Below are 57671 nucleotides of genomic sequence, written 5' to 3' on the forward strand. Positions count from 1 at the left end.
ATTTGCTACCCGTCGCCGACTTTAAGAATACCACTATTGATGGGTCCCACTGAAAACGAACCTCGTACCTATTTCCAGGTTGCCCCGTCCGAACCGTTCCGGCACTGGGCTCCTCCACGCGCCGATTTTCGGAAACCCCGAAATTCGGGGCGGTCGAGAGAGGGATGATCACCGGCCTACGCCCATTTTTCGAGGCTCGGAAACGGGGAGTTTGGAGTCGCGGACCAGCAAAAATCGCATCCAAAAATGGGGCCTACCATAAGCAGATCCTCCCACAGCCCCTCACACTTCATTATCTCAATACTTCAAGCATGTTACGCCAATGACGAGACAAAAAAAGAATTGCGTTTTTTTGCTCGCCAAGACAAGGGCTGTCTTGCCACTGTGAGAAAATATATATGTCGACAGGGAGGAACGGCCCTTCACTTTTTCGCCGCGCCTGCTCCCCCTCTCCACACCCAGTCCACCAGGGAGGCAACCCCATGCAAGTCCCCGAGCTGTCCAAGGAAGACGTGGCCCTGATCATTCCCCAAACCCAAGAAGTCGAAGAGCCCATCAAAGGCGGCCAAAAAATCGTCTTTCCCTGCAAGGTCAACAACCACCGCATCGCGCTCAAGTTCCTGTTGGCAGCCGTCGGCACCATTTACGAGGACATCACGTTCGAGGTGGATGTCTCTCAGGAAGTGCTGGCCCGCACGCGGCGCGAGGTGGACATCATCGCCAGTTGTCGTTCGCCGCACGTCATCAAGTTGGGTTCGATACCCATCGGCTACGCCAGATACGGCCCCCAGGAATTGATTTACTTTTCCGAAGAGTACGTGGAGGGTCAAAACCTCAAGGAGTACATCCGCGAACGGAAGGTCCTTTCGCTGCACGAGGTCTGCCGGCTGGGCATCGAGGTCACGATGGCGATCGCCGAGCTCTGGCGTTTCGCCAAAATCCATCGCGACATCAAGCCAGGCAACATCATGCGCCGCAGCAACGGCCAGTTCGTGTTGCTCGACATGGGCCTGGCTTTCGACGTGATGGTCGAGTCGCTGACCATGACCGGCCTGATTACCGGTACCGCCATGTACATGTCGCCGGAGCAGACCGAATCCCACAAAAAGCGCCAGATGGATTTCCGCTCCGACCTGTTCTCGCTGGGCATCGTGCTCTACGAGGCGCTTACCGGGCGCCACCCCTTTTTCGATCCCCGCCGCCGTCCTTCGCACATGGACATTCTGGAAGCGATTCTGGTCGCCGATCCCGAAGATCCCGAAATCCACCGCCCCGGCATTCCGCCGAGGCTCAAAGAGACCGTCATGCGCCTGCTCGGCAAGGAACCGCACCTGCGATTCCGCGATTGCCACCAGGTGATTCGGGCCCTGGAAGGAGTCCGAGAACAAATAGGAGGCCGATAATGAACCTTTTTGCACAACACGGGTACGGAAAAACCGACAAGATCGAAGCGGGCTTGGCGGGCGACGCCATCGAAGGCGTAATCCTTTCGCCCAAGGACGAGAAGCCGGAAGATCTGGAGAAGTTGGTGACCGAATTGGATCGCGATTTTCCCAAGGCCCAGTTGTTGATCGACCCCCAATTCTACGTGTCCACCACCGTTCCGGCCAAAGACGGAAACCTTCCGCTCTATCCCTACTACCGCGGATCCCTGTCGCGCAAGGACCTGCTCCCGGCGAGGCACCTGACCAAGTTCGCCCGGCAGACGCTGGACTACCAACGCCGCCTGCCGGTGGATTTTCTGCTGTCGGCCACGGTCCCGTTCGACGACTTCACCGATCCCTGGTGCCAGACGGCGCTGTCGCTGGCCCAGGAGTCGGCCGAATACGCCCACAAATTCCCGCGTCAGCCGCTGCTGCTCTCGCTGGTCATCGACGAAACGGCGTTCCGTCACGCGAGCTCCATGAAGGAGTTCCTGGACATGGTGACCCTGTTCGACGTCGCCGGCTTCTACGTGATCGTGAAGCGCAGGGACGCCTATTATTCCCAGCAGATCGAGACCAACATCCTGGAAAACATGCTGTATTTCACCCACGTGCTGGGCGATCTGAACGATTACAAGGTCGTGTTCGGCTATACCGACCTGATCGGGCTGCCGATCCAGGCGGCGGGCGCCTACGCCACGGCCTGTGGTTGGTATCAGTCGCAGCGGTTTTTTCATTCGGATAAGTTCAAGCCGATTCACGGCGGCCGCAAGCCGCGGCCGCGCTACACGTCGCTACCGCTGATGAATTCGGTCCTGTTCGTGCCCGAACTGTCGGCGATTCAAACCAAGGGCAAACTGGAACGGGCGCTGTCGGATACTGAGATCGACCACCACCTGGCCGAAGATTTCTCGGAAGCCTCGACCCACTGGTCGCTGGGGGTGGCCACGCTGCATCACTGGTCCTGCATTCGCCGAGTCCTGGCCAAGATGAAGCGGGGCGGCAACACCAGTGATCGATTGGACGTGATCCAAACCATGATCAGCCGCGCCGGAGCTTTGTACGACCAGCTCCTCGAGTCGGGCATCACGTTCGAGTATCGCTCGGGCAACAGCCACTTGGCCCAGTGGAACATCGGCATCGAGAATTTTCGAACCACGATGCGCATCTGAGCCGCGTCGTGACCGCCACGGCGGCGCCCACGGCCGCCGTGACCGCTCGACCGAGACCCGATCGATGAACGCCGCTGCCCGGATTCGCGCAACAGCCTGGATCCGGGCTCCAACCGAGCCTGCTCGACGCTACCCATCGGCGAGCGGGACGCTTCTGCATGGGTTTCTCACGGCGATCGTCTGGCCACCGATCGCCGGTTTGAGCTATAAAGACCTCACCGAAGCACCCGAGAGGAGCGAGCCATGTCGAATCCCTGGATCGCCGAATGCCGCAACGTGCTTGCGATCGGCCGAAACTACGTAAAGCACATCGAGGAATTGAACAACGAGATTCCGGAGGTCCCGGTGGTCTTCGGCAAATCGGTCTCCTCGCTGACCGACGCGTCTGCGTTGATGTTTCCCCGCGGCCTGGCCCCCATCCACTTCGAGCTGGAAGTGGTGCTGCGCATCGGGGTCGACATCGAGCCCGGGACCTTTCGCGGCTTGGATCAGGTCAGTCACGCGGGTCTGGGCATCGATTTCACCGCCCGCGAACGTCAATCCCAGTTGAAGGCCAAGGGCTTGCCGTGGCAATTGGCCAAGAGTTTCCAGCACGCGGCCTACCTGGGGCCACTGTGGGAACAGCCGGACCTGACCGAAAACATCGCGTTCCAACTCTTTCAAAACGAGGCATTGCGACAACACGGCGAGACGCGCTTGATGATGTTCGACTTCGTCACGTTGCTGGGTTTCATCAACCGTACCTTGCCGCTGCGAGCGGGCGACCTGGTCTACACGGGCACGCCGGCCGGGGTCGGCCCGGTGGCGGAGGGCGATCGACTGCGGCTGACCTGCAGCCAACTGGACACCGACTGCCGCCTGACGGTCGGCTTTTTCGACACCGAGTCGACTTAGCGGCTCGAAGTACCCGCATCCCGAGAGGGCCGTCGTCGCGGTAGGTTGGCCGGCCCGGCCGACACTTCGAAGCGACCCACCCAGGTAGTCCCCGCATCCCGAGAGGGGCGTCGTCGCGGTAGGTTGGCCGGCCCGGCCGACACTTCGAAGCGACTCGTTCAAAGAGTTCCCTAACGTCGAAAAGGGGCGCCGTGCCCGGTAGGTTCAGCGGCCCGCTGAACTTTTCGAAGCGATCCAAGCGAGGAGTTCCCGCATGCTGCGAGGGTCGACATGCCTGCGCCACCAATCGAAGCGACCCAAGCGCCGAGAGAGACTGACGCCAACAAGCGAAGCCCAGAAACCTCCCAAAACACCATCCCCGAAGCGATCCAACCATGCAGTTCCCGCCGAAAAAGAGAGTCGCCGTACCCGTAGGTGAGTCGAGCCGCGCAGGCTGCCAGCCGTACCGGACCGGCTCCACCAATCGAAGCAACGTCTGTCTGGACTTCTTTTGGAACCCGAGAGCGAAGCACAAAATCACTTCGATGTGCTGATCACGACGAGACGATCTGCCCACCGGCTCGGCTGTAGTTACGCGCGTATTCGGGCACGGCGATGCCGGGAGCCAGACCGTCGGCCGCAATCGGCTCGCCCGCCTGCAAGGTGAGCGGGATGACGCCGGCCCACACCGGCAGCGCGTGATCCTCTTCGTCGTCGATGGGTCCACCGACCCGAATTTTGGACGAACCCTCCTCGATGGAGAAGCCGATGACCTGGGTCGCCTTGAGTTCCGCGGCGTTCGGTGGGCGGACTTCTTGACCGCGACCAGGAAAGACGTGGTCGACGAAGTGCATCAGGACGCGATGCCTGGTATCCGCATCTTCCACCACCTGGCCCTTGGCGTAGATGACCACCGAGCGGTAGTTCATCGAGTGGTGAAACGCGGACCGCGCCAGAACCAGGCCGTCGAGAAGGGTAATGGAAATACAGGCCTCGCCACCTCGAGCCAGGGCCTGCAACATCCTGCTCTTGGTCGCGCCGTGGATGTAGAGGCGATTGCCTTCCCGCCAATGGATGGTGGGAATCACGGCGGCCTTGCCCTCGAAGACGAAACCCACGTGGCAAATCAAGGCTTCATCGCAGATGCGGTAAAGCGTTTCGTGGTCGTAATGGCCGCGCTTCGGAACGCGGGTGACCCGGGTTCGCGGGGACAGCAGGCTGGATTCGCCCGTCTTGTGGGTTTCCTGCTCGCGGTTCGGAGATTCGCTGGCATGGGTCATGGTTCACACTCCTCGTCTCGGACTTTGAAAATCATGTTAAAGTGCCAATGGCCCCAACCAAAGATCCAATACCGAAAAATATATAGGTCCAATTCGCATGACACCCGCACCGAGTTCCACCGATTTTCCGTTGGCCGAGCTGAACACCCTGCGCCTCGATCAGGAGGGCAGCGAGCCGCTTTACCAGCAACTGGCCGATACCATTCGCAACCATATCCTGTCGGGCACCTGGCGGCCCGGCTATCGACTGCCCGCCACCCGCAAGTTGGCGGCGATGTTGGGCCTGGGTCGCAACACCGTGAGTGCGGCCTACGACCTCCTCACCTCCGAGGGGTTGTTGGAGTCGCGGGTGGGTGCCGGATGTTTCGTGTGCTCGCGGCTGCCGGATTCCGCCTTTCGCGACACCGGCCCCGTGGCGGGAGAACCCCAGGCGGGGCCCATCCCGTCCCTCTCCAAGCGCGGCGTGCAGCTCAATGCATCCTCGAGCCGGGCACCGGTTTCCCAGCCCCGCTCTTTCTCGCCAGGCATTCCCGATTTCGAGCAGTTCCCGATCGACCTGTGGGCCCGGCTCCAAGCGCGCCATTGGCGCCAGGCGACGCGGGAAATGATGACCTACGCCGATCCGGCGGGATACGCCCCGCTCCGCGAAGCGATCGCGGGATACCTGGCTGCCTGTCGCGGCGTGCGCTGCGAAGCCGAGCAGGTGTTCGTGGTCAGCGGTTCGCAGCAGGCGATCGATCTCATCAGTCGCTTGCTGTTGGACGAGGGCGACGCGGCCTGGATCGAGGAGCCTTGTTACGAAGGTGCCCGAGGCGCCCTGCGTCAGGCCGGCGCACGGCTGGTGCCGGTGCCCGTCGATGGCGACGGGTTGAATCCCCAAGAGGGGTTGAAGCGATGCCCCGATCCGAAACTGATGTTCCTGACACCTTCGCACCAGTATCCGATGGGTCGGTTGATGACCATGCCACGGCGCCTGGACGTGCTCGCCACGGCCCACGAGCGCGGGATCTGGATCGTCGAGGACGACTACGACAGCGAGTTCCGCTTCGACGGCCCTCCCTTGCCGGCCATTCAGGGCCTGGATCGGCGAGATTCGGTGCTTTACCTGGGAACCTTCAGCAAGGTGATGTTTCCAGCCCTGCGAATCGGCTACCTCGTGATCCCCAAACGGCTCATCGAGACCTTTCACAAGGCGCGCTCGTTTGTGGACAGCTTCACCCAACCGGTGAACCAGGCCGTGCTGGCCGAATTCATTCGAGAGGGTCACTTCTCGAGCCACCTGCGCCGCATGCGCCTGTGCTATCGCCGGCGCTACGAGGCGCTCGGCGACCTGATCCAACGCCACCTGGCCAACTGGTTCCGGGTCGAATCCCAGCGCGGCGGGATGCACGTAACCCTGGTGGCGCAGGAGCCGTTCGACGACGTGGCGTTCTACCGCGACGCGGCCGCAACCGGCACGGTGGTGCGCGCGCTATCCACCTACTTCACCGAAAGGCCCGGCCGCCCGGGGTTGATCCTGGGGTACGCGGGCTTCCCCGAGGCCCAACTGGAGGCGGGCGTGAAACGCATCGCCGCGCTGCTGGCGCAGCGCAGCTACCACCCCGTCGAGGTTGATTCCCAGAGGAACCCCCGCATGCCGTAAGTGACATCGTGTCAGCAAGTTGATCAGGGCCAGTAAGGCAGGGGCGGTAAGCTTGCCAGGCCGGCTTTTCGAAGCCCTTCCGTTCGGTCAGTACACTCTTTTCATGAGCGGAGCATTGACGTTTGCCCATTTCGATCCATCGAACAACCCCCATGCGGGAGCCCGCAAGCGGAGAGAGGCGAGGAGCCTGTAGGTGAGGGAGCCACCCAGGCCAGCCTGCTCCACCAATCGAAGCCACCCACGCAGCATCATGAACATTCGACGAGAAGCGAAGCCCACCCTCTCCCCAATCGCACACCCCCGAAGTGATCAGCTTTCAAAGTTCCCGAATGCCAAAAGCGACGTCGAGCCTGTAGGTTGGCCCGCCGGGCCGACATGTCGAAGCAACATATGTAACGGGAGTAGTTTGCCCCAAAGAACGAAGCGCGCCCTCGCCCCGATCGTACCCAAGCGAAGTGATCGGCTAGCGGAGCCCCCGCATGCAAAGAGAGACGTCGAGCCTGTGGGTGAAGGGGTCGTCCTGGCCGGCCTGTTCCACCAGTCGAAGCAACGGAATCAACACCAAACAATACACTTCAAAAGCGAAGCTCGTACTTCCGCAGAAAACTCCCGGACGAAGCCTCCGGTTAAGGGGTTCCCGCATGTCGAGAACACCAGAGTGCCCAGCGAGCGGGTTCATCCGGGGACGTTCAGTTGCTGATTGGGCCTTTCCCATGTAACGCAGCCAGGCAGTTCTCAAACCAACACGGGAGAGGTTGTTACAGTTGGTGCCTCTTATGTAACAAACTCTGTAAAGATCGAAAATAAGGTTTAAAATCTTCGATGAAGTAAGTTCCGTTCGGAGCGCCCGAATGCCGAGAGATTTGTCGCGCCCGGTAGGTTCATCCGCCGGATGAACTTGTCGAAGTAATCCATCCGAGGAGTTCCAACCTAATTAATGTGCGCCGGGCAGGGCCGGTATGGCAGGGCCGGTAAGGCAGGGCCGGTAAGGCAGGGCCGGTAAGGCAGGGCCGGTAAGGCAGGGCCGGTAAGGCAGGGCCGGTAAGGCAGGGCCGGTAAGGCAGGGCCGGTAAGGCAGGGCCGGTAAGGCAGGGCCGGTAAGGCCGGCGCACCTACCGGGCCATACCGGCCCTGCCTTACCGGCCCTGCACGACGCCCCTCTCACAAATGCGGGAACTCCCAAGCGATTCGCTTCGATTAGTTACCCACTTGAAACCCGGTGGTCGGAATGCCGAACCACCGGCAATCCGGCCCCCGGCCTGGGCGGTGACTCTGTCGAACACGCGCGAACTCTCGAGCAATTCGCTTCGATTGGTATCTGTCCTGAGAACCCAGTGGTCGGCGTGCCAGTGTACCGGTGGCCGGACCATCGCCATTTCGGCCCTCGGCCTGAGCCGCTGCTGCGTGGTATGTCGCTTCGGAGGAGGCCAGAGTGAGGATTTCGCGCTTCGCTCTTGGGCATGGATGCTTGATGATAAATAGGTTGCTTCGACATGTCGGCCCAGCGGGCCAACTTACCGCATCGACGCCTCTCTCTGCATTCGGGCTCTGCGGAAGTACGTTGCTTCGACATGTCGGCCCAGCGGGCCAACTTACCGCATCGACGCCTCTCTCTGCATTCGGGCTCTGCGGAAGTACGTTGCTTCGACATATCGGCCCAGCGCCCTGGGTGCTGGGTCAACTTTGGGACGGCGTAAACAATACCCCACATGGCAATCGCAACGTATGATTTCGATTCATGGTCAATTCGATTGGGTGTCCTCAGGCACCGGTTCGCGTGGGGAGAGTGTAATCCGGAGGGGCTTGGGCGACTGCCAGGTTGAAGCGATTTGCTGTCCTGGTTCAGCCTCCGTCAAGCCCTCCCGGTCCGTTTCGAGAATCGGCGTGCTGGTCGAGGACGCGTCAAAGCCGTGGCAACAAGGTATAGAGGATGCCGAAGTTGGCGCTCAACTCATTGTCGACCTGGCCGAGTTGGTCGGCAACATCCACGTATCTCAAGGTAATCGGGTAGCGAGTGTGTCCCTTGGTGGAGGGGGTGTACTTCAGTTCGTAGGTCCAGAAGTGGTGATCTTCCGACCCTGTGGGGAAGGTTTGGTAACTCCCCGCCAGTTCGAAACGACCCTTGAGGTTCACCCAATTCTTGGTACGCACGTCGACACCTACGCCAAGTGTCGCTTTCGAGGTGAATTCCGGATCCAGGGTTACGTCCATCGGATTGTCCTCCGCCGTGGCATCGATGAGAAAGGCGTTGCTGTATTCCTTCAACTCTGTGCCTTCCAGGACCAGGCTGAAGCGCCATCTGGTTTTGTTGGCTTCCTTGTTCAGGTAACCTTGGACAGTGTTGGCTGAGGCCCCGCCATTGGCTCTCTTATAGTCAGCCCAGGAACCAATTCGAGGGGTGACTAATTCGAGGCCCATTTTATACCTTCGCTCATCGCGGCCGACGAGTCGATCGTTTTCGACAAAGTCTACCGACCCGTATAGTTGGTTTTGGTCTGAAACCAACGGTGAAAGTTCTTTTATGACACTTGGATCCCAGTCCTTGAGCAATTGACTTTGATCATTAATTATCTTGTAGACATTTTTGTAATAATTTTTTGTGATAGATTTTATTTTTTTGACCCCTTGTTTTGTAAAATATCGCACAGGTACAGATCGAGAGCTATTGAAAATACTGTCCATATCTCTTTGATTGAATTTTATTAGATTTCTTTCCCATTCAAGAAGTTCTGATTTTCTCACATACTTCTTCCATGAGTTATCAGTAAAATCCATCTTTTGAAAGAGATCGTTTGCTTTCATGCTTATTTCTTCTTGGATTTTCTCCTCGAGCTCTTCGAAGCGAAGCACTTTATTGAAATAGTCTTCCAAGAGTTCCGAGTTCAAGCTTCTGCCGCTCCTGCCCCAACCTGGTCGAAGTAAATTCACACTAAGAGAATGAATGGTGCGATCCAAATCCTTCAAACTTTCCTTCAGTTCACTTTCACGGGTGGATCTTTGATCTTCCGGGTAAGCCGCCAGCATGGGCGCAAACAGAGACGGCTCGAGGACCGTGGTCGCTGCGGCAAATTTGAAGGGGATCTTGTAATGTCCTAGATTGTAGCGAATCGTGGCGGAAGTCCCGTCTTCCGCGGGAGTAGTCTCCACAAATCCGGATAGAGTGGGAAGAAAGTCGTTGATAGTCGTCGCCACGCGATCGCCAAAGGGAAGCGCACCCGAATTGGTTTTGGCCGCATTGTGGTCGGCAGGTTTTTTAATATCCTGGTTCTCAATTTCCGAAGCAATTTCTTTCCAAACTTCATCTTGGAGATCACCGACGGTTTCCTGTCCCCAAACCGTTGTGGCGAAAAGTGAAATGATTCCCAGATAAACAACACTCCGCATCGTCGACCTCCATCAAGGAACGACCAGGACCAAATGGATCCCGCCGGAATGTCCACTGGAGCTGGGAAGAGTGACTGTCAGCGGTGAGCCGGGATGCGCGCTTTCATCACTTGTGTGAAGTGTGGCGGTGATCGTGAGACTTCCCGCATTGTGGACGTGTCCGACGACCGTCAGCACCGATCTCCCTGGAACGAGCTGGTGTTGTTTGTGATGTGGGCAATCGATATCGTCGTCGTGTTCGTCTTGGGGAGAATTGAAAAAACCGTGAACTTCGCATCGAACCCCGGGTGTCGCCTTCACTTTGACTTCAAGACGAGATCCCCTGGGAATATTTTGCCAAATATCGTTTCTAAACATGTTGTACTCCTTTTTTTATTGTGTCTTGTTTATGAGTTTAGAGCGAACAGAAAGTGTGTATTATTTAGTATCTAAGACAAGTGTGATCAGCAATAAATGCACCGGTCTTTCCGAACTAATCGCAAGCCAAAAAGGCAGGTTTCTATCCCGAAACACGGTGACTGCGTGTTTTCACCACAAAGGTCACAGAGGAAACGGAGCCTAGAAAGAACACTTTTCAAGCTGACATCAAGTTTATGTATAGATAATGATGTCAATAAATATCAATTTGAAGATTGCGTATGCTAGACACACTCATACGACAGAGCATTGTCACTATGTGCATGCACACCAAACCCCTTTCGCACTCCTTGATTGGATGCTATGTATCTTCTTTTGAATTAACGAGTATTATACTTAGAATACCCTAATCATAGATTTAGTTGAGGTAGGCGGACCGCTGGATCCCCGAACAACACGTAGTTGCGCATGTCATTGACCGCCAGCCAAGCGTGAACCAGCTCATCGTCGCTCATCTGGGAATCGCCTTCGTTGTGGGACGCCACCAGTTCCAGGTAACGCGCGGTTTTCTCGAGATAGCTTTCCTGGAAGAGGTTCATCGCGTACCCCACCGTTCGGCCTTCAAGCAGGCGTTTCACGAAGCCCTGAAAGGGACCGGTTTGTTCCTGCTTTTGCCGGTTGGCGAAGCTCCAGTTGTACACCGTGTCCACGTGGGCGACTACCGCCCGACATCCGTTTTGGACCGCCAGCATGCGCCGCGGCAGGTGGGCCATAAAAGGTTCGTGGCTTTCGAACAGGCTGCGGTGATGGGGTTCCAGCGGGAAGCTGGAACGTTGGGGGGTCCCCCCACTGTTGCAGCCAAAGAGCAGTGCGAGCATGCCGTTGAAGTCTCGATCCTCCGTCACGTCCTGTCCCGAGAACATCATGCGCGGCGGAATCGCCTTGCCGTGCCATCCTTCCGCCCCCGGATATTCGGCGCATAGGATGGCCCCCTGGAGGTGGCGACGCCGCGCATGCCCCGGTGGCAGCATGACCCCATGGGTTGCCGTCAACAGGAAGTCGGGAGTCAAAGCGCCGCCCATCAGCTTGGAAAGGGTGCGCTTGTCCGCCGCATCCGCCGTCCGCGTGTCCAAGCGAAGGTGAGTCGCAGGAACACTGTTGGCGATGCGCCTACCCAGGGCCTGGATCAGGAAGGCCGCCGAGAGGGCTGACGTCGATTCGTCGGGGTGGATGGTGCCGAACAGGGTTGCTTTCCTACGCGAGGTGGTTCGGTGTTCGTGGCGCACCACATTGCGGGCGTAACGACCGTAATCTTCGGGTTGGTCGAGGGCCAGGCGGCCTACCGAAAACAGGCGGTCGAGGCTGTACTGGGACGAGAAGGCCACCTGGGCCGGGTCCCCGACGAGCAGAAGGTAGTGGGGAACGTCCTCGGGAGACGCCTCGACGGGCGATAGCCCGTGCCGTTCCAGAACCTCTCGCATCGACTCGTCCGGGCGATACGTGAACACCTTGTATCGGCTCCCAACTTGGGCCTGCCGCATCTCCAGCAAGGGGGCCAACTGGGGGATGAGGACCTCACGCTCAGCCTCGGGGAGTGCAATACCCCAGCCGGCGATGGACAGGTCGTCCCACTCCGAATCGGAGAGCGGCGCGAAGAGGCCTTGGAGCTCTCGATCAGGGGACACGACCGCCGGCGTCTGAACGAAACGGGTGACAAAGGCACCCCTGTCGGAGCGTGCCGGTCGCCTGCGAGCCACCGGCGGATTGGCCAAGAGCCGTCCGACCAACTCTGTCATGGGTTGTGTCGGAACGGCAGTCTTGCCCGTATCCGCACGAATAGCGGGGAACGCGATGTTTTTCATGAGCGCCTCCTGGGGGGAGCGAGGTGGTTGGGGTGACGCAAGGAAATGGCGTTGGGTTGGAGCAGCGTTCAGGAGACGTCCACGTTGATCTTGAGCGCGATGCGTTGATCACCCCAATCGGTGTAACCTCCTTCGAGCCAGTGTTCTTCTTCGCGAATCGTAAACACGTTGGTATAGCGAATCTTGTGGTTCGCCTCGATCGCCAGGTTTTCGTATACCTTGATCAACCTGCTGAAAGCCTTTCGGACTTGCTCGAATTTGACCTCGATTCTGCGTTGGTCGTGCTTGGTCTGAGCCAAAGACCTGAACATCGTTGGTTCGACTTCCCGTTGCTTTCGAATGAAATCTATTTCTTGCATAGCCTTGACCGCATCGTGCAAGTCTTGCCTTACTGTCTTTGGGTGAAATTTTGAAGCCTCGTCGAGACGATCGCTTATACCTTTGTAGGCATCTTCTGGAGCACTTCCCGATTCAGGGTTTATTTGAAAGGCCGCAAGATAAATGGACGCTACTTGGTCGGGTGTTCCATAAAAAAGAGGGAGTCCATGAGGGAACTGGTGCACTCTTTCTTTTACTACCTGGTAGACTGGTGATGTCCATGCGTAGAAGAAGTCCAAAATCGAGTTATTGTATCTCGTCGTTTCTCCTAGGAGTTTCCTTTTCTCCCCCACTTTGTGGTGGTTGTCGAATTTCAGAGCTTTTGCTTCACCGGGTTTAACCCGTTGATCTGAATCGATTTCGAAATCAAAAACTTGTTGCTCAGTACTGGACATGTTACTGGTCGAAGAGATTGGAGATGCGAAAAAGTTATCAGGATATCGCTGGTCATAATAGTTGAATCCCAACACCAAGAAATAGATTTCTTGAATCATTTCGCTACCTCGGAGAGAAGCGAATTCCTCTAGATTGACCAATACTTTATTTTGCAAGGCAGAAATCGCGTGTTGCACATCCTTACTCATGTGTTCCTCCGTGCTTTGAATTGGCTGCTTATGTGAGTGAAAACACGGAATAAAAAAGATTGTTGCAACTTATTTGAAAATTATTTTTGGTTCGCCGATCAGGGTGAATCCGGCCCAGTATTTGGGGGCGCGCCAACGCTCGCTCGAGGAAAGCGCCAACTGGGCCGCACGCAACGCTTCCGCCGAGTCGAGACCCTGTGCGAGATGGTGGTAAAAATGCTCCATCAGTGTCGCCGTGGCGTCGTCTTCCACATCCCACAAACTGCCGATCACCCCGGTAGCGCCCGCTTCGAGGAAGGCCACCGAAAGGCCCAGCACCCCTTCCCCTCGAAAAAGGGGACCACCGGCGGTACTACATGCACTGAGCACCATCAAGTTGGCGGACAAGTCCAGATCGGCCACGTCGGCAGCGCTGAGAAAATTAGGGTGGAGCTCCATTCCCCGCACATCGTTCAAGGCGAAAATCAAACCGGAGTGTCCCATGTGCTCGGCGATCTCGACTGCATGGGTGGCCAGGTGGATCAATCGAAAAGACTGCAGGGGTTGGTCCAGAAAGTTGGACAGAGAGGCGTCGAATCCGCTAAACCCTTCGACGCGGGTCTCACCCTCGATCCGCTCCAAAGCGATGCGCTCACGACGGGAGTGAGCCAAGCGGGGAAAGAGAGAGCTGGTTTCGAAGCTTGGGTCGGTCGCCTGACCCACCAATCTCGGATCCTCGAGGCCGAACACGGGATCGGCCAGGACCAGAACGGTCCGTTCTGGAAGGTGCCGTGCGGCGGCCCGTTGCCGTAAGTGACGCCCGATGGAGAGCGAGGGCACGATGTTGAGCACGACGTGCGCGGCGAGGGGACTACCGGAACCGGGCATGTCGCCGGCAGTCACAAGAGGAAGTGCGGCGAAAGGGAGTTTGTAGAGGTGTCCATCCGGAAGGATCACCAAACGGTCCAACCTGGCGATGCGATCGTGATCTGGAAGAAGCTTGGCGGCCAGCGATGCCGCCAGCATGTGGCTTTGCGGGAGGCCGAACAGTGTGGGCGAGGAAAGACTCCGAAGGTAGGGCTCGATCGCGCCCTCGATTTCCTCGCGCGGCGGGAGCAGACCCATCTCCAGGCCCTTTTCGTCCAAAAACCACCAATACCCCTTTTCAGTACCCAGGTAGTAGGCCAACAGCCCCTGACAGGGAAGGAGGAAATCGCCGAAATTGCCTGGCTTGGCCGACGTGAGGAGCTCGGTCGTTCGGGGTGGCGTCGCCGATTGCCGCGCCTTCGGGAGATCCGCCGAACCGTGCGCGAGCGAAGTGGAAAGGTCGAGCGTCTTTCCACCCGAAATCCGCAAAAGTAGGTTGCGAGCCCGGATGCGCTCCTGGGTTGCGAAAGCACGGGCGTCGTAGCCCGCATCGGTGTCTTGGCGATGCAGCGTCCACAGGAGGTGAAAGGCGTCGTCGATGTTGCGATAGGAGGTTTGAAAGTACTGAAACCCCTCGCTACTTCCGGCCGATTTCGAACGAATGGCGTCGACCGCCTCGATGCAGCGATCGAAGGCGGACAAAGCTCGAGCCGTCTGGCCTAAATCGCGCAGCGCGATGGCCTTCACCCAGTGGAGCGTGACCTTGCTCCCCAAGCCAGTATGCTTGGGAAAGCGCTCCTGAGCTCGGGCGATGAGCCTCAAGGCCCGCTCGGGCTCCCCACAGTGGTAAACCAGATATGCCTGATTGACCAAATTGACGGCGCGCGCTTCTTCCAGGTCGTGGGTGCACCGATCGGCCAGGTCGTAGGCACGCGTCAAATGGCGCTCCGCTTCGGCGCAGTCACGGACCTTCCCGAGTGCAGAACCCAGGCGGTCGTGCAGCTCGTGGAGAAAGCAGTCATCGCCGTATCGTTCCCCGAGGTCGATCAAGTGCCGGAAGGACCGAATCGCATCGCCATAGTGGCCACGCCGGAACGAGAGCCAGCCCATTTCCAATTGGGTGCGAAGCCGAAGGGGCTCCGTTCGGCCAAACAACTGCAACGCCTGCGTGTAGGCGACTTCTGCCTTGTCGATATCACCGGAGATGATGTGGAGATAGCCGAGCGCATGGTGGGCGACGGCTTCGTGATCGGGTTGCCCGGCTTGGTGGCGATGGCGTACCACACGATTCAGGTGCCGGGACGCATCCTCCAGCTTGCCCAACTTGAGTTCGAGATAACCGAGACGAAGCAAGAGCCGGGCGCGAAGGTCGGGCAACGTCGTGAGTTCGGTCTCGCCGAGCAAGGATGCGATCGCGTCTCTTGCCGCAGGCCAGAGGGACTCGCGGTCCAGAGTTCCGGTGGTGGCCACCGCCGAAATCAGGGCGGCCGACCCGAAACCGTGCCTGGAAAAGGACGAAGTGGCCTCCAAGGATTCGGCCATATTGCCGCTCCGTCGCATTTTCTCGAAAGCGGCCAGCCAGGGTTCCAACGCAGGGGGAAGGGGCGCGGCAGGGTCGATCGTCACATATTCGAGCCACCATGCGCCCCGAGGCTCGCCTTTCCCTGATTCTGCCGAAAACCCCAAGATCAAGGTTTCGGGGCTCTTCGTCTCGACCTTAAGGGCGGTTGCTGTCGCGTCCAGGGAGGCCAGGGTCGACACCGTCTTTCGTTCGCCCTGGCGTTCCATCCAAACGCGACCGACTCCGGATTCGGTGGCGACCAGCAGATAGATGGTCCGATCCGCAGGCAAAGGGAGCCGCACCCATTCCGGATTCGGTTGATGCCAGCGGCCCTGCAGGCGACGCGGCTCGGTATGGCCAAAGAGGCCAGTGCCGCAGGTCCAAACGATCGCCAGAAGGAGCCCATGACAGGCGCCGAACCCCAATCGTTTGGGTATCATGGTTGTCCGAAAGGCGCGGCAACCGTCAACAGGTACCGGTCCATCGGCCGCCATACCTCTTGGTCCAACCCGAAGGTTTCGACGCGGTAGGTCCCGGGCTTCAAATTCCCCTGCGGGATTACCAGCACGAACGAGCGGTCTTCTTGTCGTTGAAGCCCCTCGATCTCCAATGAGGACGCCCCTTCACCATGGAACACCGCGCGGTATGCGGCATACTCGGCGGCATGGTTCGAGGTGAGGACCAGCGCTAGATCCGCAAATGCCGCCCGCGGGTCTTTCACTCCCCGCTGTGTATTGGCAGGATCGATGGGCTGAAGCATCAAAACCAACGGTGCAGCCAAAATCGGGGCCGGTTTGGCGTTCTTTTCGATGGCGGTACCGAAGGTGCCGAGCAACCAGCCCAGCGCCACCGCGGCGGCCAAACCCAAACCCAGCAGCAGCCTAGGGGAGAAACGAGACGGGGTGGAGTGAGATGACGGCACCCTCTGATGCTCTACGGATTCGGCATCCCGCCGCACCCTCTCGTATTGCAGGAAGCGCGTCCAGGCTTCCTCGTCAGCATCCGGTTGTTCCTGGGCTGAATCTACAGGCTGCGACTCCTTTCGAATGGCCAAAACCAAGTCGGCGCAGTCGGGGCACTGAGCCAGGTGTTCGAGGATCCGTTCTTGGGACTGCGATGCACCATCGCTTTTCGCGAAATCTGCCAATTCCTGGAATTCAGGGTGCCACGTCAGGGTTGTCTTTTGGTTTCGCGCCATCTCGAGTGCTTCGTCGAACAACTGATTCATGCTTGTTTCCCCACTTCCTGGTGATCTTTTTTCAGCGAGTCTGCAACCTTGTGTCTGGCGCGGCTCAATTGGGACTTCACCGTTTGCACACTGATCCCCAGCAGAAGTGCGATTTCTTCGTATTTGTATTCGTTCAGGTAAAACAAAGTGAAGCACCTTCTCATTTGTGGGGACAGCGCCTCGATGGCCAATTTCAAGCCATCCATGCGCTGTTTGAGGATCAAGGCCTTTTCTTGCTTGGGATCATGGTAAGGCGTACCTGACTCCGATTCCTCGATGGGTTGTTCCACGCCATCCCGCTTCGATGCGTATCGATATCTCAGCCAATTCTTGAATACATTATCGGCAATGACGGTCAGCCATGCCAATGAGTATTCCTCACGGGCCGGATCCATCGACCGACTCGCTCGAAAAAACGTCTCCTGGGCCAGCTCTTCGGCAAGGCTCCAATCCTTGATGCGCGCACGAAAATTCCGGTAGATGACGGGGTAGTACTGATCGAAGAAGACGCGAAAATGGGGGTGCGACTCCATATCCATGATGTCTATGCCTCGGTTGCAGAATTGGCGCTACTTGAGTTGTCCGAGCCGGATTCGGACCACGACGTCGAGGAAATTCGAGAGAGAGCGCATCAAAACACGCAGGATTAGCATAGTGTTCCGCGGGGGATCCATAGAGACCCCACTTTCCTCGAAAGAAGCATGGGATTTTCGGGATGCTGCCTAGTTTATATTGTAAGCAGTATATGTCTTTTATTTCAGTGCAAAAATCATTTCATGATCTCTAAAAGTCGACTAAACGTTTTCAATTTGATTTTCATGGCTAACTTCAATGATGTCAGAGTATTGAATGATTTTTATTCTGAGAAAAAGCGAAAAATTGGATGCTTTTGCCATCTACGTGGTGAGGAGCAGCGGCGCTTGATGGTCTTCCGACGATGATGTCTATTCGAATACCGGCCCATGGAGGCCGCGGTAGATTGGCCATGAAGGCTACCCAAAGGAAGTTTGGTGATAAAAACTCGTAGCTTCATCGTAATTTGGAGTCGCACACTTACAACGAAGTCTGGCCCGTCTTGATTCTCGGGAACTCCTTGGCTGGTCACTTCGACCGATTTCAGCGGGCTGGTTTACCGCCCCTGCCGAATCTCTACCGGGCACGACGAATCTCTCGATTGGCGGGCACTGTCCGCGTGAATCGCCTTGAAGCGTTCAGTCGGAGAGCGCTGCCTTATCGGCTGCACCGCTCCGCTCTCAAGTCGCTGTTTCTTCGGGTGTTCGGGCTTCGATCACCGCGATTCGGCGGCTTCGGGCGCTACGGCGAACGATTTGAGGTGCCGCAGTACCTGGCCCAAAACCGTCACCAGGACCGAGATGTCGCGGCGGGTCTTGGTCACGAGGAAGGCGCCCTGCTTGGCCGCGATCGCGAACTCGGCCAAGGCTTCGGGATCGGCCTCGGCCTTCAACTCGCCGCGCTCCTGCATGCGTCGCAATCCCGCGGCCAGGCACTGACGCCACATGGTGAAGATGTCGTCCAACTTGGCGCGCAGGTCGGCGTCGTGATGGGTCATCTCCGCGGCCAAGGTTCCCACCGGACATCCCAGCAGATAAGCGTCGTCACCGCGTTTGGCCTCGATCATGCCCCCGAACCAGGCTTCGATCGTCGACCACCGGTCCAGCCCCGCCAACTGCTCCCGTTGGGCCTCCATCACCAGCTCGACCTGATACTCGAGCACCGCGTGGACCAAGGCTTCCTTGGTCTTGAAATGGTAGTAGAACTGGCTCTTGCCCGTGCCGGACTCGGTGAGCACCTGATCCACGCTCGTCGCGTGCACGCCTCGTCGATGAATCAGTCTGGCCGCGGTTTCCAAAATGCGGGATCGGGTGTTGTGTCCTTTGGTTCGCGTCGCTCGCTCCATGTCCGGCTACCTTTTCCTGCCCCGCTCCAGGATCGAGGAATGGGCCTCTCGTCTCCCAGTCCGAGAGGCCCATGGCGTTCGAAGCGCGTGATCCGCTCAGGCGCCGGTCGCCGCCGGCACTTCCCAAGCGTTGGCCGCGAACGCATCGTCAACGGGGGTTTCGCTCAAATGGTTGGTGTAGTTGCTGATGGTCTTCATGGCGATGCCGACGATCACTTCCAATGCCTGGGCCTTGGTGTAGCCGGCCTCGTAGAATGCCTCCAATTCCTGTTCCTCTGCCCAACCTCGGTTTACCACCAGGCTCCGGGTAAACGAGCGCAACACCTCCAGCTTGGCGTCGGGCAACGGCGCCCCATCGCGCAGTGCGGCAACGATGTGGTCCGACACCTTCAGCATACCAGCAATCGTGGAGTGGGCGGCCACGCAGTAGTGGCACTGGTTCTCGTAGCTCGCGGTCAGCAGGACGATCTGCTTCTCGGTGTGGGAAAAACTGGATTTCTCGAAGATGCCGCCGATCGCGAAGTAACCTTCCAGGGCCGCCGGTGATTCGGCGAGCACTCCGGCGAGGTTGGGCAGGAATCCGTATTTCTTCCGAACCCGGGCGAGCTCCGGTTGAGATGCAACAGGGGCGGAAGCCAGGTCGTGAACTTGGAATTCGGACATATCATCAACTCCTTCGGTATCCGTGGGATTCGGCCTCGTCTCCGAGTACCGGCGCAAGGGAGTCTGCCGCGTCGTGGGTGCCGAATCCGGTGTGTGGGGAGATGCGAACGGGAGGGCATCGTGCCCCGTTCGCGTCTCGCGACGTCCAGGATTCACTTAAAGGTCGCGTGCAGACTCGCTTGCCGTTCATGACGGCTCGGTGATCGAGCCAAGGTCGTCGGGGTTGTCGTTTCGAGAAACATCACAGGAAAGCATCGCAAAAGCACAGCTCGCTTTGTACCGTTCAGTACATGCCAGACTGTACCAATCAGTACAAAGCAAGTCAAAAGGCTATTCCACTCCGAGCGAAAAAAACCCCAACCTGCTCGGGATAAGCTAATTAGCACTCATCCAGAAGCAGGCCTATGTAACTCGGTTCCCCTGAAATCGGTGGCATTTCCAATGGAAACCGGTATCGGCAGCCAAACATCGGGTTCCAACGAACCACCGGATGACGAATCCCTTGCCAAAATCTAAAGCCTTGCCCATTCAGCAAGGCGACCCTTGAAGTGGCAACCCTTCCGTATCCAGATGGGCTCCGGTCATTTCTTGGTCAGGTGCTTCAATACTTTCCGCCAGGCCTTGTGAAAACGATCGTTGGCGAACTTGGCGGCCACGGTCTTGCGCGCGTTCGCCCCCAGCTTCGCGGCCAATTCGCGATCACCGAGCAAACGCTCGACGTTCCGGCGCAGTTCGTCGAGGTCGTCGGAAACGAAGCCATTGACGCCGTCGCGAATCGGACTGGTGGGATGGGCGGTACTCACGACCGGCATGCCCGTCGCCATGGCCTCGAGCATGGCGGTGTTGTAGCCATCCTCCAGCCCGGGTTTGGCGGTGTGCAGATAGAGGCGATGTTCCCGATAGGCGGCACGCAGGGCATCCCAGCTCTCGGCCACGTCGGCGTCGGCAAGGCTCGGATTCTCGCCGATCAGGGTGAGCGGCAGGCCATCGCTGAGGCGTTGGTGGGCTGGGTAATCGAGGATTTCACCGCGCTCGACCAGGTGATTGGAAACACGCAAAATCGCAGGCTTTTCACCGGTGTAGCCGCGGTAGTCTTCGAGGCTCACCACGAGCGGAATCACGACGCCCGGCAAATCCCAATCCTTGCGTTTGTGCTCGGACACGAAAACAAGCGCACCCTTGGTCTTCGTGATCAGACTGTAGAATTGGGCGCGGTACTCCTCGGGCGCCACGTCGGTCTGCTCCTCGGCGAACCGGCTGTGAAGGCTGGTGTGCATCACCAACACGCGGGGCACGTGGAAAGGCAGGAAGTCGATGTAATCGTTGATGTTGTGGGCAATGGCCAAATCGTAGCGGCCGGCGGCCAGATCGCGCTTGGCCCGATCCAGGTCCACCAGGCGCCATCCCTGGGGCAGGGGCCGTACCGATTCGCGCCAGTTCTGAAGAAAGCGCTTCTGCTCCTTCAGTTGAATCAGATCCAACCGCCAATTCATGCCCTTGAACAAATAGAGATAGGGTTGATGCGCGCAAAAAGTGACGACACGTTTCACCTGACTTGCCCCCGTCGACGGCACGCTTGGCGGGCCGCCTCAAAAAGATGGGAATCGGGCTCCTCGCAGCGCCGTGTTCGGCGCGGCGATCCGCGGCTCAATCCGAAACGGGCGTGGCGACGACCCACTCGGTGGACTCGAGCCATAGAAGCAGTTCCCCGGACGGGACCGGGTGATTGACGTGCGAACCCTGAATGGCGTCACATCCGAATTCCTTGAGCATGTTGTAGGATTCGGAAGTGCTGACCCCTTCGGCCATGACCTTCAGGCCGAGATTGTGACCCAGGTCGATCATCGACCGCACGATGGCGATGTCGTTGAGATTGTTGCCCATTTCCTCGACAAACGATTGGTCGATCTTGATTTGGCGGACGGGCATGGTCTTCAGGTAGGCCAGCGAAGAGTAACCCGTACCGAAATTGTCGATGGAGATCGTGATCCCCATCTGGGAAATGGTCGACAGCATCTGAATCGCCTGAGCGGGATCCTCCATCACGCCGCGCTCGGAAACCTCGAACCCGAGCCGGTTGGGCGGCATGTTGTACTCTTCCAAAACATCGCGAACCTTGGAAGGAAGCTGCGGGTCCAACACGTCCTGGGCGGTCAGGTTGATGGACACCGCCAGATCGATGCCCTGATCCCGCCAGACGCGCCACATACGCGGCGCCTCCTTGAGAACCCAGGAGGTGAGATGGCGAATGATACCGCAGCGCTCGGCCAGAGGAATGAACTCGTTGGGCGGGATGAACCCGTGCGTCGGATGGGGCCATCGCGTCAGGGCTTCGACGCCCTCGACACAGCCGTCGCGCAGGTTGACCTTGGGTTGGAAATAAAGCATCAGCTCGTCGGAACTGATCGCCCGGCGCAGCTCGCTCAACAGCAACAGGCGCTGGGGCGTGTAGAGGTTCATGTTCTCGCGGTAGAACTTGAATCCCTGCTCGGTGCGCTTGGCACTCATCAGCGTCATGTCGGCGTGCCGCATGAGCATGTCCATGTTGCAGCCGTGATCGGGGTAGACGACGATGCCGATGCTGGGATGGATCTCGATGTTCAGGTCGCCCAGATCGAAATGCGGTTCGAAGACCTTTTGAAGGTGATTGGCGATTTTCGAGGTTTGGGTGAGCGAGGTGATTTTGGGAAGCAGCACGGCAAATTCGTCGCCGCCCTGACGGAACACTCGCCCGATATCGCCGAAGGTGGTCTGCAGGCGGGCGGCGACCTTGGCGATCAGCTTGTCGCCGTTTTGGTAGCCCAGGGTATCGTTCACTTCCTTGAACCGATCCAGATCCACGAAGAACAGCGCGAACCGGGTGTTGTCGCGCCGCGCGCTCTCGATGGCCTTGGCCAACTCGATCTGAAGCTGGTTGCGGTTGGCGAGGCCCGTCAACTCGTCGTGATTGATCATGTGGTTCAGGCGCTTTTCGGATTCGCGCCGCTGATCGATCTCGGTCTTGAGGCGCTTGACGTGCTGGCGCGCCTCCTCGTGCAGGGTCCACTTGCGGGTCAACGACAGCGCCATTTGCTTGACCACGATGCTGTCGAACGGCTTGTTGAGGAACAACAGCCGATCGGTGGTCCCCAGTTTCTCGAGGATCTCCTCGAACGAGTAATCGGAATAGGCGGTACAGATGACCACCTCGACATTGGGGTGCTTGGCCCAAATGCGGTAGATCGTATCGATGCCGTCGATGCCGGGCGGCATGCGAACATCCATGAAAATCAGCGCGTAGGCGCGGCCCTGACGATTGGCCTCCTCCACCATCTTGATGGCGTCTTCACCCTGGTAGGCCGAATCGATTTCGTACTCCACGTCGTAGATGCCGGGGTTGCTGGGCTCGTCGGTATCGCTCTCGCCTTCCTCGGCAAAGAGCTGCTGCTCGATGGCATCCAAATGCGAACGCTTTGATCTCTTCTTGGATGCACCCAAGATTTTCCGGAAATCTTTGTGGATATCCGCGTTGTCGTCGACAATGAGGATGCGGCGATTAACCCAGCCCATTCCCAAAACACCTTGGACCAAGTTTGAAGAGGCAATCAATCCCCTGTGCCAATGCCTGAACAACCATCATCATCGGGTACATCCGTAGTTGGAGTCACGAGGAATTGAACCTGTCATAGGAGCGTCTACGGCATCATACCAGTCCGCTGGAATTTTTATCAACCCCTGAATCTACCCGAGATAGCCCGAACCAAGCGCGGGTCGCACGGTTTTCCCTCTGCCGACGGGAGCCAAGAATAACCGTCTCACCTGCTTAGCCTAGATTCCCCACATCGTCGGCGACAGCTCGAGCCATGGCCGCAACGGCTCGGTTTTCTTGGACGAAACCGTAACGAGACGCGACCCGGATGACACACGCCGGGGATGTGACCGGGATCGCCAACGGAAGCGAGGGGCCCGAGAAACGTAAGGTCCCAAGCAAAAGACCCTCGCCTCACACAGATCCACCTTTCTTAACGAAGGTCCCCGCGCATCTTTCCAAAAACCGACACTTTCGAAACCCAACCACAAAATTCGCCACCTACCGATGAGGGCCCGCCTTCTCCTCCGTCAAAAGACACCGGACATCCATACCATCCGCCACGAGAACACGTATCGATGACATACTCCTTTTTTCATTTTATTCTGACCCCTTTTTCGGTGTTTTTCCGCCTTACCAGCCGGCACTCAGCTCCCTCTCCCATAGACAGCTCACTCCCTCGAGCCCAGCGACCCGTCCCGCAACGCGCCCAACGATACCGACGCCTCACCCGTCCCCATCTGTTTTTCACGTGACCCCCATCCAACCTCGTTTTTTTTTAAAGTCAAAACATTTGGTCATAGCGAGCGCCCGCGCTTCATTTTTACTGCGCTTCCAGGTAAAATGAACGGCACCTCTCTATTGGCCCCGAACGCTTCGCCGAACTTTCACGGCACGTCCCTGACTCGCCGGCATTTCACTCGCCAATCCTCCGTCATTTCGGTGATGGCTTTTTATTTCCAGTGCCAGCCCGAATGTCATCTTCACCAAACGGAGTCATCTACCCATCATGACCTCTGAACGTCGCTTCTCCAGATATCTCATTAAAGGTGTGCTCGGTGAAGGTGCCATGGGAAGCGTCTATCGCGGGTTCGATCCTCGTTTGGAACGGACGGTGGCGATCAAGACCATGAAGGCGGTACACGCGCGCGACGGCGAAAAACACAACGACTTCAAAGAGCGGTTCTTTCAGGAATCGAAGGTCTATGCGCGCCTGAGCCACCCCAATATCGTGTCGGTCTTCGACGTGGGTATCGAGGGCGAGGAACCCTTCCTGGTCATGGAGTTCATCAAGGGTCAACCTCTGGACGAGTGGGTTCGCAAACACTTGGGCGACCTTTCGAAATTGTTGGTCAAGATGTGTCACCAGATCGCGGATGGTTTGGATTACGCCCATGAAGAAGGCATCATCCACCGCGACATCAAACCCGGCAACATCCTCATTACGGAGAAGCGACGCGCCAAAATCGTGGATTTCGGCCTGGCCAAGCTGCAGGATTCGAAACTCACCCAGACCGGGCTGTTCCTGGGCACCCCCAGTTATTCGAGCCCGGAACAGATCATCAGCGGACGCATCGATCACCGCTCCGACATCTACTCCTTCGGCACGGTGATGTACGAATTGATCACGGGTAAGCTACCCTTCGATGCCGACAGCCTGCACGCCATCCTGTATCAAATCGCCAACGAGCCGCCCAAGCTCGATTTCGCGCTTTACGGCGACGTACTGGATGTGGAGGCCCTGAAAGAGGTGTTTTCCAAGGTCTTCCACAAGGATCGCGAACAGCGGTACCAGAACGCGGGCGATTTCGCCGAAGACCTGGGCGACGTCATCACGCCCATCAAAAAAATCAACATGCTGGAATTGCTGGGCAAACCCAAGGCCAAGAAGGGCAAGAAGGCCAAGGGCAAAAAAGCCGCAGGATCGCCGGCCACCGCCGACAAGCCGGCATCCGGCAAATCGGACCCCGGCAAGTCGGACTCCGACGCCGCCAAACGGGATTCGGGATCGGACAGCGGTTCCGGTGGCGCCGCCACACCGCGCCGTCGCCTGCTTTCCGACAGCCATCCGTCACCGGTGCAGCTCAACGAAACGCCGCAACAACGCCAAATCCGCCAGGCCCGCGATCAGTTCCTTCAGGCCTACAAGGCCCGCAACCTCTCCTCGGTGCGCTACTGCCTCAAGGAACTGGCCAATCTCGGGGTGGACATCACCCGCGAGAGCCAGAGCTTTCACGAGTTGCGCCAGCAGATCGAGCTGCAACAGCACGCTGCGCGGGCCGCGAACCGAGAGCGCCACATCGCCAAGATCCGCGAAGAATTCAACATCGCCTACAAGGCGCAAAACGTGGCCAGCTCGCGATTCTGCCTGGAACAGCTCCACAAGTTGGAAGCGAACATCGACAAAGAGCAGCTCATGCTGCAATCGCTGGAAGCGCGCCTCAAGGAAATCGAGGTTCAGCGCAACCAGCGCCGCCAGCAGATCGAAGATCACAAGAAATCGTTCAAGATCGCCCACAAGAAAAGCGACGTCGAAGCCTGTCGCCTCCACCTGGAAGAACTGAAGAAGCTACAGGCCGACGTGGCAGGTGAAACCACCGACTTCACCGAGTTGGAGACCAAGATTCGCAAGGAAGAGGAACAGCGACGCGCCTGGATCCTGAAAACGCGGCTCCAATTCGTGGAATCGCTCAAGGAACGCAAGGTCGATCGTTGCCGTCAGTTGATCTTCGAACTCGACAACCTCCTCAAGGTGGATATCACCAAGGAAGTTCGCGATCTGGAAGGCCTTGAGGAGCAGCTCCGCCAGGAAAAGGCCCGAAACCTCAAGGGCGACCGCATCCAGGCGGTCCGCGATTCGTTCAACCAGGCTTTGAACGAGCGCAATACCAAGCGCTGCAAGCAGGCCATTCAGGAACTCCGCAAACTGGATGTGGATCACACCAAGGAGACCAGTTCGCTAGCGTTGCTGCAACAGCAGATCCGTACCCAGGAAGAAGCTCAGATCCGCCAGTCGATGACCCACCACGTGCGCGAAAAGCTGGCCGCGGCACTGGGCGAGCAAGACTTGAAGTTGGCGCGCCAACATTTGAAAGAGCTGAAGAAGCTCTGCAAGGACACCTTCTCCGAGGAGCAGGCCGTCAACCTGCTTCGCCAACGGTTCGAGGAGGCCGAAGCCATCAAGCTACGCCGCAACATGGCGGCCCACCTTCGGGAAGACTTCCAGAAAGCGCTGGGCGCATCCAACGTGGAGAACGCCCGCTACTATTTGAAGGAGTTGATGTCCCTCAACGTCAACGCCAAGTCGGAGAAGGAAGCGCTGCAGGGCCTGGAAAAGCGCTTGAAGGCCGAGGCGGAACTCCAGGAGCGCATGATCCAGCAGTCGCGCGATGAGTTCCAGAAAGGCATCGCCAAGCGCGACCTGAACCATTGCGAGCACTATTTCCGCGTGCTCAAGGAGCTGGGCGCCGAGGTCCGCGACGAGGCCAAGGCACTCGGGCGCCTGCGCACCGAGGTGCGCCGCAAGGCCGGTCCCAACATGAGCCGCGAAGAACAGGAAAAGCTGAAGCAGAAGATGATCGAGCAGTTCCGCTTCGAATTCATCCGCGCCTTTCAGGACGAGAAACTGGAAGGCTGCCGCTACTACCTGGGCGAATTGCAGCAGCTCAAGGTGGACACCACCTCGGAAGAAGAGGCGCTGACCCTGCTGGAATCGAAGCTGTCCACCCGCAAGGTGGGGTGACCCAGCCTGCCGAACCTACAGGGCCGAGGCCCTACGCGGCATGTGGGAAGGCCGCATCGATCGCTAGAAACCGAAACGCAGCTCCGTGACGCCGTCGTTTTCCCGCTCGATCACCACCTCGAACTGGGACGCGGCCGGGTGGATCTTCAAATGTTCGCGAATCGCCGTCTTCAGTGCGCCCGTTCCGTGACCGTGAATCAGCCGAATCAACGGCATCTGGCGGCGCAAGGCCTGATCGATGGTCTGGTCCACTTCCATCAGGGCTTCTTCCACCCTGAATCCGAGTAGTCGCACTTCCATCGAGAGGTTCGCATCCGACTCGCTTTCGAGATGCTCCATGATCTTGGGCCGTTCCGCTCGCTCCGGCTGCTTCATGTGCAGTAGGTCCTCCGGCCCGAGGTGAAAGAACTTGCCCTTGCAATCGACCCGGAATTTCTTGCGGTCGACGGCCGTGATGACGCCTTCCATGCGCCAGGTCTTCAACCACACGCGGTCGCCCACCTTCCAGTGCTCGCGGGACAATCCCGAGCCGGTCACCTCGACCTGCGGCAGCTTTTCGGTTTGCAGCGGCTCCATCAGCTCTTTCTTCACCGCGGCGAACTTGGTGAACCCGCGCCGCGCCTGCTTCTGGCTGCTCACTTCGGTCAGCATCTGGCGCAGCTCGCGCTCGGCCTTGTCGACCGCCTTGGCGATGCGCACCCGTTCCTTCTCGCGGAACTCCTCCTGGACCTGCTTGAGCCGGTCGGTCTCCTTGCGGGTATCCTGAATGCGGCGGTGAAGGCGCAATTCGTCCTTGCGCAGCTTGTTCTTTTGGCGATTGAGATCGCGATGTTGCTCCTGAAGCTTGCGAATGGCGGCCTGAACGTCGACCTGATTGTCGTCGATCAGCTCCTTGGCGCGCGCCAGCACCGTCGCGGGCATGCCGCTGTTGCCCGCGATCTCCAAGGCGTGCGATCGGCCCGGTACACCCTGGTTGAAAATGTAGGTCGGCTTCAAGGCTCTGCTGTCGAAGGACATGGAACCGTTTTCCATCGCCGGATGGGTCAGCGCCAGGGTGCAAAGGATCTGTTGGTGGGTCGTCACCATCAGGTGATCGCCGGTTTCCAGAATCGCTTCCATCATGGCTTGGGCCAGGGCGTTGCCTTCGTTGGGATCGGTGCCGCTGCCCAACTCGTCCAACAGGATCAGACCGGTACCGGTCGTTCTCGCCAGGACCTCGCGCATGCTGACCAGGTGAGAGGCGTAAGTGGAGAGATTGTGGCTGAGCGACTGGTGATCGCCGATATCGCCGAAGATGGTGTCGTAAAAGGGGATACGACTTCCTTCGTCGAGCGGGACCGGCAAACCGCTGTTGGCCATCCAGGCCAGCAGTCCGGTGGTCTTCAGGGTCACCGTCTTGCCGCCGGTGTTGGCTCCGGAAACGACCAGGCCGCGCAACTCTTCATCCAGATGCAGCGAGAAGGGCACCATGTGATTGCTGTCGGGTTCCTCCAGGCCGTAGTGCGCCATGCGCATGGCGGCAAAGGATTCGTCCAACAACGGGTGTCGGGCGCGAAGCAGGGAGAGATCGCGTTCGTGATTGGGCGCAATCGGGGTGGATTCCGTCGCTCGCGCACACAAGGCCAGGGTCTGCATCATGTCCATGCGCGCCAAACGCGGGCAAATATCGCGACCGATGACCGGGATCGCCAGAATCTGGGAACTGATCTCCACCCGAATGCGCCACAGCTCCTCCTCGATTTCGGACACGATCTCGGTGAGGCGGTTCTGGAGCGCCACGGTGGATTCCGGCTCCATGAAGACGGTGCGACCCGAGGCACTGTAATCCTGCAGAATGCCCCTGACCTTGCCTTTGAAGTCCAACTTGACGGCCAGGACCTTGCGGTGATTGCGTTCGAACACGATGGCTTCGCTCAGAAATTCGTTGTACCGCGAGAGACAGTTCTTCAGCACCGCATCCAATTGCTCGTCGGTTTGAACGAACTGTTTGATCAGGCTGCCATACAGGGGCGAAATGTCCTCGCGCCAGTCGCCATCGGGCTTGAACAGGCCGCCCAGCAGGCGGGTCAACCGTTTGAGCTCGCCTGCGGTTTCATCGGGATCACCCGAATCATCGGGAATCTCCGAGGCGATCGCGGTACCGGGCTCCAGGCACCGCGTGAAGGAAAGCGATTCGTCCTTTTCCAGCACCGCAAAAAAGTTGAGCACATCGCGAACACGGCGCAGCTCCTCGGCGTCGAACGGGTTGGTATGCGGCTCCCGATCAAAAAAGTCGGGGCCCGGGATCGTGGGGAACCGCAGCGGGTCACGCTCCTCGAGGAGCTGGCACCACCGGTCCAGTTGGCCGAAATGGAACGATTGTCGCGCGGGCGGCATCAGGTCGAGTTCGAGCAGGAGTGCCCGTCCCTGGCGCGTCTGGGTGCGCGATGCGAAGAACTGCAGAATCGTGGGGAATTCGAGGCTCTCGCGCGTTTGGTCGCGCAATCTGGGGGCTTTACGGGGTCGCGGGGCTTGCTGATTCAAGGTGTCCTCACCCATTCAAGAAAAATCATAAAATCGTCATTTGCTCTCATTTATCACTACTTTTTTCCAACCAAGAGACAACATGACGTTCCGTGCTCGTTTGGCAAAGTGCGGGCCAACTTGGATTTCGAAAAGATCTTACCCGGAACCACCGGGGTCGTGCTAACCTGATTCCCGCCAACTTCATGGTTCCATACGATTCGGGTGTCGCAAACGCCGGCGCGTTTTCCCCTGCAGGCGGGTTTTAGACATCATCCCCCAGGTTTGCGCATTCCGTCTTGGACCCGAAGGAGCCGGATTCGCCAGGCAGGCGCCTTATTCTTCCATGTTTTGCCCCGATCGCGCAAAAAGGCGCCGAGGCGGCAGGGGTCGCGCCGCGGGCCGTTCGATTCTTCGTTTCATCCCAACAATTGGTTATTCGATTTTCTAGTATCGCGATCGCCGAGCGGTTGGCCGGGTGCCATTCACGCGGACGGTGAGACAGCGCGATGAGGAGGCATTCTGCCCATGTCCGAGCAGAAACGAAAACTACCTTCCAACGCCTACACCATCAAGGAAGGTGAAACCTACGTCCCCTACACCCATGGCCAGACCCTGACCGAAGTGACGTTCAAGGCCGTGATCACCGGCATCGTGTTGGGTGTGATTTTCGGCGCGGCCAACACCTACCTGGGCTTGAAGGCGGGCCTGACCATCAGTACCTCGATTCCGGTGGCGGTCCTGTCGGTGGTGGCCTTCAAGTTGTTCAGTCTCGTAGGCACCAAACACAACATCTTGGAAACCAACATGTCGCAGACGATCGGGTCGGCCAGTTCCTCGGTCGCCTCGGGCGTGTTGTTCACGCTGCCGGCCCTGTTCATCTGGGGCATGGACCCGGATTTTCTGCAGATCACCTTTCTGGCGATGGCCGGCGGGTTGACCGGGATTCTGGCGATGGTGCCGCTGCGGCGCTACCTGATCAAAAAGGAACACGGCAAACTGCCCTATCCCGAAGGCATGGCCTGCGCAGAGGTTTTGGTCGCGGCCGAGCACGGCGGCAAGCAGGCCTCGGGCGTGTTCTGGGGCATCGGGACCGGCATCGTGCTCAAGGTACTGACGAGCGGTTTGAAATTGATACCCGAGTCCTTCAGTTGGGTCATCGCGATGAAGGCCAAGCTGGCGATCAAAGTTTCGCCGGCGCTGACGGGCGTCGGGTACATCCTGGGCCTGAGAGTGGCGACCATCATGGTTTCGGGTTCGGCACTGGCGGCCTTCGTCATCACGCCGATCATCTATTGGTGGGGCATGGATCTGAATGCGCCCTTCTATCCCGAGACCCAAACCCTGATCCGCGACATGTCGGCCGGGGACATCTGGAACCGCTACATCCGATACATCGGCGCCGGCGCGGTGGCCACGGGCGGGATCATCACGCTGATTCAATCGATTCCGGCCATGATCGAATCGTTCCGGATCGGGCTGCAACAATTGAAAAATAAAGGGAAAACCGAGACGGAGGCCGAGCGAACGGACCACGACCTGTCGCTCAAGGTCGTCGGCGCCTTCCTGCTGGTCATTTTGCTGGTATTGACCTTGGTGCCCGGCATTCTGGGCTACATCGACGCCATCCCGGCGCGGGGTGTGTCTGCCATCCTGATCGCGGTGTTCGCGTTTTTCTTCGTGACGGTGAGTTCGCGGATCGTCGGTCTGGTGGGTGTGACGTCGAACCCCACCTCGGGCATGACGATCGCGACCCTGATCGGCACCAGCCTGATCTTCTACATGTTGGGTTGGCGCGACATGGAAGGCAAGGCAACGGCTTTGATGGTCGGTACGGTGGTGTGTATCGCGGCGTCGATCGCCGGCGACACGTCGCAGGACTTGAAGACCGGTTTCGTGTTGGGCGCCACGCCGCGCCTGCAGCAAATCGGCGAACTGGTCGGGGTGATCACGTCGGCGGGCTTCGTCTGCGCGGTCTTGATCCTGCTGCACAAGTCCCACACGTTGGGAAGTGCCGAATTGCCCGCGCCACAGGCGGCTTTGATGAAATTGGTCATCGACGGCGTGCTCGATCAAAAGCTTCCCTGGAACCTGGTCATGATCGGGGTCGTCCTGGCGATCGCGGTCTTCATCGCGCGCATCCCGCCGCTGCCCTTCGCGGTTGGCGTCTACCTGCCGTTGTCCACGATGGCAGCGGTCTTCGTGGGCGGTTTGTTGCGCCACATCCTGACCCGCAAGCAGGGTAAGGGCGAAGCCGAGCGGCGCCGCGAGCAGGGCACCTTGTTCGCATCGGGTCTGGTCGGCGGCGAGGGCCTGACGGGGGTCTTGTTCGCGGGTTACGTGGCCTGGTCGGGCTCCAAGATCACGGGCCTCGGCATGGACTACGGACCTGGCGGAACGATCGCACTGGCGGTCGTCGGCATTTTGGCGCTGGTCGCTGTCATGAGCTGGCAGGCCAAACGCAAACTGCACTGATCCGCGCATCTTCGATCGCGCCGGCGGCGTTCGTCGGCGCGGTTGAAAATTACGACGTGGCGACTCATCCCGGACAAGCTGGCTAAGACGGATGTAATGAGGCAATCGAGAGCAACCGGAAAGGGTGTTTGCAGGGTCAAGTCCGACGATGCCAGGGCCGATAAACATCCACAAGAAGGCAATTGCTTTCAGGCCTTTTGCTCATCAAGAGAATTTCCCCAATGGGGTTCTGCCACACCAACGAGCTCGGGGTTTTGGTGAGGTTTATCCATCACGTGGGTGCAAAGGGACTCGTTTCACTCCTTCAAACCAACATTTTCGGGAGAGCTTTCACGGTGACCATCGCTTTCATCCCACCACCGGATCATTGGCCCGACCGATACCGACAAAGAGCCCGCCAACGCCTCTCTCAATGGGCAGGTGATTCCGAAGTGCGGACATTTTCGGATCAAGGTGCCATTCAGCGCGAATTAGCCGAGGCCAACCCCCAAAAAATCGTGTTTTGGTCGGGTTTCGATATCTCGATCCTGCCGAAAACGGAGGCCCGGCTCTACCGCGTGGATCCCAGCGGGGTGATCGCCCCTCATGATCAAATCCTCAGCGAGGAAGATCATCCCAACCTTCGCAATACCACCTTCGGCCGCTTGGGCGGTGCTCGTGACTCGGAGTTCAAGTTCTTCCCATACGGACTCATGGGTGTTCACTCCGGACGAGGTGAACTGGACGAACTCGGTTTTCGAATCCACGGCAACTTCAACGACCTCGTCGAACGAGAAGCACACCAACGGGTCATCGCGGTGTACGGAGGATCGACCGCATTCAGTACCCATTGCTTCGATGACGAAACCTTCGCCTCCCGGCTCGAGACAATCCTCAACCAAAAGGCGGTCGAAACGAATAACGGGCACGAGTACCGGGTATTGAATTTCGGTCAGGTGGGTGCAGTGACGCTGCACAACATCATTTGTTGGACGTTGTACGGGATCCACTTGAAACCCGAAGTCGTGATCTGCCATAGCGGCTGGAACGACTTGTGTTTGGGTTTGGGCTGTGATCCCGTTTTATTGGCGGAATACCATATCAGCTATTTGTACCAGTTCGAAGAATGGGCCAAAATCCTCCACGGCACACACGAAGGCTCAGCCAACCCGGGTCGACCCCTAAAAATCCTGAACGCGCCGGAGGATGTGGTCGAAGCCTGGCTCAGTCGGATAAAGCAGTTTGCCGATCTAGTCAGCGGTATGGGGAGCCAATGTTTCTTGGGCTTACAACCGGCAGCATGCAGCAAATCCGAAATGCACCCCAACGAAAAGGCGATCATCGAAAGGGGCGCCAACAATCCGGACCTGCGATTAGCTTTCGAGAAAATGCCCGCATTGCTGGATATGGCCAGCCTTCGCCTCGAAGAGAGCGACATCGATCCGAATCGAAGAATCGATTTTCACGATAGTTTTCGCGCCTATGACGGCACTTGCGAACTTTTTGCGGATCGGGTTCATTGCTGGCCTGAAGGAGATGAAATCATAGCTCGAGGTTACGCCGAATTGATTTGGAGGTCGTGAGTCGATGGAACAATTAAAAATACCCGAATTCTCTGCGAACGATATACCGACTACCATAGCCCAATATCGGATCGCCCTCCTACGCGGTTTGTTGGACCCAGAAGAGCTTGAAACCCATGTCGCCAGCCAGGCACGGAAGCTATGCCAGGATCTCTTTCACCTCGGGAAGAACCTACCCATCCCGGATTTTTGGCATTTCAACCCTGCGACCAGGGCCTTGGCCCCTCAAGCGATACAGGATGATCCAAACCAACGAATGATTCTGATCGAATTGTTGGAAAAGTCACCCCTTTTGGAGATTCTTCGAAACGACATTGGTGTCGAGGCGGAAATCGACGGTGGCCGATTACGACACCAAATGATCGACCACATCAACCATCCATTGCATCAGGATTTGATGTTCCACCACTCTCCCAGCTTTCTGACCATGTGGTTACCCGTCGTCGAAAGATCCATCAGAACAAACATTGATTGCCCGGGTTTGAGACTGTTTTTCCCTCCGGTAGACCGTGCCTTGGCATTCAAGACGGAGCAACCACCGGAAGTCTGTGGCGAGGACTTGAAACACTTTCAGATCGGCGCCGAGATGGCCGACGATTTCGAGTATCCCGTGCTCGAAACGGGCGATTGCCTGGTATTTCGAGAGTCGGTGCCCCACGCGAGCTCGATCCCGACATCGGCAACCATGCCAAGAACGAGCTTCGACTTTCGGATCAAACTGCCCTTCGAGCGATTCGAGCATGTCGATTTCCTGGAAACGACCCAGGTTTCCTGAATCATCTCTGGACGGTTGGCTCGGCTCACTAGAATGCACTCCTCATCAGGAGGCGGGTACTCCCCGCGTGACTCGCTTCGATGCGTTCAGCGAGCCCGCTTACCGCCCCTGCTGAACCTGTACGATGTCTCTTCCTGCCTGCGAAGACTTTGAAAGCCGATCACTTCGAGAGCGTGCGGTCGGAGAGAGGGGTTTGCTCCGCCCTCAGGGATATGTCGCTGAAGAAATTTGGGTTGCTTTGAAAAATACATCCGACGGGCTTACCACCCCTGTGTACCAAACTGTCACCACGATCCTCTCGGCCCGCGAGAGCCTCGAAAGCCACTTGCGTTGAGGAACGGGAAAGGTATGGATCGCTTCGATAGGCTCGGCCTGGATCAGTACGGGCCCTTGAAGTAGTCTTCGCGGTCGATGCCCGCCACGTCGGCGCCCTCTTTCTTCAGCAACGCCAGCGCCGCGCTCGCCAACGTCGAGGCCTTCGGATAGAAGGCACTCTCCAACGGCAACGATACCGGCGCAGGACAGTTGGCCAAGGCGATCCGCCGAACCGGTGCCTTCAAATGATGAAAGCCCTTCTCCGAAACGAGTGCCGCGACTTCGCTGCTGAACCCACACAGCTCCCAACTGGTATCGGCCACGATCAGGTGACCCGTCTTGGCCACGCTGCGCAGAATCGCCTCCTCGTCCAACGGACGAATCGTGCGCGGATCGATCACTTCGACCCCGATACCCTGCTTCTCGAGCTCGTCGGCCGCGATGGTCGCCTCCAAAGCCATCAAGGAGGTGGCTACCAACGTCAGATCGCCGCCCTCGCGCAGAATCCTGGCCTTGCCGAACGGGATCGGCTCCATCGTATCGGGCACCTCGCCCTCGGTTTCGAACAGGGTGCGGTGCTCGAAGAAAACCACCGGATGGTCCGCCTGCAACGCGTTCAGCAGCAGACCCTTGGCATCGGCCGGCGTGCTGGGCAACACCACCGTGAGTCCGGGAAAATGGGCCAGCGGTGCGTGGGGACTCTGGGAGTGTGTCGCCCCCTGGCCCCAGCCCTTGCCGACGATCGCACGCAGCACGATCGGCACCCGGCCCGCATTGCCGCCGAACATGTAGCGCCACTTGCAGGCCAAGTTCAGCAAGTTGTCAAAAGACAGGAACATGAAGTCCGCACGCGGGTAGACGTAGACGGGACGCTTGCCCATCGCCGCGGCACCCACCGCGATCCCCGCGAAGGCGTTCTCCATCGAGGGACAGTCGAAGACCCGGTCGGGGAAACGCTCGGCCACCTCCGCGGTGGAACCGAAGATCCCGGAAGGATAGGCCACCGCGTGACCCGTCACGAAGATTTGATCGTCCTTGGTCATGGCCTCGACCATGGCTTCGGAAATGGCTTCTTTGTACTTTCGAATGCGCATGTCGGTTCCTTCCGTCTCAGTAAACGTGTTCCATGAGGTGTTGGGGATCCGGCCAGGGATCGTTGTAGGCCCGTGCCACGTCCGCGTCGATGCGCGCCTGGATCTCCGCTTCCCAGGTGGAGAGCTGATCCTGGGTCGCGATGCCGTTGTCGACCAGGTAGGCGGCGCTGCGCTTCACCGGACAGCGCGCCATCCATCCGTCCACCTCTTCCTTGGTGCGATAGGTCCGCTTCAATTCGTGGTCGAACCAGGGACCCACGTGCTCCAACCAACGGTAGGTGGCACATTCCAGGAAAAAGGGCCGACTGTCGCGGCGAATCGCGGTGACGGCCTCGACCGCCGCTTCGTAAACGGCGCGCAGGTCGTTGCCGTCCACTTCGCGAGTGGGGATGTCGAACGCCGCGACCCGTCCCGTGATCGAGGCTTTTTCGGGTTGGCGGATGGAGAGCGGGCTCTCGGTGGCGTAGCCGTTGTTCTCACAGATGAACAGCACCGGCAGATTCTTGAGCGAGGCGTAGCCGAGACATTCGTAGAAGGCGCCCTCCTCGGCCACCGCATCGCCGAAAAAGGCGGTCGAAATGCGATCGCTGCCATCCATCGCGAAGCTCAGGGCACTGCCGGTCGCCGCCGCGACGGCTTCGGCCAAAATGGCGCTCGAGGCGATGAAGCCGCATTCGCGATCGGTGAGGTGGACCGAACCGCCACGCCCGCCGGAACAACCGGTCGCGCGCCCGAACAGCTCCGCCGCCAGCCGGTAGACGCTGCCGCCCTTGGCCAGATAGTGGTTGTGCGAACGATGATGGCTATAGGCGACATCGGTGCGCTTCAAGGCGGCACAAACACCGACGGGCACCGCCTCCTGGCCCAGGCCGAAGTGGGTGGGCGTCCGCATTTCCTGTTTTTTGTAGCGCTCGGCAAGGGTTGCCTCCGCACGGCGAATGCGGATCAACTCCTTGTGCATCTGAAGGTGAAGCTCGGGCGTGATCATGGGATCTTCCTCCGGCATTTCTTGACTCGGGTCCAACCAGAAACAGGGTTTTTATGAAAATGCCCCTCTGAATCAGTAGGGTCGCCAAGACCAACGGGTATCAGCAGTCGAGTATCAGGTAGCAGCTCATCACCCTTGAACAATGATCTTACCGAGACCTGACACCTGATACCTGATCGCGTGCCCACCCAGCCAGACCGCTTGGGTTGAAGAATTGATTTCGTTTCTCGATGGGCACCATCTCTTGCCTCATGACTCATGGGGCCTCCTCGGTCAAACCATCCAGGAAGTCGTACAGGAGATGGATTTGCCTGGAAATATCCAGGTCGTCGAGGGGGATTCGATCGACGGCGTCCCAGTCGGTTTCTTCGAGGATCCGTCGCAGGCTGACCAATTCCGACAGGTGCAACGGGATCGTCAGTCCCTGCGGCAGCATGTCCACCACCCCGCGCATCGAACGATTGCAGACGATCGGCAATCCCGCCGCCGCACAGGTCCAAATCACCGAGGGCAGGGTGGTCGGGGTGAACAGGTCCATGGCGTCGCGGGTGAACTGGTCGGTCACGTGCGAGACCATGTCGCTGAAAATCTGCATGTTGTACAGGCTCCAACCCACGTGGTACTGGCTGAGTTCGTTGGCCAGCTCGACCAGATCGTGAATCGGCTTGTGGACCTGGAACAGGTGGCGCTGGTGCTCGGGCAGCGATTCGCGGAACTCGACGATCTTGGTCGGCGAAATCTCGTGGACGTAGTAGTGGATGTAGATGCCCTGATCGATGACGTTGCGCAGGTACGGCAACAGGCCCAGCCGCGAGGGCTCCCAGTACTCTTCCAGCAGTACCGAGATCAGCGCGACGTGGTAACCGTCCGTCAATCGCGGCCGGCGCCTGGAGGGCAACACCTGATAGCGATGACAATGGGCGCGTTTCAGCGGTCGCGCCAGGGCGTTTTGCACGAAATCGCCGAAATCCTCGGTGTAGGAGCTGAAGATGACCGCGTCGGCCTCGGTCATCACCTGCTTGTACAGGGGTCCACAGGCCTCGCCCGCCTGGTAGTTTTTGACACCCGGCTTGATCGCGTCGTACATGTGCAGCACCAGGCGACCGGTACTCTCGGGCGGGCGCGTCTCTTTGATGGTGCGGATCATGGCAAGGGTGGCGGCATAGCAGATCGCCACACGGCTGAAGTCCCAAGCCGGCGGGTAGATGGTTTCGAAATGGTAGAGCACCTTGCCCTGACACATATTCGAAAAGATGTGGAGCAGGTCGATCAGGCCGCCGATCGCAAAGTCGCGAAACGGGATGTCCTCCACCTTGGGCGTGTTGAAGCCGCTCTGTTTCTCGTGTTTGATTTCCTCGGAACCCAACCAGAAGGTGGTGTACCCGTCGCGGTTCATCTGATGAACCGAGGAGGCCATGGTCCCCAACGGTCGTGGGCTGGCGAACAGGATCGGCTTCTCCGCGGTATTGATTTGGTCCAGCAACACCTGTGATTTGGGCGCCAACTCCTGACGATAGCGCTGGATGAACAGGTGCAACAGATTGACGCAGTTGTCCTTGCCGAACTTTTTCTCGTAGCTGGCGGCGGCCTCGGTGTTGCGGGTGACGATCAGGCACACGTCGTCCGGAGCCGGTACCACCTGATCCGGTAATTGGATCGTCTTGTCGCCGAGCCGGAAACCCGCGCGATTGATGTCGATGAAGGCGACGTTGGGGAAGTGCGCGGCGAGTTTCTCCAAAATGGGTTCGAACAGCGGCGAGCAGGGCGCGACCACCAGGCGCCGGCCCCCGTCCCTGCCGACCTGGGGAAATTCGTTCAAATAGGCCAGGATCCCGTCCCATGTCACGTTATCGATGAAAAAATGTACATCGATGTAGTTGGCCACCAGAATATCGATCAACATGTCGATGTCGAAATCCTCGGCGTTGGTATCCATGTAGGGGTACAGGTGTTCCTTGGCGACGATCTCGTTCAGGTGGTTTTTGAATCGTTCCAGGATCAGGGCAGGATCTGGCATAGGGGTCTCCATCTTCGCTTCGTCATCGCTTGCCACAACCCAGCGCAAACAGGTAGTGCGCCATTTTGTGGTAGCCGGTGTGTACGACCTCGTCGTTCATGGAAAACATGAACACGTTGGCGAAATACTTTTGAACGAAGGCCTTGAAATCGGGCATCGTCTTGCAGTTGACGTGGCCTTCCTTGCTGATCGGTGAAGCGTAGGCCTGCGATTCCAACGACGGCATGCCCAAAATGATGGCGCCGTCGCGCTCCAGGGGAGCGATCATGTTTTGCACGAACCGATCTTCGTCGGCCGGCTCGATGTGCTCCAACACGTCCAGCGCGTACACGCCGTCGTAGTCGCCGGGCATGGGGCCGCCCAGCATGTCGTGGACGCGGCACTCGAATTTCCAGCGATCGGACGTGCGTTTCCGGACATCTTCGATAAAAATGGGATCGAAATCCGTGGCGGTGACTTTTTGGGCCTCCTGCACGACGATGCGCGTGCCGAAGGCATCCGCGCAACCCACCTCGAGCACGTGACGGCGACCGGCGAACATCTTTGCCACGAATTTGTAGCGCGCCAGCGTGAAGGTGAGCCGCTTGGGATCGTCGTACCAGGCCTGGCTGGTCATGATCCCCATCGTCTCGGGACCGCGCTCCTCCCAATAATCCAAGCAGCGCTCGTATTGTGGTTCCCGGGTCTTTCGCTCGCTCATCTCGGCCCCCTCAATCGGTGGTTTCCGGTTCGAGAATGGTCCAGAACCAATCGCCGCGGTAGCCGGCTTCCTCGAACAACCGTTCCCACTGGTCGGGCATGCAGTAGGTCTTGGCGGTCAACATCCAGGCTTCGAACAAGTCCTTTTCGGAGGGCGACCGATAGGCGTCCACCTGAACGAAGCACTTGGCGGGGTCGCGACTGACCCGATTCATTTCGCGCAGGGCCTGGATACATTGGTCCCGTTCCAAATTGTGGATGGTGTTGATGGCGAACACCGCATCGAAATGATCGTCCGGAAAGGGCAGGTCCATGGCGTTGCCCAACACCAACCGATCGGCGACTTCGGGCTTGGCGTGCTCCAGCGCGTAGGCCGAGATGTCCAGCCCGCGAGCGTCCAAACCCGGCACCACCTGCATCAGGTCGTACACGAAAAAGCCCTTGGCACAGCCGATGTCCAGCACCCGCTGCCCCGCGCTGAGCCCGTAGCGGGCCGTAGCCGTCTCGGCGACCGCGATCCAGCGCCCGTCGTAGACGTAACCGCCGTAGCCCTGTTCGCGCGGCCCGTCGAAGTACTCGCGGCCGAACTGGGAGGACACGCGCTGGTTGAGCTCTTTATCGACCAACCGCGCCGAGACGTTCCGGCGAATGCTGGGTACGGTGCGCAGCAGATTGAACAACGCCATCTCAGTTCATTCCTTCGTGGGCCAGTTGCAGCCCTTCCTCGAGCGACGTGAAGGTGAAATCCGGAAAGGCCTTCAGCAACGCCGTGGTGTCGAAGCTTCGATGGGTGATGGGGAACTTGCGCGGGGTGGGGCAAACCTCCACTTCGCCGTCGAACAGGGCGGCCACGTGACGCGCCACACTGCCGAAATCGGTCGCGTTGCCCGTCGCCAGATTCAGGATACCCGTGCTTTGGTGGGTGAGCACCAAGTGGGTCAAGCTGGCCACGTCGTCGATGTACACGTGGTCGCGCGTCTCTTCGCCCTCACCGCCGATGACGATCTTGCCCTCGGCGTGGGCCTGACGACGAAACCGGTTGGGACCATAGGAATTGTGGGTATCGTCGGCGCCGTAGATCAGCGACGGGCGCAGGATGCAGAGTTGTCTGAGGGACTGGAGCAACATCAGCTCGCGGCTGCGGTGCATGACTCCGTATAGATCCGTCGGCGCCGCCGCACTCTCCTCGTCGATCAGGCCGGTCCCCAACGGGTAGACGGCGTCCGAACTGAAGTAGACCACGTGCGCGCAAGGCGAATCGCCCAAGGCGGCACAGAGGTTCTCGATCATTTTCAAGTTCTTCATGAAGGTATCGATTCCGCGGCCCCGGTCGGGTGTCAGGGCCGACAGGACGACCAGGCTGTCGCCGGATCGCAGGGTTTCTTTCAAGCGAGCCGGGGCGTCCTCGGCACACAGGTCCAGGTCGGACGAAGTCAAGGGAAGCGTGGGGATCCGGGCCTCCACCAGTCGGCGGTTCAGCGCTTTGCCGATGAAGCCGCCGGCGCCCAGCAACACGACGCGTTCGGGATCGCGGGCAGGCGTGTTTCTGTGTTCCAACATGTTTCTCTCCAGGGTATTGAGTCTAGGCAGAGCCCAGCGTGATGTAGGTCAGGCCGGCTTCACGGCAGGCAGCGGGGTTCCAGGTACGATAGGGATCGATGACGAGGGTGCCGTTCATGACGCGCGCCACGTCGGCGGGTGGGACCTGCTTGAAGTCGTTCCAGGGCGTCATGATCGCCAGCACATCGGCGCCGGCACAGGCCTCGCGCGGGTCGGGCGCTTCCACGATGCCCAGCGCCTCGACGGGTGCGCCCTTGACGACGGGATCGAACGCCTGAACGCGGTAGCGGTCCAAGTGATCGATCAGGGCCAGGGCGGGCGAATTCTTGGTGGAATGGGTGTTGGGTTTGTAGGCCAACCCCCACACGGCAATCACGGGATCCTCCACCTGGCCGAGCAGGCGTCGATGGAGCGCGCGCAACACCCAATGCTTGCGGTACTCGCTGTTGTGGATCCAGGCCCGGACGATGCCCGCGTCGGTGCCGTGGCGATCGGCGAGACCGATCACGGTGTTCAGGTCGCGTTCCAGGTTGCCGCCGGCGATGCCGAGGCCTGGCGCGAGATAGGCGTGCGGCCCGATGCGCTTGTCGCGTTTGAGGGCGGGCACGATTTCGGACCAGTCGGCCCCGGTCCGCTCGCACAGTTCGGCCAGCGTGTTGGCGACCCCGATCGAGGCGACCAGGCAGCAATTGATCGAGATCTTGGCCAGCTCGGCACTCTCGTAGCGCATGGGCAGCAGAGGGCACTCGAACAGCTCGAGATAGGTCCGAAATGCTTCGGGCAGCGGTTCTTCGGGGTCGCCGCAACCGATGATGAAGCGTTCGGGGTGAAGGGCGCGATGAATGGCTTGGCCGAAAATCAGGGTCTCGACCTGGTAGTACAGCGGTCGACCCGCGCGCAGCTTCAATTGACGCGTAAACCCAGGCGGTACCTGACTCAACACGATCAGCGGGATTTCGGCCGGCAGCGACCCATCCACGCGTTCGATTAATTCCCGAATGCCGGTCAGATCGCTCTCACCGCGATCGTTCGTGGGCACATCCGGCGCGATGTACACGAAATCGCGATCGCTCAAGGTCGCCAAATCGGAAGTGAACTGCAAGCCAGCCGCATGCTCGCCAAGCAGGCGATCCAGATCGGGTTCCACGATATGGGTTCGGCCCGCGGCGAGGGATTCGACCAACGCCTCGTCGCCGTCGTAACAGGTGACATGGGCGCCGCGCGCCGCCGAGGCCACCGCCGAGTTCAAACCCAAATGCGTCATTCCGGCAAAACCGACCTTGGGTGCGGTCATGGGCACCGTCCTTCCAAAACGTCTCGGGTCAAGCGCTGCAGGACGTCGTTGATCCAGATGTCGTTGGCCAGATTTCCTTCGCCGCGCTCGCACAGCTCCAGAAAGTGGCGGTACTCCAGGGCCCAGGTGGGATCCGGCTGGACCAAAGTCGCGGCGTTCTCGTCGGGGCGGCCCGAGGGAAGCTTGCGATCGCGCAGGATGAAGGTGCTGGGACCCCATTTGCACAGGGATTGGATGTGGGCGCTGCCCTTCTCCGCGAACAGGTCGGCGAAAAAGTGGTTGCGCCAGCTCAGCAGCGTCATTTCCAGGTGAATCGAGACAGCGCCATTCAACCCGATGGCACAGTGGTCCGGAGCTTTGTTTTCGAAGCGGTTGGCGCTGTACAGACGGAAGGGTTCGTCGGGTTGGCCCAACCAGAACAGCACCGTGTCCAGCAGGTGCGAACCCAGGTCCGGCAGCACGCCGGCACCTTGATCACGCCACATCGAGTTGCGCACCAGGCGCGCCGTTCCGTTGCCGTAGAACATGCGCAAGGTGTAGACCCGGCCCAGGGAGCCGTCTTTCAAGGCTTCGTGCATGCGCACGAAATGCGGTTCGAAACGGTGGTTGTAGGCCGTGTAGCACGTGACGCCGTGGGTCTGGGCCAATCGCGCGAGTGCGGCCAGCTCCTCGGGGTGCTCCGAAAGCAGGGGCTTTTCCACCAACACGTGTTTCCGGTTGGTCAACAAATAGGTCAGCAGTTCCATTTTGGCCGCATCGGGTGTGCACACCAGCGCCGCGTCGTAGCTGTTCAACGGCACGTCGGCGACGTGCCGGTAGTCGGCTTCGTCCTGGTACGGATCGACCACGCCGACACAGTCATTGCCGGCGATGTCGCGACGCTTGCGGCCTTGAATCCCAAGGCCCAGTACGATGACTCGCAAGGGTTCAGTCCCTCCTCGGCGCTTCCGAAAAGCGTACGGCGCATTCGGAACTCGCCAATCGGTCTTTGACGGACTTGGGCGTGACGACCACATTGCCGTCGTACTCGCACTCCAGACCGGCCGCGACACTGCCCAAAATCGAAGCGATCGCCTCGTTGCCCTCGGAGGCGATCATGGCCAAGGCGGCGTAGGAGAGCAATGCATCGCCCGCACCGACGGCATCGACGACACGGTTGGCGAAGCTGTCGACCGAGATGATGGTGCGCGGGTCGTCGTCGGGACGGGTGCGATAGGTGATGATGCCGCGCTCGCCCAATTTGAGAATCAGGGTCTTGCATTCGGCCCGCGCGAACAGCTCCGTGGCCAGCGGACGCACCACCGAGTCCTGATCGCCCAAGGCGAAGCGAGCCTCGCGCTCGTTGGGCGTGATCAGGTCGAAATCCTTGAATTCGGTGATGTTGCCCCAGCGACTGGCCACCTGGCTGTCGGCCACGCGGAAGGCACCGTCGGGAATCGCGTCGATGAGTGCCTTGATCGTGTGTTTGTTGAAGATGCCGTGGCGGAAATCGCTGAACACCACCAGGTCGGCCTGCGTTTCGCGGAGTTGTTCCTGGAGCTGGCCGACGATCTTGTCCGAAATCGGCCGATTGTCCAACGTGTCCACCTTCAGCATGCGGTAGCCGTCGGCCACGAAGGCGTTCTTGTTGGTCGTGGGGCGCGTCCCGTCGATGACCGGCACCGTGTTGACACCGGCCGCCTCGAGATCCTTCAGCGCGTATTCGGCCAGCGGGTCTTCGCCGAGCACGGTCGAAAAGGTGACGTCCGCGCCGGCGGCCCGGAAGTGCTTGGCCACGACGCCGGCACCGCCGACGAAATCCGTCTTCTCTTCGAAGCGCACGCTGATCGTCGGGGTCTTGGTCATGCCGCCGATCATGGTGCACCGCGTAAAACTGTCGATGATCGTATCGCCGAGGATGTGGACCTTGATGCCCTTGAAGCGATCGATGGTCTCGGCCAGATCGCCGAAGGTGATGTCCTCGGCCTCCATCAGCACCATCAGTTTTTCGATGCCGATGTTGGGCGGTTCCGACTCGAAGATCCGCGACGAAGAATAGACGATGTCTCCTGGCGTGAATATCATTTCGCCGCCGTAGGTTTCCAGCGTGTCCATTTCCTCGCGCGTCTTGGGCGGGATGTTGCCCTTCACGTACTCGTAACCCTTGGCAAAGAAGTCCGGTTCCAGCCGTTTCAGGTTCTCGATCGGGGTCGGGTTGCGATCGATGACGACGTAGTCGACCATTTCGAAAGCCGACAGGTTGATGGCGCGCAGGTCTTCCGGGACGTAGGGCCGCAGATTGGCCTTGGTCACATGGTTGTCACAGGTGAGGCTGGCGATGAGGATGTCGGCCTTGCTCTTGGCGTAGAGCAGGTGGCGCACGTGCCCCGGGTGAACCACGTCGAAGGTGCCGTGGCACATGATCACCTTGTTCTCACGCGGCCGCGGTCCGATGATGGCGGCCAATTCGTCCAGCGTCTTGATTTTGCTCGAAAAAAATTCGTTGTTGTCGTTTTCCATCATGATTCGTCCTGCATGTACTGAAACCAGGTCTTGGTGGCGCCGGCGATGGTCTCCACGTCCCACAGCGGTGCATCGCGCCAGTAGTCGATGTTCTCGAGGATGCGGGCAACCCCTTCCTCGAAGCTCACTTTGGGTGCCCAATCCAAGTCACGGCGGATCTTGGAGATATCGGCCCAGGTGCATTCGGGTTCGCCTGGGCGTTTGGGGATCTGCACCCGTTCTCCCCCCAGAATGTCGGCCAGCCGGTTGACGCTCTGGGGGTTGCCGGCCCCCAGGTTGTAGATCTCGCCGGTACGCTCGGTTTGCGAGGCTGCATAAAAGGCGGCGGCCACATCGGTGACGTACAGGAAATCCCGGGATTGGGTGCCGTCACCGACAATGGTCAGCGGTTTGTTCGCCAGTTTCTGCCGTAGAAACACGCCGAACACCGCGCCGTAGGCGCCGGAGGTTCGGGAGCGGGTACCGTAGGCGTTGAAGATGCGAATCGAGTTCGCGGGCAACCCGTAGACCTCGTGCCAATGCAGAACGGCCTGTTCGCCTTGGAACTTGGAGAGCGCGTAGGGGTACTTCGTCTCGATCGGGTGGTCCTCGTCGGTGGGCACCGATGCCAGGCCGTAACAGGAGGACGAAGCCGCGTACACGAACTTGCGAACCCCCGCGGCTCGCGCACATTCGAGGACCCGAACCGTGCCCTGCACGTTGACCGACATGTACTCCGAAGGTCGCTCGATGGAGGGCACGATATCCCCGATGCCCGCGAAATGAAAGACGCGATCGGCGCCGGCGAAGATCGGGCTGTCGGGCGCCAAGGCCCGGATGTCGACTTCGTGAAAGGCAAGGTCCGGGTGGTCGCCGTGATGTTCCAGATTGGCGCGACGGCCCCCCACCAGGTTGTCGATCACGTGGACCCGAAACCCTTCCGCGAGAAGGAGATCCACCATGTGGCTGCCAATGAAACCGGCCCCGCCGGTTACGACCGCGAGCGGTTTCGCCATCAGCGTGCCCCTGTGTTCTTCATGGTCCGCACGTTGAAGTAGCGGTCGTCGTCGAAGCTGTCGGGGAGCTTGCCGTCGCGGAAGGCGCGACACAGGTCCACGACTGCATCCTCCACCGACAGGGTCGGTTCGAAGCCGAGCACCTTTTTCACCTTGTCCGAGTTGATGTGGTAGGAGCGGATGTCGTCGGTGGGCTCGGTCGCGATGGCGATCTCACCCTTTTCGGGGAATTCGCGTTCGACCACCTGCTTCACCGTTTGGGCGATGTCCATGATGCTCATGTTCTGATAGCCGCAATTGAAGACCTGATCGGCGATGACGTGGTCTTCGGCTTCCAGGAGGCGCGTGACCAGGTTCACGTAGTCCTGGATGTGCAGGTTGGGGCGCAGTTGGGAGCCGCCGAACACCCGGATCTGGTTCTTGTTGACCGCGTAGTTGGTCAGGATGTTGACCGAGACGTCGAGCCGCTGGCGAGGCCCGTAACCACAGACGGTGGCCGGCCGGAAGATGACGCCGACGAAATCCTCGTCGGTGTGTTTGGTGAGTAGCGGCTCGCACATCCCCTTGTATTTGTTGTAGAGGGTCAGGGGCACCAGCGGATGGTCCTCGGTGACGTCGGGTTCGTCGGACACGCCATAGACCGAACTGGTCGACGCGTAGACGAAGCGCTGGATGCCGGCCCGCTTGGCGGCGACGACCATCGGTTCGAAGGCGTCCAGGTTGACCGAGGTGGAGAGCGCCTCGTCGAGGACAAAGCTCGCATCGTTGGAGATACAGGCTAGATGAACGACGGCCTGGTGGCCGGCCATGGCCTCGGCCAGGGCGGCGGTATCGCGGATGTCGCCTTGAACGACGGTGAGGTTGGGGTGGTCTTTGGGAAGGTGGTCACAGCCGTAGTAGAGGATGTCGTAGACGGTGACGGTACAGCCCATTTCCAGCAGGCGAGGCACGAGCACACTGCCGCAGTACCCGGCCCCGCCGGTGACGAGGATCTTATCGAATCTCAATACTTTTCTCCGTATGCAAAGTACTCAAACGAATAGGTGTTACCCTGCTTTTGCGCGCATAATCCGGCAACTCAATCCAGATTGATTTGGTAACCCGCGGTGGTAGCGTCTTTGTAGAACATCTTAACGGTATCCAGGGAAAACTCATCAAGGTTTTTACCCTGTAGCGACAGCTTTTTCAAGAGGTTGGGCGTGACCGTGATGATGTCGCAACCGGCTGCATCCGCCTGGTAAATATTGAGTACCTCGCGCGGACTGGCCCAAAGCAGTTCTGCATGGGGAAATGCCGCGATCATGGCCGCCGCTTCTTCCATATAGGGGATCGGGTCGAGACCCGTATCGGCGATGCGGCCGGCAAACACCGACACGATGGCGTGCGTGTCGGGACAGAGTGCGGCCAACACATCGCGCACCTGGGCATGGGTGAACACGGCCGTGACGTTGACCTGGACGCCCTCGCGGGACAGGCGCTCGAGAATGGGGCCCGTGAACTGGCCCTTGGTATTGGTGACCGGAATCTTGACATTGACGTTCCCGCCCCAGGAAGCGATCACCTTGGCCTGGCGATACATCAGCTCTAGTTCGTCGGCAAAGACCTCGAAAGAAATGGGTTTGTCGGTGATGAACTCCAAGACGCGGCGTGCGAACGCCTCGTATTCGGTCACCCCGGCCGCGCGCATGAGCGTGGGGTTGGTGGTGAAACCCCGGATGAGCGGGTTGCCGTTGAGGGCGCGGATGTCGTCGAGATCGGCGCCGTCCGCGAACACTTTTATCTTCAAATCCGTTGAAGTCATGATTCACATCCTTGTGATAGCGCCTCGGGCCTTGGGGGCCTGAAGGCAGTCTGAAATTAGATTTCACATCCGTGTGAGGTTGCCTCGGGGCCTTCAGATGGCCCGGAAGCAGGTTGTCGGCTGGTTTCACATCCTTGTGACGTTGTCCCGATCCCTGGGTCTGCCAGCAGGCGGGTTGCGACCTCGTGCAATCCGGCCACAGGCTCGAAGGGTTTCTTGGGTGCGGGTTCCTTATATTGGTAATCGACAAAAAAGCAGCGACATCCAGCCTTTTGTCCCGCTTCGATGTCCTTCCAGCGATCGCCGACCATGAAAGAGCGCGTCAAATCGATGCCGTGCCGCCGCGCCGCTTCGTTCAACATGCCGGGTTTCGGCTTGCGACACAAGCAGTTATCGGCATCGGTGTGAAAGCAGGCCAAAATGTCGTCGAGGGGAACGAGGCCGCGTAATTTTTTGTGCATGGCCTCGACATTTTCGCGCGATTGTTTGCCGGTCGCCACATCGGGCTGGTTGGTCACGACCACCAAAAGGAAGCCGGCCCGCTTCAGGTCGCGGCAGGCCTGGGCCACGCCGTCGAGCAGTTCGAAGTCCACGACGCGGTCGGGCGGATAGGATTTGCCGCCGCGAACGAAGGCGCGATTGAGCACGCCATCGCGGTCGAGAAAGATGGCTCGGTTCATCGTGCGCCGCCGATCGCCGCGCTCACCATTTGGTCTCCCGGACCTGAAGCGCGGGATGGGAGACGAGGCAGTGCCAGACGACGGCCTGAAAGCCTTCCGCATGGGGCGTGACCCGATCGGGATGGACGGTGGGCACGATCACCACCACATCGCCCACCTGGCCGGTGTAGCCGCCATCGCGGCTAACGATGCCGAATATTTGTGCGCCGCGCGCCTTGGCCAGTTCCAGCGCGCGAATGATGTTGACGCTGACGTTTTTCTCGGCGTTGCCGCCGCCCACCGAGAGCACCAGAACCGCATCGCGATCGCCGAGTTTGCTGACTTCGAGCCAACCGGAAAACACCGTTTCCCAACCCTCGTCGTTGGTGCGCGCGGTCAGTTCCGAGACGTTGTCCATCGGGGCATAGGTCTCGATACCGCAAAGTTTGCGAAAGTCGTTGACGGCGTGGGCGCCGTTGGCCGCACTGCCGCCGACGCCGATGATGAAGAGCCGGCCGCCGTTTTCGCGAAGGGCGGCGAGGGCCACGGCCATGGTTTCGATCTTGTCGGTATCGATTTGGGCGCAGATTTGGGCGGCTTCACGAAAAAACGTTTGAGCGTGTGACATGGGGTTCCATCTCCGAGAGAGCGAAATAGCCAAAGATCGTCAACCGCACCGGTCTTTGACAGAAGCGGTTCGATGTTCGAGGTGTCGCGATGGATTCGCATCAATGAGGCCCAGACAGGCAGAACTTCGCATGTCGAACCCCTTGATAAAGGTTTGTACAAACCCGTTCCAAATCGTTGGTCACTTACCTCGGGACAATCTTCCAAACATCAAGTAGCCATGCACGGACCCGGGGCATCACTGATTGCATCAGAAGGCCGGACCAAGCTATTCTCGGAGTCTGTACAGGGGAACTTGAAGAGCCGTTAAGCCTTATTATACAACGACTAACACAGCTTTTTGAGCGGCAAATTTTGCCTAGTCCTTCAGGTACAGAACCACTCCTTCGCCGCCACTCCGCACATGATCAAGGAATCGATTCGGAAACCCGAAGCACTTTTTTCCAATCCATTTCGCCTAGGTGCCCGGCCCAATCTTTGAAGTCTGGATTTCTTGCAATACTCGACAGGGAATGAGGTAGACTTGGCGGAACCCGATACCCATAGGAACCGCCTTAGCGTCAAACAATTAGCCACGGTGTGCGTCATCACTCGACCGTCATCACTCGACAATGGTGGACGGCATGCCCCGATCTCTACGAACTAAACCTGGAGGAACGATGCAGGACAGAATCGAAAACCCGTCGGATTTCAAGGAACTGGAAGCGATCAGGCGTTTTTTCATCTACGGGAACAACGATTTTCGAGAGAAACTCCAGGTACTGGTCGCGGGACGATTCCCAGGCAGGTTTCACGGGTTTTTGACAAACGAGCGCCCGCCGAGCCGGCGCTGCCCCAGTTGCCAATTCAGTCTGCGCTACTGGGAAAACGTCGTCCCCCTGCTAGGAGAGGGAGACTGTGTCATGGTCACCCAACGCAATCCCCAAATCGAGGCCCGTTTGCACGAAAACAAGGTTCGGGTCGTGTTGCCGTTCAACCTCTGGTCCACCTATGTCACTTATGAGATGCCGACTTTTCTGCATTTCTGTACCACTTACCTCGACGGTTCCGGCACCGCACTCGATATCGGGGGTAACACCGGTCTCACCGGAGCCACCTTGGCTGGTTTTTGCGAACACGTGCACATCTTCGAAGCCAACCCCGAGATGAAACGGGTCATCGAAAATACCAACGTAGGCAAACCCAATGTTTCCATACATATGAATGCGGTCTCCAGACAATCGGGAACCGTTTCCATTTATCCGGTCGGGGTAAACAACACCAGCATGGTCGCCAAAAACAAGACCGACCCGGTCGAGGTTCCCTGCATCACCCTCGACGATTTCTGTCGTGACCACGACATCGCACCCAAAGCCATCAAAATCGATGTGGAAGGTGTCGACGGCGAAGTGATTCTGGGTGCGGCTCGCATCATCGAAGCCCACAAACCCTATCTTTTTCTGGAACACCCTCTGGTCAATGCGGGTGCCTATGAAACAGATCTGACCTGTGCGGAACAGGCCCTGGCGTTTCTTCGCGAACATTACGACCTTCTGGCCTATCCCACCATGGACATGCTGGTTCCCGCCGAAGCACTGGGATCGGATCTGGATGTGTTTCACACAGCATTCAAGGCTCTGCCGACCAATATCGCAGCCGTTCCCAAGACCAATTAGAACCGTTCTAGGTCCCCATCGATCCACCTGGGCAAGCTACGTTTCATCCCGACCGATACCCATGCAAGGTAATACCCCTGGCATAATCAGATGATTCAAATGGTCGGAATCGAGCCACGGCATCCTTATAACGTTTCACATCAGATTTGACTATTCGGAACAAGTCCTGGTCAACACTGTGTGACATAACTTTGGACATAAACGCATTGCGATCCATACCATAATGCTCATTGAAATGTTTGGGGTGAAGTGCCAGATGGATTAAAATCGCTTTTCTCTCCAACTCAACATCGGAATCATGAGAAGCATAACGATCGACTCCGTGAAACGAGAGCGGCCCATCCACAAAGGTAACCAACCTGTTCTTTTTGAAATCAAACCTTTCAACAGGCTTGATTCGCTCGTCCGTGTACCATCTACGAGAGTTGAGAGCGATGTCACACTCTGATTCAGGATTTTCGGTCGTCTGTATGCTCTGGAGGTTTGTTCCACTGATGACCTTGTTCCCCTCATTTAAATAGAAAAGGCAACTAACGGCCCAAAAAGGGTCGTGATCATAGTGAGTATGAACGCGGAGACCAATATCGGCATATTTTTCGGGTGCGTCCTCGAGCCAATACAAACTGTAGTAATAATTGGGTTCGTAGTCGGACCATCGGATCCTGAAAAAGCTCGAATAGTATTTCAAAATTTCCAAACCAATCGGTCTCAAAGTGTCATCGGCAAACCTTTTCCAGAACAACGCTCTTTCTTCGTTGTTCCTTATCCAAAACGGCTTCTTTGGCATGATCAAGGAACCATGTTCGTCGATTTCCTTTTCCGCCAGTCGCAACCTCAAGTCGTGTTGATGATGACCTTCGACCCCAAAGTGATCTATCGATGGCCAATGCATCAAGACCTCATTCAAATCCTTTTCCGCAAAAATGTCGTCCACCACCAAATACGGAAAAGGGAATGCTCCCTGAACGCTAGGAACGAGATCAAAACGCCTGTTTTCCACAATTCACCTCCAGTGCGGCTTCGGAATCACATCTCCCAACCGAAATCTTCGCGTTTGGGAGGTCACCAATCACGCTTGCCAATCGAAACGCGAGGACATTCTCTCCGGTATCAACTCCCACAGAATTGCCTGCTCCCGCGAATTGAAGACCTGGCGCCACTCTTCGGACTGCCCCGACCGGTAATGAGGCACTTCTTTCTTGTCCGGAATATCCGACGTGGTGACGCGATCACCCAAGTCGAAAAAGCGCATGACCTTGTTGATGGTCCCCGCTTCATCTCTCCGCAGTTCGTTGAAATCTAAAATCATGATGTCGAATCGAGGATCGTTATCGGCCACGTACAACCACTCCTGAATCCAGTGAATCAGTGTGATCACATGATTTCTGGCATGCCAGGCGACCTTTTCCTTCCATTCCAGTGAAGGATAGTTGTGGGGGAGGAATGGGTGGATCCAATTCCTCAAGGCGAACAGCTCTCCACTTAAGTTGTTTTCCAGGTGATGTAGATAGGACACGGTAGCCTGGCGTGGATCGCGAATATGCAGGAATATTTTCTTGACGCCGCAATCGGCCAGGGTGTCTAGATTCGCTGCGCTCGCGTCCAAATGCTGAACCGTTATCGCACCACCCCTGGCGAATTTTTTCATGTACGTGGGGAGAATGTAGTCGTTGGGAGAGCCCCGTAGCGTGGTAAAGAATTGGGGCATATGTAGCTGATCCTTGAATACTTTGGTAAAGAACCCGGTCCCGGATTTCAGGATCGTGTTGATGAAAATGGGAGGAATGCCCCGTGCAATGGCATCCTCCTGCTCTTTGTCCAGCTTTTCTCCAGGCATGATGCCTTGTTTGACGGCCTCGTCGTAATAGGAAGCCAGTAGCTGGTGGTCCATGGATTGGCGCAGGGCACAACCCGCGATATCGTCTTCTACATGAATGATCCCGCATTCCGTGGCCAACTTGCGCAATCGAGTGAAACCCGGTTCCAACTGCTTTTTCTGCACTAGAACTCGCGCACCCACGGCACGAATTCGACCTTCCTCGAAGGGCAGGGGATGCTCCGGCGCTCCATTCGGAAGGCACTGGGGTAGGTAGTGAATATTCTTTTGATGCCCATAGGCTGTGAGAAAGATATCGAGATCGAATACGCGATGGATCCCCAGGCCATCCAGCAACGCCAACACCTTTTGCAGCTCCGAGGTCGCGTGAAGCACGGCGACCTCTTCCGGCGCATCGGGGCAATTCTTGGGATGAATCACTTGCATATCGTCACAGGTCCCGGTCTTGAAGGTGTCGAAAAAGCCCTTGATTTGGAGGTCCGGCAAAGCCCGAACCAGACGCAAGATGTCACGACCTTTTGGACCCGCACCATAAATCCAAATGGGGCAAGCCGTTGGAAGATCGGTCAAATCAAGGACGTCTATGGGATTCAAGGCATCGATCATGATGAGGAGCTCCATTTCGCGGTGGGAAACCCACTTGATTTCAAAGGGGAAAACAAGGAATTGCGAGCCATAAGTTCAGAGACACAGATCGGAAATCACTGACGGGTCAATACCCACTCCCAGGTTTGTCGGGGGGTTCGGTACTTCCTACAACCCGATGACGAGGCATCGCATCCAGAAATGCCGCCAATCGAGGAATATGGTGGTAGGTGTCGAACCGGTGACGTTCGGCCTGCATGGTTTCGTGCATCCCATCCCAGTCGAGACGGTCGAAAATATGGGCCAAATTCGCAACCTCCGCCATGTTGAGCGGAATACAGCAGCCTTTGGGATACACTTCGTCCATGACCTTGATACTACGACTGATGAATACGGGAAGACCCGCGGCACCATAGGTCATCGAAGAGGTGGGCACGCCATTGGGAACGAAGAGAGAGAACAGATCGCGAATCATCGGATCTTTCACATCGCAGATCAGTTTGGCGAAAATGGCGGCCTCATCACCCACCAACCAGCCGCCATCGTATCGACTCATCTCGTGAACCAGCTTGTGCTGATCCCAGATGGCCGGCTCAATGTGAAAAAAAGCGCGTTCCTCATCGGTCAGCTCGTCACGAAAGGCAAATACCTTCGGATTGTCCGAATAGTAGTGGAAGTGGATGCCCTGTCGCAGTATCGAGCGAATGGAATTCCTGGTCTCGATGCGATTGGGCTCGAAAACCTCACCCAAAAAGGATGTGACGCCTACCAAATGACGTTGACCATCCTTACGCGACAATCGCTCCAACGGGCGTTTTGGAGGATGACTGAACCGATAGTGGCTGAGTATGGGACGGTCCTTGACCAAGGTGTTTCGAAGGTATTCGGCAATATGGTCCGATTTACTGGTCAAAGCGACCGCGTCGGCCTGGTCGAGCATGACTTTGTATAGAGAGAAGGCTTCGTCCTGGTTGTCCATGTTTTTACAAACCGGCTTGATGATGTCGTACATCCCCAGGACGACCGGTTGCACGGCCATGGCCGTCATGGCCGCGGCGCGTGCATAGGTGCGTGCGGCATTGTCGGTATCCCAGCCGACATTGACAAAAAAATCGTAATAAATCCAGAACATCCCCTTTTTCAAATGGGTCAAGATGTGCCACTGCTCGTGAGGGGTCACCAGGGCGTTCCGATAGATTGGACTGGTCTGATCCCACCCGGTTCGGCCGTGATTTTCCATCTTGTCGAAGAGCGAAATCACGAACACGTCGTAATCGCCATTGTCGAGCGCGGCAAAGGTTGGCTCGGCGGTAGCCAACAATTTGTTGCCCAACACGACCAATGGGTTCCGGGAAGCCTCGATCTCCGCGATGATGCGTTCGGCACGAGGCAGGCCGCGATCGGCAAACCAGTGAGCTTGAATCGCATGTTGGAGCTTGGTGATGCACACCGTCTGTTCCGAAGGAAGCACCTCGCGATAGTGGGCGGTCACCTTCGGTGTGTCCGTCGTGATCAAGAACGCATCCAGCGAATCCCCTCCAGCCAACAGATCTTCGACCGTAAGCACTTCTTGACCGTGATGCGTTTGACCGGCCTTGAAGTTGTCTCCCACGCGTACTTCATCGAACCGCTCCTGAAACCAATCCAGATGTTCCAAGACAAATTTGGTAGCCGGCGCCAGCCCAATCGTTCGAATCGGACGACCCGCTTTGGCTTCGATCAACTGCTTGCCTTTGGGTAGTTTGAACAACTGGCTCAAAATGGTGGCAGCGAGTTCGGAGGGCGGCGCATAGGGTTCGAGAACTTCATCGTGGAGGGTTTCCAACAGGGGAGAATTCGTACGACAGGACAAACCCATTTTTTTCGCCGCTCGATCCAACACGCCGGTGAAATGGGTTTGAAACCGTTTTTCCAATATCTCGGCCGCGTGGGTGACGGCAGTCGGTGCCGGGGTCGGCTCGACGAGATTCGGCCACAGCCCCGGTGATTCATCCGGTGTATCGAAATAGGGAATGTCGCACTCGTTGCACAAAGGTAGATTCTTCAAATCGCCATCCATGAATGTGTTCAAGATGTTCTGGAACGCCTCACCGGTTCGAATCGAAGCGATGTTCGTGCTCTTGATGTCGCCTATGAGCAAGTCACCATTTGGATCGAGACAACCGCATGCCGTGACGCGGCCATCGTGGTAGATGCCCGGACCGTTTTTCAAGACGCGGCAGAGACCTGGTTTTCTGGTGGAGATATCATAATAGGACAAAAGACGGTCTTGCTGATAGGCACCGGTTTCAATGGTGCCGCCAAAGTTGTGGGGAAGCTGAACGATGATTTGATGGGGAGGTTCGAAAATGCCAATCGAATTCAAATAGGCCCTGGTTTTGGCGATAAAAGCCGTGGGCGAGACCCTGTCCAGCAACTCCCTAGCGTAACAACCGTTGATGACCAGCGTCGTTTTCCGATCGGCCTCGGCGAGTTTCTCGGCCAGCAATTGCAAATTGCGGGTGACGTGTTCCCACTTGCCGCCGACATATACTTTTTCGTAAGTGTCTTTGTTGTAGCCCGCAAAAGAGAACTGAATGTTGTTCAGCCCTAGGTGGGCGAGGCGTTCGATACGGGCCGGTGTAAGGGGCGTTCCATTGGTGGAGACCATGACCCAAAAGCCTTCGGCTACCGCTCGCGCCAACATCTCCAAGATTTTTGGATGAAGAAAGGGCTCTCCCTGGGCGTTGCCAAATACAATTTTGCGAACCCCCGCTTCCTTGCACTCTTCGATAATGCGTTCGAAAAGAGCCAAATCCATGTTACCGACGTTGCTGTGCCAGGTCTGCCAACTGCACATCACACATTGGAGGTTGCAACGCTTGGACACCTGCAGATGCACTTCGCGGGGAAGGAAGTGACGCGCTTCCAACTCCCGCAACTGTTCGGCGTTGAACCTGTCGACCTCTTCGTCGGTTTTGGGCAGAGGTCGCCCGCGAAAGACAATTTCGGCATCTTCGAGGGATGACACACTCGGTCCGCTTGGAAACCCATCGATTTCGCCAGATCGATCGCCGGTTGAACTCATAGGGAGAACCTTTTCAAATGGTTTGGCCGAGAATCGCCGACGAGCACACGTCGCGATTCACGCCGAACAAATGCGGTAAAGGAGAAGGACCACTTTTCGAAATCCATGTGGATTTCCAATTTTGGAATACGCTTTTTCCATGTCTTGCCGCTTGAAAGCGCGAGTCGTCACCCAGGTACTTGATTGCGTTTGTTTCCAGTTGTTTTTGTTTTTCGCTACCAGAATTATAGCCGTTGAAACGCGACTTTTACAAGCGACAACCCTGAACGGGAGGGACCCGTCTTCCCTTCGGGACGAACAAGAGCCAATCGCCCTGCAGCCGCTCGAAGCAGCCTGATTTCGCGATCGATCGGTGAGGTTTGAGTCTCGGTGGTAAGGAATCCTTCCACCGCTCGTTGGAAGTTTTGTTCAATTCGGGGATTGGGTTAAACTGGGCCATCCACTTCAGGGAGAAACGACATGGTGGCAACCGAAACGGTGCTGTCGCTCGATTTGAGCGATACGCTCGAAATCGATACGGTCGTTCGCGACGCGTCCGGCTGTTTTTATTTTTCCGACGAACTCAACCACCGCATCTTGAAATTCGATGCAAAGGGTACGAGGCTCTGGGAAAAGGGTCAAAAGGGTAACGGTCCCGACGATTTTCACTACCCCATGGGCATGCTGATCGTCGGAGAACACCTGCTGGTTGCCGATTCCTGGAACCATCGCATCAAGGTCATGGACTTCGAAGGAGAGACCAAAGCCGTCTTTGGGCAGGCTGGCAGCGGAGCGGAACACTTGAGTGTGCCGACCTCCCTGATCAAGGGACCAGATGGCGATCTGTGGGTCCTCGAAGAGGATAACCAACGGATCTCCGTATACGACCTGGAAAAGGTAGCCAGGGCTCCACATGTCCCTGATGCGAAAAAAAGCTGCTTCGGTCCTCCCGACAGTATCTTTCCGAAACGCTTCACGACCGTTGGGGACAAACTTGCCATCGTCGACGCCCACGGGGTGTTTTTTGCCGATCGCGACACGGTTTCCTTTCGAAGGACCCTCGCCAATCCCTCCTTCGCTCGAATATTCGGGATTGACGGAAAAGGGGTGCTCATTGCGGATCTCGCAGACCTTTCCCTGGCGTTTTTGGATTGTTTCGAACGGAAAATAACCCCCGTTTGCGTCCTGCCTCGAGGAACTCGAGCCATTCTTTCCGAGGCGGATCAGGTGCTCGCCATCGGGGAAAAAGGTCTCATCGAATTGCCCTTGCCGTCATTGGGTTCGGCATTTCCTTCCAAGGCATCCTCATTATTGGTCGCGGGTCTGGATCACACCGAAAACATGAACCATGTCACTTCACTCTCCCACGCCGATTTCTTGGAACTGATCGTGACGCGCATGATTCAGGGGGCAACCCATGAAGACGTACGGCAAATGTTGACGTCTCGAAGTGACGAGGACATTCACTCTGGTGTTCAAGCCTGCTTGAAACAACAGATTCATGGCTGTTTCGACCACCTACGTGTCTTGAACGAATGTGATACCGGTTTTCGAATCGGCTACCTCACCGGCCAGGAAGACCGCGCCATCGACCACCACGGAACCAAATCATGGCCTAGCACCAGGCTCTTCTCGATTCGAGGATCAACTTTTTTCGAGAACGCCAGAGCCGGTCTGAACGGCTTTCAGCTCCGTTATCAAGCAGTTCGGAAACTCCTGCCTCTTCTGGAACACCTTTTTGGATCAGATTTCGCGCTTCGAATGGGTCGGAGCATCCTGGATATTTTGGTGGACGGGCTATTGGAAGTCGCCCGACGACGATTGAAACTCCTGGCCGAACTCACAGAACTACGAAGAGGCGCACAAGACCAGCTTGCATGGTCCCGGGCCGCCTCACTCGATATAGAGATCTTTTTATGGTATCGATTACAGCAGGAACTGGGACTTGCCGGCCAAAACATGATCGCCAACAACGCTCAACTTTCCAACTCCAAACAGTCTCAATTGTTTGCCGCGTTCCATGCCCAGAACGATATGGCCCAGTTCGACGCCCTGATCTCCTATCTGCTCGTCGAGCGAGGCGAGGCCATGCCCGCCGAATTGTTCGATGTTCGGAACCATCGCAATGCGCGGGCAGCCCTCGAAATCGCCAGTCCGTATCTGGAACGTTGCATTCTCGGGAAACAGATGATCGCCGCTCC

The 57671-nt window shown here is 58.1% G+C and carries 42 protein-coding genes (1 of these 42 running past the window's edge); 11 read left to right on the forward strand and 31 right to left on the reverse strand.

From position 1 onward, the window contains the following. Positions 1-482: 482 nt before the first annotated feature. The 3 genes from J3U87_RS13400 (at position 483) to J3U87_RS13410 (ending at position 3490) form a co-directional block, all read left to right on the forward strand. Positions 483-1403 (forward strand): serine/threonine protein kinase, encoded by a 921-nt coding sequence (locus J3U87_RS13400; protein WP_237383553.1) that lies wholly within the window; start codon positions 483-485, stop codon positions 1401-1403. Beyond that, positions 1403-2596 (forward strand): hypothetical protein, encoded by a 1194-nt coding sequence (locus J3U87_RS13405; RefSeq protein WP_237383554.1) that lies wholly within the window; start codon positions 1403-1405, stop codon positions 2594-2596. The genes J3U87_RS13400 and J3U87_RS13405 overlap by 1 nt, the downstream gene beginning before the upstream one ends. Before the next feature lie 243 nt (positions 2597-2839). Next, the gene (locus J3U87_RS13410; RefSeq protein ID WP_237383555.1) at positions 2840-3490 is read left to right on the forward strand and encodes a fumarylacetoacetate hydrolase family protein; all 651 of its coding nucleotides are present in this window, start codon (positions 2840-2842) and stop codon (positions 3488-3490) included. 533 nt (positions 3491-4023) lie between these two features. On the opposite strand, the gene J3U87_RS13415 is transcribed toward J3U87_RS13410, so the two are convergent. Next, on the reverse strand, positions 4024-4749 hold the full coding sequence (locus J3U87_RS13415) for a pyridoxamine 5'-phosphate oxidase family protein (protein ID WP_237383556.1): 726 nt from the start codon (positions 4747-4749) through the stop codon (positions 4024-4026). Between the two features lie 97 nt (positions 4750-4846). Between J3U87_RS13415 and pdxR the strand changes: the two genes are divergently transcribed. After that, on the forward strand, positions 4847-6391 hold the full coding sequence (pdxR, locus tag J3U87_RS13420) for a MocR-like pyridoxine biosynthesis transcription factor PdxR (protein ID WP_237383557.1): 1545 nt from the start codon (positions 4847-4849) through the stop codon (positions 6389-6391). A gap of 1902 nt (positions 6392-8293) precedes the next feature. Here pdxR and J3U87_RS13425 read toward each other — a convergent pair. The 11 genes from J3U87_RS13425 to J3U87_RS13475 form a co-directional block, all read right to left on the reverse strand. Further along, positions 8294-9775: a hypothetical protein gene (locus tag J3U87_RS13425; RefSeq protein ID WP_237383558.1), complete on the reverse strand. Its 1482-nt coding sequence runs from the start codon at positions 9773-9775 to the stop codon at positions 8294-8296. A 12-nt stretch (positions 9776-9787) separates the two neighbouring features. Continuing rightward, on the reverse strand, positions 9788-10132 hold the full coding sequence (locus J3U87_RS13430) for a hypothetical protein (RefSeq protein ID WP_237383559.1): 345 nt from the start codon (positions 10130-10132) through the stop codon (positions 9788-9790). A 410-nt stretch (positions 10133-10542) separates the two neighbouring features. Continuing rightward, complete coding sequence (locus J3U87_RS13435) at positions 10543-11994, reverse strand: hypothetical protein (RefSeq protein ID WP_237383560.1); 1452 nt, start codon at positions 11992-11994, stop codon at positions 10543-10545. 68 nt (positions 11995-12062) lie between these two features. Beyond that, entirely contained in the window at positions 12063-12956 is an 894-nt protein-coding gene (locus J3U87_RS13440) for a hypothetical protein (protein ID WP_237383561.1), read from the reverse strand. 69 nt (positions 12957-13025) lie between these two features. Beyond that, positions 13026-15803 (reverse strand): CHAT domain-containing protein, encoded by a 2778-nt coding sequence (locus J3U87_RS13445; RefSeq protein ID WP_237383562.1) that lies wholly within the window; start codon positions 15801-15803, stop codon positions 13026-13028. Next, on the reverse strand, positions 15800-16591 hold the full coding sequence (locus tag J3U87_RS13450) for a hypothetical protein (RefSeq protein ID WP_237383563.1): 792 nt from the start codon (positions 16589-16591) through the stop codon (positions 15800-15802). Before J3U87_RS13450 ends, J3U87_RS13445 begins: the two co-directional genes overlap by 4 nt. Then, positions 16588-17130, reverse strand: a complete 543-nt coding sequence (locus J3U87_RS13455) for an RNA polymerase sigma factor (RefSeq protein ID WP_337249565.1) — start codon at positions 17128-17130, stop codon at positions 16588-16590. Before J3U87_RS13455 ends, J3U87_RS13450 begins: the two co-directional genes overlap by 4 nt. 749 nt (positions 17131-17879) lie before the next feature. Beyond that, entirely contained in the window at positions 17880-18509 is a 630-nt protein-coding gene (locus tag J3U87_RS13460; protein ID WP_237383564.1) for a TetR/AcrR family transcriptional regulator, read from the reverse strand. Between the two features lie 96 nt (positions 18510-18605). Further along, positions 18606-19172: a carboxymuconolactone decarboxylase family protein gene (locus J3U87_RS13465; RefSeq protein ID WP_237383565.1), complete on the reverse strand. Its 567-nt coding sequence runs from the start codon at positions 19170-19172 to the stop codon at positions 18606-18608. Positions 19173-19753: 581 nt separating this feature from the next. Beyond that, the gene (locus J3U87_RS13470; RefSeq protein ID WP_237383566.1) at positions 19754-20722 is read right to left on the reverse strand and encodes a glycosyltransferase family 4 protein; all 969 of its coding nucleotides are present in this window, start codon (positions 20720-20722) and stop codon (positions 19754-19756) included. Positions 20723-20819: 97 nt separating this feature from the next. Continuing rightward, positions 20820-22721, reverse strand: coding sequence for a GGDEF and EAL domain-containing protein (locus tag J3U87_RS13475; protein ID WP_237383567.1), 1902 nt, complete (start codon positions 22719-22721; stop codon positions 20820-20822). 1028 nt (positions 22722-23749) lie between these two features. On the opposite strand from J3U87_RS13475, the gene J3U87_RS13480 reads away from it, so the two are divergent. Next, entirely contained in the window at positions 23750-26482 is a 2733-nt protein-coding gene (locus tag J3U87_RS13480; protein ID WP_237383568.1) for a serine/threonine-protein kinase, read from the forward strand. A gap of 63 nt (positions 26483-26545) precedes the next feature. On the opposite strand, the gene J3U87_RS13485 is transcribed toward J3U87_RS13480, so the two are convergent. Next, positions 26546-29005, reverse strand: a complete 2460-nt coding sequence (locus J3U87_RS13485) for an endonuclease MutS2 (RefSeq protein ID WP_237383569.1) — start codon at positions 29003-29005, stop codon at positions 26546-26548. A 507-nt stretch (positions 29006-29512) separates the two neighbouring features. Here J3U87_RS13485 and J3U87_RS13490 point away from each other — a divergent pair. After that, complete coding sequence (locus J3U87_RS13490; RefSeq protein ID WP_237383570.1) at positions 29513-31459, forward strand: OPT family oligopeptide transporter; 1947 nt, start codon at positions 29513-29515, stop codon at positions 31457-31459. Between the two features lie 470 nt (positions 31460-31929). Here the strand turns inward: J3U87_RS13490 and J3U87_RS13495 are convergent, their stop codons facing one another. Beyond that, a complete protein-coding gene (locus J3U87_RS13495; RefSeq protein WP_237383571.1) occupies positions 31930-32448 on the reverse strand; it encodes a hypothetical protein in 519 nt (172 codons plus the stop codon). Between J3U87_RS13495 and J3U87_RS13500 the strand changes: the two genes are divergently transcribed. Beyond that, positions 32449-33021, forward strand: coding sequence for a hypothetical protein (locus tag J3U87_RS13500; RefSeq protein WP_237383572.1), 573 nt, complete (start codon positions 32449-32451; stop codon positions 33019-33021). 514 nt (positions 33022-33535) lie between these two features. Further along, complete coding sequence (locus J3U87_RS13505; RefSeq protein WP_237383573.1) at positions 33536-33796, forward strand: hypothetical protein; 261 nt, start codon at positions 33536-33538, stop codon at positions 33794-33796. 377 nt (positions 33797-34173) lie between these two features. Here J3U87_RS13505 and J3U87_RS13510 read toward each other — a convergent pair whose 3' ends face one another. From J3U87_RS13510 to J3U87_RS13575, 14 genes are all read right to left on the reverse strand, one after another. After that, entirely contained in the window at positions 34174-35205 is a 1032-nt protein-coding gene (locus J3U87_RS13510; protein ID WP_237383574.1) for an alpha-ketoacid dehydrogenase subunit beta, read from the reverse strand. 16 nt (positions 35206-35221) lie between these two features. Continuing rightward, positions 35222-36193, reverse strand: coding sequence for a thiamine pyrophosphate-dependent dehydrogenase E1 component subunit alpha (locus J3U87_RS13515; protein WP_237383575.1), 972 nt, complete (start codon positions 36191-36193; stop codon positions 35222-35224). 256 nt (positions 36194-36449) lie between these two features. Beyond that, positions 36450-38210, reverse strand: coding sequence for a hypothetical protein (locus J3U87_RS13520; protein ID WP_237383576.1), 1761 nt, complete (start codon positions 38208-38210; stop codon positions 36450-36452). A gap of 22 nt (positions 38211-38232) precedes the next feature. Continuing rightward, positions 38233-38910, reverse strand: coding sequence for a class I SAM-dependent methyltransferase (locus tag J3U87_RS13525; RefSeq protein WP_237383577.1), 678 nt, complete (start codon positions 38908-38910; stop codon positions 38233-38235). 10 nt (positions 38911-38920) lie between these two features. Continuing rightward, complete coding sequence (locus J3U87_RS13530) at positions 38921-39595, reverse strand: class I SAM-dependent methyltransferase (RefSeq protein ID WP_237383578.1); 675 nt, start codon at positions 39593-39595, stop codon at positions 38921-38923. A gap of 1 nt (position 39596) precedes the next feature. After that, entirely contained in the window at positions 39597-40469 is an 873-nt protein-coding gene (locus J3U87_RS13535) for an NAD-dependent epimerase/dehydratase family protein (RefSeq protein WP_237383579.1), read from the reverse strand. A gap of 22 nt (positions 40470-40491) precedes the next feature. After that, positions 40492-41763 (reverse strand): nucleotide sugar dehydrogenase, encoded by a 1272-nt coding sequence (locus J3U87_RS13540; RefSeq protein ID WP_237383580.1) that lies wholly within the window; start codon positions 41761-41763, stop codon positions 40492-40494. Then, on the reverse strand, positions 41760-42686 hold the full coding sequence (locus tag J3U87_RS13545; RefSeq protein WP_237383581.1) for a Gfo/Idh/MocA family protein: 927 nt from the start codon (positions 42684-42686) through the stop codon (positions 41760-41762). Before J3U87_RS13545 ends, J3U87_RS13540 begins: the two co-directional genes overlap by 4 nt. A gap of 4 nt (positions 42687-42690) precedes the next feature. Beyond that, on the reverse strand, positions 42691-44265 hold the full coding sequence (locus J3U87_RS13550; RefSeq protein WP_237383582.1) for a PfkB family carbohydrate kinase: 1575 nt from the start codon (positions 44263-44265) through the stop codon (positions 42691-42693). Beyond that, entirely contained in the window at positions 44262-45260 is a 999-nt protein-coding gene (locus J3U87_RS13555; protein WP_237383583.1) for an NAD-dependent epimerase/dehydratase family protein, read from the reverse strand. Before J3U87_RS13555 ends, J3U87_RS13550 begins: the two co-directional genes overlap by 4 nt. After that, entirely contained in the window at positions 45260-46267 is a 1008-nt protein-coding gene (locus J3U87_RS13560) for an NAD-dependent epimerase/dehydratase family protein (protein ID WP_237383584.1), read from the reverse strand. Before J3U87_RS13560 ends, J3U87_RS13555 begins: the two co-directional genes overlap by 1 nt. A 71-nt stretch (positions 46268-46338) precedes the next feature. Then, entirely contained in the window at positions 46339-47061 is a 723-nt protein-coding gene (locus J3U87_RS13565; RefSeq protein ID WP_237383585.1) for a transaldolase, read from the reverse strand. Between the two features lie 56 nt (positions 47062-47117). Further along, positions 47118-47741 (reverse strand): D-glycero-alpha-D-manno-heptose-1,7-bisphosphate 7-phosphatase, encoded by a 624-nt coding sequence (locus tag J3U87_RS13570; protein WP_237383586.1) that lies wholly within the window; start codon positions 47739-47741, stop codon positions 47118-47120. A 22-nt stretch (positions 47742-47763) separates the two neighbouring features. Continuing rightward, entirely contained in the window at positions 47764-48348 is a 585-nt protein-coding gene (locus J3U87_RS13575) for an SIS domain-containing protein (protein ID WP_237383587.1), read from the reverse strand. A 658-nt stretch (positions 48349-49006) separates the two neighbouring features. Between J3U87_RS13575 and J3U87_RS13580 the strand changes: the two genes are divergently transcribed. Then, on the forward strand, positions 49007-50002 hold the full coding sequence (locus J3U87_RS13580; protein ID WP_237383588.1) for an FkbM family methyltransferase: 996 nt from the start codon (positions 49007-49009) through the stop codon (positions 50000-50002). A gap of 43 nt (positions 50003-50045) precedes the next feature. On the opposite strand, the gene J3U87_RS13585 is transcribed toward J3U87_RS13580, so the two are convergent. Continuing rightward, the gene (locus J3U87_RS13585) at positions 50046-51002 is read right to left on the reverse strand and encodes a hypothetical protein (RefSeq protein WP_237383589.1); all 957 of its coding nucleotides are present in this window, start codon (positions 51000-51002) and stop codon (positions 50046-50048) included. A gap of 69 nt (positions 51003-51071) precedes the next feature. After that, on the reverse strand, positions 51072-52214 hold the full coding sequence (locus tag J3U87_RS13590; RefSeq protein ID WP_237383590.1) for a sulfotransferase domain-containing protein: 1143 nt from the start codon (positions 52212-52214) through the stop codon (positions 51072-51074). Here J3U87_RS13590 and J3U87_RS13595 point away from each other — a divergent pair. Then, entirely contained in the window at positions 52206-52547 is a 342-nt protein-coding gene (locus tag J3U87_RS13595) for a hypothetical protein (RefSeq protein ID WP_237383591.1), read from the forward strand. The genes J3U87_RS13590 and J3U87_RS13595 overlap by 9 nt on opposite strands. A 4-nt stretch (positions 52548-52551) precedes the next feature. Here J3U87_RS13595 and J3U87_RS13600 read toward each other — a convergent pair whose 3' ends face one another. Beyond that, positions 52552-55434, reverse strand: a complete 2883-nt coding sequence (locus J3U87_RS13600; protein WP_237383592.1) for a radical SAM protein — start codon at positions 55432-55434, stop codon at positions 52552-52554. Between the two features lie 516 nt (positions 55435-55950). On the opposite strand from J3U87_RS13600, the gene J3U87_RS13605 reads away from it, so the two are divergent. Next, positions 55951-57671 carry the 5' portion of an NHL repeat-containing protein gene (locus tag J3U87_RS13605; protein ID WP_237383593.1) on the forward strand. Its footprint extends 1111 nt past the window's final position, so only the first 1721 of its 2832 coding nucleotides appear in the window; it begins with the start codon at positions 55951-55953; its stop codon lies beyond the right edge, outside the window.

Origin of the sequence: Sulfidibacter corallicola (assembly GCF_017498545.1) — a bacterium.
GTDB lineage: Bacteria > Acidobacteriota > Holophagae > Acanthopleuribacterales > Acanthopleuribacteraceae > Sulfidibacter > Sulfidibacter corallicola.

What these genes read in the sequence shown, in the direction of transcription:
- J3U87_RS13400 (WP_237383553.1), top strand. Translation starts at nt 483, where the DNA reads ATGCAAGTCCCCGAGCTGTCCAAGGAAGACGTGGCCCTGATCATTCCC.
- J3U87_RS13405 (WP_237383554.1), top strand. Translation starts at nt 1,403, where the DNA reads ATGAACCTTTTTGCACAACACGGGTACGGAAAAACCGACAAGATCGAA.
- J3U87_RS13410 (WP_237383555.1), top strand. Translation starts at nt 2,840, where the DNA reads ATGTCGAATCCCTGGATCGCCGAATGCCGCAACGTGCTTGCGATCGGC.
- J3U87_RS13415 (WP_237383556.1), bottom strand. Translation starts at nt 4,749, where the DNA reads ATGACCCATGCCAGCGAATCTCCGAACCGCGAGCAGGAAACCCACAAG.
- pdxR (WP_237383557.1), top strand. Translation starts at nt 4,847, where the DNA reads ATGACACCCGCACCGAGTTCCACCGATTTTCCGTTGGCCGAGCTGAAC.
- J3U87_RS13425 (WP_237383558.1), bottom strand. Translation starts at nt 9,775, where the DNA reads ATGCGGAGTGTTGTTTATCTGGGAATCATTTCACTTTTCGCCACAACG.
- J3U87_RS13430 (WP_237383559.1), bottom strand. Translation starts at nt 10,132, where the DNA reads ATGTTTAGAAACGATATTTGGCAAAATATTCCCAGGGGATCTCGTCTT.
- J3U87_RS13435 (WP_237383560.1), bottom strand. Translation starts at nt 11,994, where the DNA reads ATGAAAAACATCGCGTTCCCCGCTATTCGTGCGGATACGGGCAAGACT.
- J3U87_RS13440 (WP_237383561.1), bottom strand. Translation starts at nt 12,956, where the DNA reads ATGAGTAAGGATGTGCAACACGCGATTTCTGCCTTGCAAAATAAAGTA.
- J3U87_RS13445 (WP_237383562.1), bottom strand. Translation starts at nt 15,803, where the DNA reads ATGATACCCAAACGATTGGGGTTCGGCGCCTGTCATGGGCTCCTTCTG.
- J3U87_RS13450 (WP_237383563.1), bottom strand. Translation starts at nt 16,591, where the DNA reads ATGAATCAGTTGTTCGACGAAGCACTCGAGATGGCGCGAAACCAAAAG.
- J3U87_RS13455 (WP_337249565.1), bottom strand. Translation starts at nt 17,130, where the DNA reads ATGGATATGGAGTCGCACCCCCATTTTCGCGTCTTCTTCGATCAGTAC.
- J3U87_RS13460 (WP_237383564.1), bottom strand. Translation starts at nt 18,509, where the DNA reads ATGGAGCGAGCGACGCGAACCAAAGGACACAACACCCGATCCCGCATT.
- J3U87_RS13465 (WP_237383565.1), bottom strand. Translation starts at nt 19,172, where the DNA reads ATGTCCGAATTCCAAGTTCACGACCTGGCTTCCGCCCCTGTTGCATCT.
- J3U87_RS13475 (WP_237383567.1), bottom strand. Translation starts at nt 22,721, where the DNA reads ATGGGCTGGGTTAATCGCCGCATCCTCATTGTCGACGACAACGCGGAT.
- J3U87_RS13480 (WP_237383568.1), top strand. Translation starts at nt 23,750, where the DNA reads ATGACCTCTGAACGTCGCTTCTCCAGATATCTCATTAAAGGTGTGCTC.
- J3U87_RS13490 (WP_237383570.1), top strand. Translation starts at nt 29,513, where the DNA reads ATGTCCGAGCAGAAACGAAAACTACCTTCCAACGCCTACACCATCAAG.
- J3U87_RS13510 (WP_237383574.1), bottom strand. Translation starts at nt 35,205, where the DNA reads ATGCGCATTCGAAAGTACAAAGAAGCCATTTCCGAAGCCATGGTCGAG.
- J3U87_RS13515 (WP_237383575.1), bottom strand. Translation starts at nt 36,193, where the DNA reads ATGATCACGCCCGAGCTTCACCTTCAGATGCACAAGGAGTTGATCCGC.
- J3U87_RS13520 (WP_237383576.1), bottom strand. Translation starts at nt 38,210, where the DNA reads ATGCCAGATCCTGCCCTGATCCTGGAACGATTCAAAAACCACCTGAAC.
- J3U87_RS13525 (WP_237383577.1), bottom strand. Translation starts at nt 38,910, where the DNA reads ATGAGCGAGCGAAAGACCCGGGAACCACAATACGAGCGCTGCTTGGAT.
- J3U87_RS13530 (WP_237383578.1), bottom strand. Translation starts at nt 39,595, where the DNA reads ATGGCGTTGTTCAATCTGCTGCGCACCGTACCCAGCATTCGCCGGAAC.
- J3U87_RS13535 (WP_237383579.1), bottom strand. Translation starts at nt 40,469, where the DNA reads ATGTTGGAACACAGAAACACGCCTGCCCGCGATCCCGAACGCGTCGTG.
- J3U87_RS13540 (WP_237383580.1), bottom strand. Translation starts at nt 41,763, where the DNA reads ATGACCGCACCCAAGGTCGGTTTTGCCGGAATGACGCATTTGGGTTTG.
- J3U87_RS13550 (WP_237383582.1), bottom strand. Translation starts at nt 44,265, where the DNA reads ATGATGGAAAACGACAACAACGAATTTTTTTCGAGCAAAATCAAGACG.
- J3U87_RS13555 (WP_237383583.1), bottom strand. Translation starts at nt 45,260, where the DNA reads ATGGCGAAACCGCTCGCGGTCGTAACCGGCGGGGCCGGTTTCATTGGC.
- J3U87_RS13565 (WP_237383585.1), bottom strand. Translation starts at nt 47,061, where the DNA reads ATGACTTCAACGGATTTGAAGATAAAAGTGTTCGCGGACGGCGCCGAT.
- J3U87_RS13570 (WP_237383586.1), bottom strand. Translation starts at nt 47,741, where the DNA reads ATGAACCGAGCCATCTTTCTCGACCGCGATGGCGTGCTCAATCGCGCC.
- J3U87_RS13575 (WP_237383587.1), bottom strand. Translation starts at nt 48,348, where the DNA reads ATGTCACACGCTCAAACGTTTTTTCGTGAAGCCGCCCAAATCTGCGCC.
- J3U87_RS13580 (WP_237383588.1), top strand. Translation starts at nt 49,007, where the DNA reads ATGCAGGACAGAATCGAAAACCCGTCGGATTTCAAGGAACTGGAAGCG.